62 protein-coding genes and 1 pseudogene (2 of these 63 only partly in view) are annotated in these 55,146 nt (G+C 72.7%); 31 read left to right on the top strand and 32 right to left on the bottom strand.

The features are described 5' to 3' along the window. Positions 1-576 carry the start of a serine hydrolase domain-containing protein gene (locus ACFVNO_RS14930; protein ID WP_378892841.1) on the bottom strand. The gene continues 897 nt to the left of window position 1, outside the view, so only the first 576 of its 1,473 coding nucleotides appear in the window; its start codon is at positions 574-576; its stop codon lies off the left edge, out of view. Between the two features lie 139 nt (positions 577-715). On the opposite strand from ACFVNO_RS14930, the gene ACFVNO_RS14925 reads away from it, so the two are divergent. From ACFVNO_RS14925 to ACFVNO_RS14915, 3 genes are all read left to right on the top strand, one after another. Next, positions 716-1,384, top strand: a complete 669-nt coding sequence (locus tag ACFVNO_RS14925) for a response regulator transcription factor (protein ID WP_355261405.1) — start codon at positions 716-718, stop codon at positions 1,382-1,384. Between the two features lie 60 nt (positions 1,385-1,444). Continuing rightward, positions 1,445-2,089 carry a TetR/AcrR family transcriptional regulator gene (locus ACFVNO_RS14920; protein ID WP_355261408.1) on the top strand — a complete coding sequence of 215 codons (645 nt, stop codon included), beginning with the start codon at positions 1,445-1,447 and terminating at the stop codon, positions 2,087-2,089. A gap of 105 nt (positions 2,090-2,194) precedes the next feature. Further along, positions 2,195-3,352, top strand: a complete 1,158-nt coding sequence (locus ACFVNO_RS14915; protein ID WP_378892837.1) for an alpha-hydroxy-acid oxidizing protein — start codon at positions 2,195-2,197, stop codon at positions 3,350-3,352. Here ACFVNO_RS14915 and ACFVNO_RS14910 read toward each other — a convergent pair. Continuing rightward, positions 3,321-3,971 (bottom strand): TetR/AcrR family transcriptional regulator, encoded by a 651-nt coding sequence (locus ACFVNO_RS14910; RefSeq protein ID WP_378892834.1) that lies wholly within the window; start codon positions 3,969-3,971, stop codon positions 3,321-3,323. The two genes, ACFVNO_RS14915 and ACFVNO_RS14910, sit on opposite strands and share 32 nt — an antisense overlap. Positions 3,972-4,039: 68 nt before the next feature. Here ACFVNO_RS14910 and ACFVNO_RS14905 point away from each other — a divergent pair, with 68 nt between their 5' ends. Both ACFVNO_RS14905 and ACFVNO_RS14900 read left to right on the top strand, forming a co-directional pair. Beyond that, positions 4,040-4,432, top strand: coding sequence for a hypothetical protein (locus ACFVNO_RS14905; RefSeq protein ID WP_378892831.1), 393 nt, complete (start codon positions 4,040-4,042; stop codon positions 4,430-4,432). 42 nt (positions 4,433-4,474) lie between these two features. Then, positions 4,475-5,404 carry a ribonuclease Z gene (locus ACFVNO_RS14900; RefSeq protein WP_378892828.1) on the top strand — a complete coding sequence of 310 codons (930 nt, stop codon included), beginning with the start codon at positions 4,475-4,477 and terminating at the stop codon, positions 5,402-5,404. 4 nt (positions 5,405-5,408) lie between these two features. Here ACFVNO_RS14900 and ACFVNO_RS14895 read toward each other — a convergent pair whose 3' ends face one another. Next, positions 5,409-6,428 carry an aminotransferase class V-fold PLP-dependent enzyme gene (locus ACFVNO_RS14895; protein WP_378892825.1) on the bottom strand — a complete coding sequence of 340 codons (1,020 nt, stop codon included), beginning with the start codon at positions 6,426-6,428 and terminating at the stop codon, positions 5,409-5,411. A gap of 245 nt (positions 6,429-6,673) precedes the next feature. Here ACFVNO_RS14895 and ACFVNO_RS14890 point away from each other — a divergent pair, with 245 nt between their 5' ends. Next, complete coding sequence (locus tag ACFVNO_RS14890; RefSeq protein ID WP_378892822.1) at positions 6,674-7,774, top strand: ABC transporter substrate-binding protein; 1,101 nt, start codon at positions 6,674-6,676, stop codon at positions 7,772-7,774. Between the two features lie 162 nt (positions 7,775-7,936). On the opposite strand, the gene ACFVNO_RS14885 is transcribed toward ACFVNO_RS14890, so the two are convergent. Further along, positions 7,937-8,086: an Arc family DNA-binding protein gene (locus ACFVNO_RS14885; protein WP_378892819.1), complete on the bottom strand. Its 150-nt coding sequence runs from the start codon at positions 8,084-8,086 to the stop codon at positions 7,937-7,939. 71 nt (positions 8,087-8,157) lie between these two features. Between ACFVNO_RS14885 and ACFVNO_RS14880 the strand changes: the two genes are divergently transcribed. Further along, positions 8,158-9,477, top strand: a complete 1,320-nt coding sequence (locus tag ACFVNO_RS14880; protein WP_378892816.1) for an RNA-guided endonuclease InsQ/TnpB family protein — start codon at positions 8,158-8,160, stop codon at positions 9,475-9,477. A 22-nt stretch (positions 9,478-9,499) separates the two neighbouring features. Here the strand turns inward: ACFVNO_RS14880 and ACFVNO_RS14875 are convergent, their stop codons facing one another. Next, complete coding sequence (locus ACFVNO_RS14875; RefSeq protein ID WP_378892813.1) at positions 9,500-9,766, bottom strand: hypothetical protein; 267 nt, start codon at positions 9,764-9,766, stop codon at positions 9,500-9,502. A 9-nt stretch (positions 9,767-9,775) separates the two neighbouring features. Continuing rightward, positions 9,776-10,477, bottom strand: coding sequence for a winged helix-turn-helix domain-containing protein (locus ACFVNO_RS14870; protein WP_355261423.1), 702 nt, complete (start codon positions 10,475-10,477; stop codon positions 9,776-9,778). Positions 10,478-10,583: 106 nt separating this feature from the next. Between ACFVNO_RS14870 and ACFVNO_RS14865 the strand changes: the two genes are divergently transcribed. Continuing rightward, positions 10,584-11,318 (top strand): class I SAM-dependent methyltransferase, encoded by a 735-nt coding sequence (locus tag ACFVNO_RS14865; RefSeq protein WP_378892809.1) that lies wholly within the window; start codon positions 10,584-10,586, stop codon positions 11,316-11,318. Here ACFVNO_RS14865 and ACFVNO_RS14860 read toward each other — a convergent pair. Continuing rightward, entirely contained in the window at positions 11,315-11,701 is a 387-nt protein-coding gene (locus tag ACFVNO_RS14860; RefSeq protein ID WP_378892806.1) for a pyridoxamine 5'-phosphate oxidase family protein, read from the bottom strand. The genes ACFVNO_RS14865 and ACFVNO_RS14860 overlap by 4 nt on opposite strands. A 114-nt stretch (positions 11,702-11,815) precedes the next feature. On the opposite strand from ACFVNO_RS14860, the gene ACFVNO_RS14855 reads away from it, so the two are divergent. Then, positions 11,816-12,433 (top strand): DUF1707 domain-containing protein, encoded by a 618-nt coding sequence (locus ACFVNO_RS14855; protein ID WP_355261432.1) that lies wholly within the window; start codon positions 11,816-11,818, stop codon positions 12,431-12,433. A 60-nt stretch (positions 12,434-12,493) separates the two neighbouring features. On the opposite strand, the gene ACFVNO_RS14850 is transcribed toward ACFVNO_RS14855, so the two are convergent. Beyond that, on the bottom strand, positions 12,494-12,784 hold the full coding sequence (locus tag ACFVNO_RS14850; RefSeq protein ID WP_378892803.1) for a hypothetical protein: 291 nt from the start codon (positions 12,782-12,784) through the stop codon (positions 12,494-12,496). A 121-nt stretch (positions 12,785-12,905) separates the two neighbouring features. Between ACFVNO_RS14850 and pip the strand changes: the two genes are divergently transcribed. Beyond that, on the top strand, positions 12,906-13,838 hold the full coding sequence (gene pip, locus ACFVNO_RS14845) for a prolyl aminopeptidase (protein ID WP_355261438.1): 933 nt from the start codon (positions 12,906-12,908) through the stop codon (positions 13,836-13,838). Between the two features lie 18 nt (positions 13,839-13,856). Here the strand turns inward: pip and ACFVNO_RS14840 are convergent, their stop codons facing one another. Together ACFVNO_RS14840 and ACFVNO_RS14835 are read right to left on the bottom strand one after the other, a co-directional pair. Continuing rightward, positions 13,857-14,510, bottom strand: coding sequence for a response regulator transcription factor (locus tag ACFVNO_RS14840; RefSeq protein ID WP_220560955.1), 654 nt, complete (start codon positions 14,508-14,510; stop codon positions 13,857-13,859). After that, a complete protein-coding gene (locus ACFVNO_RS14835) occupies positions 14,510-15,709 on the bottom strand; it encodes a sensor histidine kinase (RefSeq protein ID WP_378892799.1) in 1,200 nt (399 codons plus the stop codon). Before ACFVNO_RS14835 ends, ACFVNO_RS14840 begins: the two co-directional genes overlap by 1 nt. Before the next feature lie 135 nt (positions 15,710-15,844). Here ACFVNO_RS14835 and ACFVNO_RS14830 point away from each other — a divergent pair, with 135 nt between their 5' ends. Beyond that, positions 15,845-16,165: an SHOCT domain-containing protein gene (locus tag ACFVNO_RS14830; protein WP_220560954.1), complete on the top strand. Its 321-nt coding sequence runs from the start codon at positions 15,845-15,847 to the stop codon at positions 16,163-16,165. Positions 16,166-16,273: 108 nt separating this feature from the next. Further along, a complete protein-coding gene (locus ACFVNO_RS14825; RefSeq protein ID WP_378892795.1) occupies positions 16,274-17,248 on the top strand; it encodes an adenosine deaminase in 975 nt (324 codons plus the stop codon). A 129-nt stretch (positions 17,249-17,377) separates the two neighbouring features. Here ACFVNO_RS14825 and ACFVNO_RS14820 read toward each other — a convergent pair whose 3' ends face one another. The 3 genes from ACFVNO_RS14820 to ACFVNO_RS14810 all read right to left on the bottom strand — a co-directional run bounded on the left by ACFVNO_RS14820 (position 17,378) and on the right by ACFVNO_RS14810 (position 20,052). After that, positions 17,378-18,352 carry a DUF2332 domain-containing protein gene (locus ACFVNO_RS14820; RefSeq protein WP_355261449.1) on the bottom strand — a complete coding sequence of 325 codons (975 nt, stop codon included), beginning with the start codon at positions 18,350-18,352 and terminating at the stop codon, positions 17,378-17,380. Positions 18,353-18,429: 77 nt separating this feature from the next. Beyond that, on the bottom strand, positions 18,430-19,089 hold the full coding sequence (locus ACFVNO_RS14815; protein ID WP_355261452.1) for a DJ-1/PfpI family protein: 660 nt from the start codon (positions 19,087-19,089) through the stop codon (positions 18,430-18,432). A gap of 3 nt (positions 19,090-19,092) precedes the next feature. Further along, positions 19,093-20,052, bottom strand: coding sequence for a GlxA family transcriptional regulator (locus tag ACFVNO_RS14810; RefSeq protein WP_378892792.1), 960 nt, complete (start codon positions 20,050-20,052; stop codon positions 19,093-19,095). Between the two features lie 148 nt (positions 20,053-20,200). Here ACFVNO_RS14810 and ACFVNO_RS14805 point away from each other — a divergent pair, with 148 nt between their 5' ends. Then, positions 20,201-20,920 (top strand): ABC transporter ATP-binding protein, encoded by a 720-nt coding sequence (locus ACFVNO_RS14805; protein WP_355261458.1) that lies wholly within the window; start codon positions 20,201-20,203, stop codon positions 20,918-20,920. A gap of 5 nt (positions 20,921-20,925) precedes the next feature. Continuing rightward, a complete protein-coding gene (gene soxR, locus ACFVNO_RS14800; RefSeq protein WP_220560948.1) occupies positions 20,926-21,414 on the top strand; it encodes a redox-sensitive transcriptional activator SoxR in 489 nt (162 codons plus the stop codon). Positions 21,415-21,479: 65 nt separating this feature from the next. Here soxR and rnhA read toward each other — a convergent pair whose 3' ends face one another. The 3 genes from rnhA to ACFVNO_RS14785 all read right to left on the bottom strand — a co-directional run bounded on the left by rnhA (position 21,480) and on the right by ACFVNO_RS14785 (position 23,613). Then, the gene (gene rnhA, locus ACFVNO_RS14795) at positions 21,480-21,935 is read right to left on the bottom strand and encodes a ribonuclease HI (protein ID WP_220560947.1); all 456 of its coding nucleotides are present in this window, start codon (positions 21,933-21,935) and stop codon (positions 21,480-21,482) included. 491 nt (positions 21,936-22,426) lie between these two features. Next, positions 22,427-23,086: a peptide deformylase gene (gene def / locus ACFVNO_RS14790; RefSeq protein WP_220560946.1), complete on the bottom strand. Its 660-nt coding sequence runs from the start codon at positions 23,084-23,086 to the stop codon at positions 22,427-22,429. A 95-nt stretch (positions 23,087-23,181) separates the two neighbouring features. Beyond that, on the bottom strand, positions 23,182-23,613 hold the full coding sequence (locus ACFVNO_RS14785) for an SMI1/KNR4 family protein (RefSeq protein ID WP_255646560.1): 432 nt from the start codon (positions 23,611-23,613) through the stop codon (positions 23,182-23,184). 228 nt (positions 23,614-23,841) lie between these two features. Here ACFVNO_RS14785 and ACFVNO_RS14780 point away from each other — a divergent pair, with 228 nt between their 5' ends. Together ACFVNO_RS14780 and ACFVNO_RS14775 are read left to right on the top strand one after the other, a co-directional pair. Then, the gene (locus ACFVNO_RS14780) at positions 23,842-25,107 is read left to right on the top strand and encodes a sensor histidine kinase (protein WP_355261464.1); all 1,266 of its coding nucleotides are present in this window, start codon (positions 23,842-23,844) and stop codon (positions 25,105-25,107) included. Next, positions 25,059-25,706: a response regulator transcription factor gene (locus tag ACFVNO_RS14775; protein ID WP_220560944.1), complete on the top strand. Its 648-nt coding sequence runs from the start codon at positions 25,059-25,061 to the stop codon at positions 25,704-25,706. Before ACFVNO_RS14780 ends, ACFVNO_RS14775 begins: the two co-directional genes overlap by 49 nt. Before the next feature lie 52 nt (positions 25,707-25,758). Here the strand turns inward: ACFVNO_RS14775 and ACFVNO_RS14770 are convergent, their stop codons facing one another. The 5 genes from ACFVNO_RS14770 to ACFVNO_RS14750 form a co-directional block, all read right to left on the bottom strand. After that, positions 25,759-27,753, bottom strand: coding sequence for an AMP-binding protein (locus tag ACFVNO_RS14770; protein ID WP_378892971.1), 1,995 nt, complete (start codon positions 27,751-27,753; stop codon positions 25,759-25,761). Between the two features lie 200 nt (positions 27,754-27,953). Next, entirely contained in the window at positions 27,954-29,225 is a 1,272-nt protein-coding gene (locus tag ACFVNO_RS14765; RefSeq protein WP_378892782.1) for a multidrug effflux MFS transporter, read from the bottom strand. A gap of 174 nt (positions 29,226-29,399) precedes the next feature. Next, positions 29,400-29,834 (bottom strand): DUF3037 domain-containing protein, encoded by a 435-nt coding sequence (locus ACFVNO_RS14760; protein ID WP_220560941.1) that lies wholly within the window; start codon positions 29,832-29,834, stop codon positions 29,400-29,402. After that, entirely contained in the window at positions 29,831-30,583 is a 753-nt protein-coding gene (locus ACFVNO_RS14755; RefSeq protein ID WP_355261836.1) for a HipA family kinase, read from the bottom strand. Before ACFVNO_RS14755 ends, ACFVNO_RS14760 begins: the two co-directional genes overlap by 4 nt. A 318-nt stretch (positions 30,584-30,901) precedes the next feature. Continuing rightward, positions 30,902-31,609, bottom strand: coding sequence for a hypothetical protein (locus tag ACFVNO_RS14750; RefSeq protein WP_378892779.1), 708 nt, complete (start codon positions 31,607-31,609; stop codon positions 30,902-30,904). 156 nt (positions 31,610-31,765) lie between these two features. On the opposite strand from ACFVNO_RS14750, the gene ACFVNO_RS14745 reads away from it, so the two are divergent. From ACFVNO_RS14745 to ACFVNO_RS14725, 5 genes are all read left to right on the top strand, one after another. Next, positions 31,766-32,830 (top strand): AAA family ATPase, encoded by a 1,065-nt coding sequence (locus tag ACFVNO_RS14745; RefSeq protein ID WP_355261471.1) that lies wholly within the window; start codon positions 31,766-31,768, stop codon positions 32,828-32,830. 69 nt (positions 32,831-32,899) lie between these two features. Beyond that, the gene (locus ACFVNO_RS14740) at positions 32,900-33,796 is read left to right on the top strand and encodes a DUF58 domain-containing protein (RefSeq protein ID WP_378892967.1); all 897 of its coding nucleotides are present in this window, start codon (positions 32,900-32,902) and stop codon (positions 33,794-33,796) included. 34 nt (positions 33,797-33,830) lie between these two features. After that, positions 33,831-34,778 carry a VWA domain-containing protein gene (locus ACFVNO_RS14735; protein WP_220560936.1) on the top strand — a complete coding sequence of 316 codons (948 nt, stop codon included), beginning with the start codon at positions 33,831-33,833 and terminating at the stop codon, positions 34,776-34,778. Positions 34,779-34,920: 142 nt separating this feature from the next. Further along, complete coding sequence (locus tag ACFVNO_RS14730; protein ID WP_220560935.1) at positions 34,921-35,649, top strand: HAD family hydrolase; 729 nt, start codon at positions 34,921-34,923, stop codon at positions 35,647-35,649. Continuing rightward, complete coding sequence (locus ACFVNO_RS14725; protein WP_378892774.1) at positions 35,646-36,407, top strand: NUDIX hydrolase; 762 nt, start codon at positions 35,646-35,648, stop codon at positions 36,405-36,407. Before ACFVNO_RS14730 ends, ACFVNO_RS14725 begins: the two co-directional genes overlap by 4 nt. A 12-nt stretch (positions 36,408-36,419) precedes the next feature. Here the strand turns inward: ACFVNO_RS14725 and ACFVNO_RS14720 are convergent, their stop codons facing one another. Both ACFVNO_RS14720 and ACFVNO_RS14715 read right to left on the bottom strand, forming a co-directional pair. Beyond that, the gene (locus ACFVNO_RS14720; RefSeq protein ID WP_355261839.1) at positions 36,420-37,694 is read right to left on the bottom strand and encodes an APC family permease; all 1,275 of its coding nucleotides are present in this window, start codon (positions 37,692-37,694) and stop codon (positions 36,420-36,422) included. A gap of 241 nt (positions 37,695-37,935) precedes the next feature. After that, on the bottom strand, positions 37,936-38,442 hold the full coding sequence (locus ACFVNO_RS14715) for a dsRBD fold-containing protein (protein ID WP_220560934.1): 507 nt from the start codon (positions 38,440-38,442) through the stop codon (positions 37,936-37,938). Positions 38,443-38,582: 140 nt separating this feature from the next. Between ACFVNO_RS14715 and ACFVNO_RS14710 the strand changes: the two genes are divergently transcribed. The 4 genes from ACFVNO_RS14710 (at position 38,583) to ACFVNO_RS14695 (ending at position 42,746) form a co-directional block, all read left to right on the top strand. After that, positions 38,583-39,206, top strand: coding sequence for a class I SAM-dependent methyltransferase (locus ACFVNO_RS14710; RefSeq protein WP_378892771.1), 624 nt, complete (start codon positions 38,583-38,585; stop codon positions 39,204-39,206). Positions 39,207-39,531: 325 nt separating this feature from the next. Next, positions 39,532-40,092, top strand: a complete 561-nt coding sequence (locus ACFVNO_RS14705) for a TrmH family RNA methyltransferase (RefSeq protein ID WP_355261479.1) — start codon at positions 39,532-39,534, stop codon at positions 40,090-40,092. A gap of 264 nt (positions 40,093-40,356) precedes the next feature. Next, the gene (locus ACFVNO_RS14700; RefSeq protein WP_355261482.1) at positions 40,357-41,739 is read left to right on the top strand and encodes a hemolysin family protein; all 1,383 of its coding nucleotides are present in this window, start codon (positions 40,357-40,359) and stop codon (positions 41,737-41,739) included. Then, positions 41,736-42,746: a hemolysin family protein gene (locus ACFVNO_RS14695; protein WP_220560930.1), complete on the top strand. Its 1,011-nt coding sequence runs from the start codon at positions 41,736-41,738 to the stop codon at positions 42,744-42,746. Before ACFVNO_RS14700 ends, ACFVNO_RS14695 begins: the two co-directional genes overlap by 4 nt. Positions 42,747-42,806: 60 nt before the next feature. Here the strand turns inward: ACFVNO_RS14695 and ACFVNO_RS14690 are convergent, their stop codons facing one another. From ACFVNO_RS14690 to ACFVNO_RS14680, 3 genes and pseudogenes are all read right to left on the bottom strand, one after another. After that, positions 42,807-43,001 (bottom strand): hypothetical protein, encoded by a 195-nt coding sequence (locus tag ACFVNO_RS14690; RefSeq protein ID WP_355261485.1) that lies wholly within the window; start codon positions 42,999-43,001, stop codon positions 42,807-42,809. 188 nt (positions 43,002-43,189) lie between these two features. Next, positions 43,190-43,303 (bottom strand): annotated as a pseudogene (locus ACFVNO_RS14685) (ATP-binding cassette domain-containing protein); the annotation flags it as partial. An 84-nt stretch (positions 43,304-43,387) separates the two neighbouring features. Further along, a complete protein-coding gene (locus ACFVNO_RS14680; protein WP_378892766.1) occupies positions 43,388-44,170 on the bottom strand; it encodes a class I SAM-dependent methyltransferase in 783 nt (260 codons plus the stop codon). Between the two features lie 76 nt (positions 44,171-44,246). Between ACFVNO_RS14680 and ACFVNO_RS14675 the strand changes: the two genes are divergently transcribed. Further along, positions 44,247-44,837, top strand: a complete 591-nt coding sequence (locus ACFVNO_RS14675; protein ID WP_378892763.1) for a TetR/AcrR family transcriptional regulator — start codon at positions 44,247-44,249, stop codon at positions 44,835-44,837. 78 nt (positions 44,838-44,915) lie between these two features. Here ACFVNO_RS14675 and ACFVNO_RS14670 read toward each other — a convergent pair whose 3' ends face one another. The 3 genes from ACFVNO_RS14670 to ACFVNO_RS14660 form a co-directional block, all read right to left on the bottom strand. Then, a complete protein-coding gene (locus ACFVNO_RS14670; protein WP_355261494.1) occupies positions 44,916-45,344 on the bottom strand; it encodes an organic hydroperoxide resistance protein in 429 nt (142 codons plus the stop codon). A gap of 68 nt (positions 45,345-45,412) precedes the next feature. Next, positions 45,413-45,883 (bottom strand): MarR family winged helix-turn-helix transcriptional regulator, encoded by a 471-nt coding sequence (locus ACFVNO_RS14665; protein WP_220560924.1) that lies wholly within the window; start codon positions 45,881-45,883, stop codon positions 45,413-45,415. 146 nt (positions 45,884-46,029) lie between these two features. Further along, positions 46,030-47,574: an aldehyde dehydrogenase family protein gene (locus ACFVNO_RS14660; RefSeq protein ID WP_378892758.1), complete on the bottom strand. Its 1,545-nt coding sequence runs from the start codon at positions 47,572-47,574 to the stop codon at positions 46,030-46,032. Between the two features lie 193 nt (positions 47,575-47,767). On the opposite strand from ACFVNO_RS14660, the gene ACFVNO_RS14655 reads away from it, so the two are divergent. After that, positions 47,768-48,829 carry a pyroglutamyl peptidase gene (locus ACFVNO_RS14655; RefSeq protein WP_355261500.1) on the top strand — a complete coding sequence of 354 codons (1,062 nt, stop codon included), beginning with the start codon at positions 47,768-47,770 and terminating at the stop codon, positions 48,827-48,829. A 95-nt stretch (positions 48,830-48,924) separates the two neighbouring features. Here ACFVNO_RS14655 and ACFVNO_RS14650 read toward each other — a convergent pair whose 3' ends face one another. Then, positions 48,925-49,164: a hypothetical protein gene (locus tag ACFVNO_RS14650; protein WP_220560921.1), complete on the bottom strand. Its 240-nt coding sequence runs from the start codon at positions 49,162-49,164 to the stop codon at positions 48,925-48,927. Positions 49,165-49,555: 391 nt separating this feature from the next. Here ACFVNO_RS14650 and ACFVNO_RS14645 point away from each other — a divergent pair, with 391 nt between their 5' ends. Both ACFVNO_RS14645 and ACFVNO_RS14640 read left to right on the top strand, forming a co-directional pair. Beyond that, a complete protein-coding gene (locus ACFVNO_RS14645) occupies positions 49,556-51,115 on the top strand; it encodes a polysaccharide deacetylase family protein (RefSeq protein WP_355261503.1) in 1,560 nt (519 codons plus the stop codon). Positions 51,116-51,257: 142 nt separating this feature from the next. Further along, positions 51,258-51,995 carry a polysaccharide deacetylase family protein gene (locus ACFVNO_RS14640; RefSeq protein WP_378892754.1) on the top strand — a complete coding sequence of 246 codons (738 nt, stop codon included), beginning with the start codon at positions 51,258-51,260 and terminating at the stop codon, positions 51,993-51,995. Positions 51,996-52,014: 19 nt separating this feature from the next. Here ACFVNO_RS14640 and ACFVNO_RS14635 read toward each other — a convergent pair whose 3' ends face one another. Then, positions 52,015-53,472, bottom strand: coding sequence for an aldehyde dehydrogenase family protein (locus ACFVNO_RS14635; RefSeq protein ID WP_355261509.1), 1,458 nt, complete (start codon positions 53,470-53,472; stop codon positions 52,015-52,017). 55 nt (positions 53,473-53,527) lie between these two features. Between ACFVNO_RS14635 and ACFVNO_RS14630 the strand changes: the two genes are divergently transcribed. Both ACFVNO_RS14630 and ACFVNO_RS14625 read left to right on the top strand, forming a co-directional pair. After that, a complete protein-coding gene (locus ACFVNO_RS14630) occupies positions 53,528-54,157 on the top strand; it encodes a TetR/AcrR family transcriptional regulator (protein WP_378892750.1) in 630 nt (209 codons plus the stop codon). A 277-nt stretch (positions 54,158-54,434) separates the two neighbouring features. Continuing rightward, entirely contained in the window at positions 54,435-54,923 is a 489-nt protein-coding gene (locus ACFVNO_RS14625; RefSeq protein ID WP_378892747.1) for a GNAT family N-acetyltransferase, read from the top strand. Between the two features lie 61 nt (positions 54,924-54,984). On the opposite strand, the gene ACFVNO_RS14620 is transcribed toward ACFVNO_RS14625, so the two are convergent. Beyond that, a protein-coding gene (locus tag ACFVNO_RS14620; protein ID WP_378892744.1) for a family 43 glycosylhydrolase crosses the window boundary here: on the bottom strand, positions 54,985-55,146 show its end. 1,308 nt of this gene lie beyond the right edge of the window; the window shows 162 of its 1,470 coding nt (coding positions 1,309-1,470); its start codon lies beyond the right edge, outside the window; its stop codon occupies positions 54,985-54,987.

Genomic DNA, 55,146 nt, shown 5'->3' with positions numbered 1-55,146 from the left:
CGCCAACCAGTAGTTGCCGTTGAAGTACCGGTGCGCGGTGCCCGGCTCGGCCGCCAGCCCCATCCCCGACAGGATCCGGACCGCGTCGTCCAAGGACTCCTTGTGCGCGCGGTCGGGGGACAGCAGCCCCTGCGAGGCCAACCCGGAGGTCTGCTCCAGCAGGTGGCGCACCGTGATGCGCCGCCCCCGCGGATCGACCGGGTCGAACGCCGGCAGGTGCTCGACCACCGGGTCGTCCAACCCCAACAACCCCTCCTCCACCAGCCGCAGGACCGCCGCCGCCGTCATCGACTTGGACAGCGACGCCACCGGCATCACACTGTCCGCGGTCACCGCCCGCCCCAGCGCATCACGCCCGTACCCGGCGGCGTGCACCACCCGCCCCCGGTGCACCACCACGACCGCGACCCCGCCCAGCCCCTGCCGCTCCCGGAACTCCTCGACATGGGCGTCGACCCGCCCGCCCAGCCCCGCCGGCACCTCCCCCTCCCGTCCCGCCGCCGGAACGGCGCACATCAGCAACGCCACAACCGCCGACACCACCACGACCACGCGCACACCCGCCTCGGCAACCATGGGACCGAACCTAGGCCCGGGCCGACGGCCGCCGCCTGGGCCCCCAGAGGGGCAGCACCCCCCACTTTCGGGGGAGACGCCCGCCCCGCCCCCGGCCCGCTACCCTTCCCCACAAAGGGAAACGGGAAAGGGGGGAGGGATGGACCGGATCCGGGTCCTGCTGGCCGACGACGACGCCCTCATGCGCGCCGGACTGCGCGCCATCTTGGCCGCCGACCCGCACCTGGAGGTGGTCGCCGAGGCCGCCGACGGCGACCAGGCCCTGCACCGGTGCCTGCGCCACCGCCCCGACCTGGCCCTGCTGGACGTGCGCATGCCCGGCACCGACGGCCTGGCCGCCGCCCGCCGCATCCGCGCCCGCCTCCCCGGCACCGCCGTCGTCATGCTCACCCTCTTCGGCGAGGACGAGAACATCGACGCCGCCCTGGACATCGGCGTGGACGGGTTCGTCCTCAAGACCGGCGACCCCGCCGACCTGCTCGCCGCCCTGCGCGCGGCCGCCACCGGCGCCGCGTTCCTGTCCCCGCCGGTGGCCCGCCGCGTCCTGCACCGCCACTACGGCCCCCGCACCCGCCAACAGGAACGCGACCGCGACCGGATCCGGGCCCTGACCCCCCGCGAACGCCAGGTCCTGGCCCTGGTCGGACACGGCGAGACCGACCGGGACATCGCCCGCCTGCTCGACGTGGCGCCCAGCACCGTCAAAACCCACCTGGACTCCCTGCGCCTGCGCCTGGGCGTCCACGGCCGGGTCCACCTGGCCCTCATCGCCCACCGCGCCGGCCTCACCACGAACCCCTCCCCCTGAACACCCCGCACACCGGCCGGACACGCCACCGCCCCCGCAAGGAGCGCTACCGTGAAACCCATGACACGACCCCGGGTGGAACTGGTGCGCCCCTGGCGGGGCATGACCCCCGACGAACGCCAACAGGCCCGGCGCCGCCGCCTGCTGGACGCCGCCCTGGAGGAGTTCGCCACCACCGGCTTCCGCGCCGCCACCGTCGGCGCGATCTGCGCCCGCGCCCACCTCACCAACCGCTACTTCTACGAGCACTTCGCCGACCGCGAGGCCGCCCTGCGCGCCCTGTACGACGAACTCCTGGACCGGGCCCTGACCGCCATGACCACCGCCCTGGACACCCGGCAGGACTTCGAGGACCAGGTCATGGCCGCCCTGGGCGCCTACCTCGACTACGTCATGGCCGACCCGCGCCGGGTCCGCATCATCTCCGTGGAGAGCGTGGGCGTCAGCCCCGCCATGGAGGAGCGCCGCCGCACCGCCCGCCACACCATCGCCGGCCTGGTCGACGCCGCCTACGCCCGCGGCGCGGCCCGCGGCCGCCTGGTGGAGCGCCCCTTCCGCAAACAGGCCCTGGCCCTGGTCGGGGCCGCCAACGAACTGGTCGTCGACTGGGTCCTGGGCGACCGCACCCAAGACGCCGACCGCGTGCGCGCCGACATCGCCGAGGTGTTCCTGCCGCTGCTGCGCTCACGCCGCACCACCCCCTGACCGCCCCGCACCGCCGGCGGCCACCCCCGCACCCACTCTTGACACACCCACATGTCAACTTGCATGGTGTGAACCACACCACACCCCCTGTGCGAGGACCCCACCATGAACCCCCGCTACGGCGACTACCAGCTCGAGATCTACCTCAACGGCCTCACCGGCGTCCTCCCCGACCACCCCATGACCTTCACCGACCTCGCCGAACGCGCCCGCCACGCCCTACCCGCCTCCCTGTGGTCCTACGTCGCCGGCGGCGCCGGCGACGAACACACCCAGGACGCCAACACCCGCGCCTTCAACGACTGGGGCCTGTACCCCCGCATGTTCGTCGGCGCCGCCCAACGCGACCTGTCCGTGGACCTGTGCGGCATCACCCTGCCCTCACCCCTGCTCATGGCCCCCGTCGGCGTCATCGGCCTGTGCTCCCAGGACCACCACGGCGACATCGCCACCGCCCAAGCAGCCGCCACCACCGGCGTACCGATGATCGCCTCCACCCTCACCCAGGACCCCATGGAACAGGTCACCCCCCACCTGGGCGACACCCCCGGCCTCTTCCAGCTCTACACCCCCACCGACCGCGACCTCGCCGCCAGCCTCGTCCACCGCGCCGAACAAACCGGATTCCGCGCCATCGTCGTCACCCTGGACACCTGGATCACCGGCTGGCGCCCCCGCGACCTGGCCACCGCCAACTTCCCCCAACTACGCGGCCACTGCCTGGCCAACTACACCTCCGACCCCGTCTTCCAAAAAATCGTCGGCCCCGACCCCACCCCCGACCAGGTGGTCGCCACCTGGGCCGGACTCTTCGGCAACCCCCTCACCTGGGACGACCTGCCCTGGCTGCGCTCCCTCACCGACCTGCCGCTCATCGTCAAGGGCATCTGCCACCCCGACGACGCCCGCCGCGCCGCCGACGCCGGCGTCGACGCCATCTACTGCTCCAACCACGGCGGCCGCCAGGCCAACGGCGGCATCCCCGCCCTGCGCTGCCTGCCCGCCGTGGCCGCCGCCACCGACCTGCCCGTCATCTTCGACTCCGGGATCCGCTCGGGCACCGACATCGTCAAAGCCCTCGCCCTGGGCGCCACCGCCGTCGCCGTGGGCCGCCCCTACGCCTACGCCCTGGCCGCCGGCGGCGTCCCCGGCCTCGTCCACACCCTGCGCGCCCTCCTGGCCGAAGCCGACCTGCTCATGGCCGTCAACGGCTACCCCACCCCGGCCGACCTCACCCCCCAGGCCCTCGAACACCTGCGCTGACCCCCGGCCCGGGCCCCTCCAGCACCGCGTCGCACACCAGGGCCCGGGCGGCGTCGGCGAAGAACCGCTCATCGGCTCGGGTCAGGCCGAGCACGACGCCCTGGCCCATGCCGACCAGCAGCGCCCGCAGCGCCGTGGCCAGACGCCGCGCCCGATCGGCCCCCACCGGGGCGCCGCCGTGGTCGCGGCCGGCGAAGAGCGCCGCCAGGCGCTCCTCCTGCGCGGCGATCGAGTCGGCGAGCCGGGAGCGCAGCGCCTCGTCGCGCAGGGCCATGTCCATCAGGGCCGCCTGCAGTGCCAGGTCCGACCTCGCCCGGGGCCCCCGGCAGCCGCGCCGGTACAGGCGCGCGAACGCCCCGACCGCCCCGACCAGGTCCAGGTCGGCGCCGACCTCCCGCTCGGCCTCCTCGTAGTCCCCTCGAAGGTGCTCGGCGACCAAGGCGGTGACCAGGCCGTCCTTGCTGCCGAACAGCGAGTAGACGGCACCGGTGGTCAGGCCGGCCCGGTCGGCGATCTCCTCCAGCCGGGCACGGTGGCCGTCCCGGGCGAGAACCTCCCGGGCCGCCTCCAACAGGGCGCGGCGGTTGCGTTCCTTGGTCTGACCCCTCGTCATTCGCATAATCCCATTATTGCCATAATCTGATTACCGAAGTGGTCGGGTCGACACCGAACAAAAGGGGACCGAACATGGCACCGAACAGGACCGCGGCACCGCTCACAGCGGGGGTCATCGCCGACGGCGCCGTCAAGACCCTGCTCGGAGCCGCCTTCACCCTGGGAGCCGCCCCCATCGGCGCCCTGCTCGGCGTCCCCACCTGGCTGATGGCCGCCTCCGGCCTGGCCCTGCTGGCCGGCGGCGGCATCGAGATCGCCTGCGCGCGCACCCGCCCGATGCCCGCCCTCCTGAAGCTCATGGCCTGCTACGACGGCGGCTGGGTCCTGACCGCGCTCACCGGCCTGCTCATCACCCACCAGGGCGCCACCCTGGGCGGCGAGGTGTGGATCGGCTACCAGACCGTCGCCCCCCTGGTGCTCGCCGCCCTACTGGCCCCGAACCCCCGCCCGGGCCCGACCCACTGAAAACCACGCGCCCCACCCCCAGGCCGTGACAGGATGCACCCCATGTCGGCACGCGAACTCACCGTCCTGGGCACCTCCAGCGCGGTCCCCACCCCACGGCGCAACCACAACGGCTACTTCCTGCGCTGGGACACCCACGGCATCCTCTTCGACCCCGGAGAAGGCACCCAACGCCAGATGCGCACCGCGGGCCTGTCCGCCACCGACATCACCCGCATCTGCATCACCCACTTCCACGGCGACCACAGCCTGGGCCTGCCCGGCATCATCCAGCGCATCGCCCGCGACCAGGTCCCCCACCCCGTCCCCGTCGCCCACCCCGCCGCCGGCGCCGACCACTTCGAACGGCTGCGCCACGCCACCGCCTTCCACGACACCGCCCGCATCGTCCCCCAACCCGTCTCCGGGGACGGCACCAGCCTCCCAGGGGAGTCCGACCTGCACATCACCGCGCTACCGCTGACCCACTCCCTGCCCTGCTACGGGTACCGCATCGCCGAACCCGACGGCTGGCGCATGCTCCCCGACCGACTCGCCGCCCACAACATCACCGGCCCCCTCATCGGAGAACTGCACCGGCAGGGACACGTCACCGCCCCCGACGGCCACCGCGTCGAACTGGCCGACTGCGCCCGACCCCGCCCCGGACAGGTCATGGCGTTCGTCATGGACACCGCCCCCTGCCCCCAGGCCGTCGAACTCGCCCGCGGCGCCGACCTGCTCGTCATCGAATCCACCTACCTGGACTCCGAAGAACACCTCGCCGCACCCTACGGCCACCTCACCGCCCGCCAGGCAGGCCGCATCGCCGCCCAGGCCGGCGCCCGCTCGGTGGTCCTCACCCACATCTCCGAACGCTACGACGCCGACCAGGACCCCCTCTTCACCGCCCAGGCCGCCCAGGAGTACGACGGCCCCCTCACCCTCGCCCACGACCTGGACCGCATCCCCGTCCCCGCCCGCGCCCACTGACCGCCTACACCAGCGCGCCGGCGGCCCGGTCCACATCCTCCTCGGTGTTGTACAGGTGGAACGACAACCGGGTACGCCCCGCCCGCACCGTCGTCACCACCCCCGCCGCCGCCAGACGCTCATACGCCCCCGGCACCTCCACCGACACGATCGCCGACCCGCCCGGCCCCCACCCCAACCGGGCCCGGAACCGGTCCGCCAACCCCACGTTGTGGGCGTGCACCCTGTCCACCCCCACCCCCAGCAGCACGTCCAACGACGCCACCGCCGCGGTGTGCGCCACCCAGTTCGGCGAGGTGTCGAACCGGCGCGCCCCCGCCGCCGGCACGAACCGGTCCGCGAACAGATCCGCCGGATCCGCCGCCGCGGCCGGCCCCGCACCCGGCACCACCCCCATACGCTCCTGCACCGCCGGCGCCAGGTAGGCGTACCCCAGCCCGCGCGGCGTCATCAACCACTTGTAGGCGGCCCCCACCAGCACGTCGAACCCCGACGCGTCCAACGGCAACCACCCGGCCGCCTGCGTGGCATCCCCCACCACCAGCGCACCCGCCCCCCGGGCGGCCGCCACCACCTCGGCCACCGGCGCCACCGCACCCGTCCCCGGGTGCACCACACTGAACGCGACCGCCTCACACCCCTCACCGACGGCCTCCGCCAACCGGCCCAGGGGCACCGAGCGCACCCGCACCCCCCGCGCCTGGAACGGGAACAGCACCGACGCGAACTCCCCCTCGGGCACCACCACCCGCGCCGACCCCGGCAGGGACGCCGCCACCGTGCCCAACAGCTGCGAGGCGGCCGCACCCAACGCGACGTCACCCCCGGGCACACCCAACAGGGCGCCCAGGCGCCGGCGGGCCTCCCCGGTGGTGCGCCCCCACCGGGCCGGATCACCCGTGCCCACCGCACAGGAGTCGAGGTACTCGGCCAGCGCGGCCCGGGTGGTGGCGGGCAGCACCCCGTACTGGGCGGTGTTCAACCAGACGGTGTCGGTGTTCCACAGGTGGCGCAGATTGTCCATCCCCCCGTCCTACCACCCGCCCCCGCACCCGACCGACGCCAGGGCCCGCCCCAGGGCGCGCTCGGCGATGCCCGCCATCACCCCCCGGTCCGACACCGCCGGCCCCGCCAGGTACCGCAACGGCCCACCGACAAGAGGGGAGCGCACATCATGCCATCCGATAACCGGTTGTCCACCCCCGAAGGCCACCGGTGTAATGACCGCACACGGCCGCCCCGGCCACCGGCAGCGAAAGACACCCCCGGATGAACACACCCGCCGCACCGCACGACCCCACCGCACCGGTCCTCATCGGCGCCCTGGCCCCCCTGACCCCGCCCGGCTGGGTCGACGCCGGCCACCACCTCCTCACCGGCCTGCAGACCGCCGCCGACCACGTCAACGCCACCGGCGGCATCCACGGCCGCCCCCTGCGCCTCCTCGTCCGCGACACCGCCGCCGACCCCGACCGCGCCGCGGCCGCCGTCGACGAACTCGCCGACCTGGGCGTCACCGCCCTGGCAGGGGAGTACCACAGCGTCGTCGCCCGCGCCGCCGCCGCCCGCGCCCACCGCCGGGCCCTGCCCTTCCTGTGCTCCTCCGCGGTCCTGGACACCCTCACCGACCACCCCTCACCCTGGATCGCCCGCCTGGCCCCCGCCCAGTCCCACGGCTGGCGCACCTACGCCGACTTCCTCCTGGCCCGAGGCCACCACCGCATCGCCGTCACCGCCCAACCCAGCGCCTACTGGCAGGCCGGCACCCGCATCCTGCACGACCACCTCACCCCCCGCGGCGCCACCCTGATCACCCTGGACGCCGACCCCCACCACCCCCAAGCCGTCCGCGACGCCCTGGCCCACCACCGCGCCACCGCCCTGCTGATCCTGACCGGCGTCCCCGAACCCGCCCTCCCCCTCGTCACCGCCCTACGCCGCGACCCCCGCCTGACCGGCCTGCTCATCGGTGCCCCCGCCGGCCAACCCGAACTGCCCACCTGGACCGACCGGCTCGGCCCCGACGGCGCACAGATCCCCTTCCTGAGCTACCTGCCCCCCACCCTGGACCCCGCCGCCGAACAGGTCCGCACCACCCTGCGCCGACGCCTGGGCCGAGAACCCTCCTTCGTCGCCTACGAAGGCCACGACACCATCACCGTCCTGGCCCACGCCCTACGCGAACACGGCACCGACCGCACCGCCCTCGCCCACGCCTGGCCCCACCTGGACGTCCAGGGCACCCGCGGCCGGATCCGCTTCACCCCCGCCACCGACACCGGCCCGCACCAGTGGCAGTGGGCACCGGTCCAGGTCGTGGACCGCGACCCCCACCACCCCGACCGCCTGCGCGTCCTGCACCAGGGCTGACACTCCCGCAGCCCGACGGAACCCCGGCAGGACCCGCCGAGCCGCGCTCCCGTCATCGACCTCGCGATCACCTCGTTTCAGCGTCACCCGTCCAAGTTCACTGGAGGACACCCCGCCTTCAGGCCGGGGAGGGGGCGCGGACCGCCGCGTAGCGCCACAAGGTCAGCGGTGTTCTTCTCTGGAAGCCGGCGTCTGAGCGGCCTGGCGCAGGATGCGCAGGATCTGGGCGTGCAGTGACCGGTCTTGTTCCTGGGCAATGCGCTTGAGTTCGGCGTGCAACTCGTCGGGGAGACGCAAGGTGATCTGCTTCATAGGCCCAGGCTAGCCCCAAGGAGATCGAGAAAACACCCACGAAGAGCCCAACCTGATGGTATTTTGCCGCCATGCCCAGGTTCCGGTTGTACCCCACTCATGCACAAGAGGCCGTGCTGTTCGGCCACTGTGCACAGGCTCGGCACACCTGGAACCTGGCATGGGAGGTCAACAACACGTATCGCAGGGGAGGGGCCCGCACTGCCTGCCCGGTGCGCTATGCGGGAATGGCGGCGATGCTCACCGAGGTGCGCCGTACCCCCGCCAACGCCCTCACTCCCGAGGAGGCCGGCTACTTCGCGTGGGTGGCCTCCGGCAACGTCGAGATCCAGCAGCAGGCACTGCGCGACTTCGACCAGGCCCTGGTCAATTTCTTCAACGGCTCCCACGGGTATCCGAACCGGCGGAAGAAGCACCACAGCGAGGGCTTCCGCGTCATCGGCACCAGCCGCACCCCGGCCTTCGACAAGGAGGGGCGTCCTGTGCTCAACACCAAGGGCGAACAGGTCATGTCCCGCGCCGTCACCGTGCAGAAATCGAACAAGAAATGGGCGCAGGTCAAGGTTCCGGGCGCGGGATGGGTGAGGTTCCGCAACACCCGCCGCGCCCTCCCCGAGGCCAAGTCGTTCCGGGTCACCTACCGGACCGGGCGATGGTACGTGGCCTTCGCTGTCAAACCTGCCCCGATCAGTGCTCCCGGCAACAGCACCACTGTCGGCGTCGACCGGGGCGTTGCGATCACAGCAGCCCTGTCTGACGGGCGGGTACTCAACTGCCCGCAGCCATCGGCCAGGGAACGTGCCCGGCTGCTCAAGCACCAGCGGCGCGCGGCATGTGCCCCCAAGGGCAGCCCGAAGCGCAGGGATGAGTACGCCCGGATCGCACGGCTGCGGGAGAAGGAGGCGAACCGGCGCCGGGACTGGGTGGAGAAGACCTCCACCATGCTCGCCCGGTCCTTCGACACGATCCGGTTCGAGGATCTGAAGATCAGGAACATGACCCGCTCCGCCAAGGGCACCATGGAGGAGCCGGGCAGGCGGGTCGCGCAGAAGGCCGGGTTGAACCGGGCGATTCTCGCCCAAGGGTGGGGTCTGCTCCGCACACGGACCGGTCACAAGGCTCCGGGCCGGGTGGAGGACGTCCCAGCCGCTTATACGAGTCTGCGGTGCAGCGACTGCGGATGGGTGGACAAGAACTCGCGCAAGAGCCAAGCCGAGTTCATCTGCTCCTCCTGCGGTTTCACCTGCAACGCCGACCTGAATGCTTCCAACAACGTCGCGGCAGGACAGGGCGGCACCCCCGCCCCGGCCCCCAGGGGCCGTGCCGGAGGGACGACCGGACACAAGTCTGTGAGCGTCCGTGAACCCCAGCAGCTCCTCCTCTTCGAGTAGGAACCGCTGAAATCCTCCGGCTTCACCCGGGGGAGGATGTCAAGTACACCCCGAACCACAACAGCCCCGAGCACACGATCCCCGGCCACGCCGCCCGCACCGGCCACCCCGACCGGGTCACCACCAACAGAACACCGAGCACCACCGCCCCGGCCAACAACCGCCCCAGGGCCAACGCCCCCGGCGAGAAGAACCCGCCGGTCACCCGGATGGACACGAACGCCGACGCCCACAGGACGACGGTCACCCCGGCCGCCACCACGGCCAGGACAGGAACACGAGAAGTCATGCGGCGACCCTAGAGGCCGGACACTTCGCCCCCCACCGAAACATCCAGCACCTCACCCCACGCCCGCCGCCCCTCCCGCGTCACCCGCACCGCCCGCGAGGACCCCACCCGCTCACACCACCCCGCGGCGAACGCGTGCGCGCACAGCACCGCCCCGGCCGCCCCCGCCACATGGTGGCGCCGCTCGGTCCAGTCCAGGCACGCCCGCGCCAACGGCCGCCGCCCCCGCTCCGGCAGCGGCGCACCCAGCTCCGCGAACCACTCCCGGCCCCGGCCGGTCACCCCCAGGTCGGCCGTGAGCAGCCCCCGCCCCACCATCGCCTCGGCCACCGCACACCCCAGCGCACCCGCCAGATGGTCGTAACACGTACGCGCCCGCGCCAACGCGTCCCGCACACGGTGGGCGCGCAGCGTCGGCGCCACCGTCGCGGCGGGCGCCGCCCGCGCCGCCAACGCCTCCACCAGGGCCGCGATCCCCTCATCGGCCAAGGCCACATATCGGTGCCGCCCCTGCCGGCGCTCCACCAGCACCCCGCCGCCGACCAGCCGCCCCAGGTGCGCGCTCATCGTCGAAGCGCCCACACCCGTGTGCCGGCACAGCTCGGACGCCGTCCAGGCCCGCCCGTCCGCCAACGCCAGGCACACCCCCGCCCGGGTCGGATCCGCCAACAGGGCCGCCAACGCGGCCGTCTCGTACGCATGAGAGGACATGCCGCCAGCATCCCACCACCACACTTCGCCCACCGACGAACCGTCAACGCAGCCCAGGCGAAAAAACCCGGTGCGCGCCCACCCGCCGCCCCGGGATACTCCGCCCATGCACAACCCCTACGACGACCCCGCCGTCGCCGCCCTCTACGACGCCTTCAACCCCTGGGCGCCCTGCGACGACTTCTACCTCGACCTCGTCATGGACGCCCCCGCCGCCCTGGACGTGGGCTGCGGCACCGGCCTGCTCCTGCGCACCGCCCGCGCCCACGGCCACACCGGCCACCTGGTCGGACTCGACCCCGCCGACGCCATGCTCGACATCGCCCGCTCCCACACCCGCGACGTCCACTGGACCCGCGGAGACCTGGCCACCCACACCTGGAACGGCGGATTCGACCTGGTCACCATGACCGGCCACGCCTTCCAGGAACTGCTCACCGACACCGCCACCGTCCAGGCCCTGACCGCCATGCGCACCGCCCTGAACCCCGGCGGCCTCATCGCCTTCGAAACCCGCAACATCACCGCCCGCGCCTGGGAACGGTGGACCCCCGACCACCCCTGGACCGGCACCCTGCCCGACGGCCGCACCGTCACCGACACCCACGACGCCCGCCCCATCACCCCCCAGGGGCTGGTGACGTTCACCTCCACCACCACCGACGCCGACGGCCACGAGATCCTGTCCACCGTCAGCACCCTGCGGTTCCTGACCACCGACCACCTGGACACCCTGCTGGCCGCCGCCGGACTCACCGTCGCCGAACGCCACGGCACCTGGGACCGCACCCCCCTGACCCCCGCCTCACCGGAGGTCATCACCCTGGCCCGCCCCGCCTAGTCCGGGCGCACGTTCCCCAACACCCTCTCCACGGTGACCTCGATGACCACCCGGGCCGGGTTGGGCCGCGGCTCCCGGTACCGGTCCGCGTACCGGCGCACCGCCTCGGCCACCCGCTCGGGGTCATCGGACACCACCGCCGACCCCTCCACCGTGCACCAGCGCCGCCCCTGCACCTGCGACACCGACACCCGCACCCCCGGGTGCGCGGCCAGGTTGCGGGCCTTGAAACTGGCCCCGTCGCAGATCACCCGCACCACACCCAGGTCGGCGTCATAGGTCGCCCCCACCGGCACCTGGTGGATCGACCCGTCCGGCCGCGGCGAGGCCAGCATGCACAACCGGTGCTCACCCCAGAACTCCACGAACCCGCTCTCACCCACACGAACCCCCTCCGATCGCAGGAGCCCAGGATCCCACGCCCCCGCCCCCACCCCCCACCAGGGCCCCTACACCCCGCCGGGCCCGCACCGGCCGCCCCCTATACCCTTACCGGCGTGAACGACCACCACCCCCACCCCGACCCCGCAGGGCGGATGCGCGCCTCCCACCACGACCGCGACACGGTCGTCGAACGCCTACGCGACGCGGCCGCCGAAGGACGCCTGGACCCCGACGAATTCGACGAACGCCTCGAACGGGCCCTGACCGCCAAAACCCACGCCGACCTGAACGCCCTCACCGCCGACCTGCCCGCACCCCAGGCCGCCCTCCAACAAGCCGCCGAACAACAGCGGCCGCCCCTGATCGTCCAAGGCGGCATCAGCGGCGCAACCCTCGGCCCCAACCGCTGGCAGGCCCCCGCCCACATCACCGCCCACGGCGGCCTGGGCGGCGCCACCCTCGACTTCAGCCGCGTCCAGAGCCACCTGCCCGAAATCCACGTGGAAGCCCACGGCGACACCTCCGGCGTCACCATCGTCATCCCCGACGGCTGGGCCGCCGACACCGCCGGCATCGACCCCGGCATCGGCGGCCTCAAGGACAAGACCACCCCCGACCGCCACCCCGGCACCCCCCTGATCCGCCTCACCGGAACCGGCGGCCTCGGCGGCGTCCACATACGCCACCCCAACCGCAGAGAACGCCGCAAACTCGACACCGACCCCGCCTGACACCACCCGCGGCCCGCCCCCCACCCCGGACGGCGGGCCGACCCGCACCACCGGGCGGGCTCACCCCAACGCACCCCGCGCCGCACGGTGCCGCAACCGGATCCGCACCGCCCGCTGCGCCCCCGCATCCAACACCCCCACCACCCCCACCACCTCAGCGACCTGCACCAACGCCTCCGAAGCCCCCTCCACCCCCGCCACCAGCACCACCAACCGCGCCAACCCCCGCGCGTCCACGAACTCCCCCACCGGAGTCCCCGCCAACACCCCCACCAGCACCCGCTCGGCCACCACCGGATCCACCTCACCGGCCCCCACCAGCACCCGCACCGCCTCACCCAGCGTCCGCACCCGCTCCACCACCACGACCCCTCCCCGCCCCCCACCGGGAGGCACCCGCCGGCACGCACCCCGCGCCCGCCCCCACTCCTCTCGAACACCACCCCCGCCCCCCACCCCGAGGGAGCCCCCCATGACCGCCCCCCGCACCCACGGCCACCTCCCCGTCACCGACCACAACACCCTCTACTGGGAAGAACACGGCACCCCCCACGGCACCCCCTGCCTCGTCCTGCACGGCGGCCCCGGCTCCAGCGCCCACCCCGGCCTCGTCCACCTCTTCGACACCACCCGCCACCGCGTCATCCTCTTCGACCAACGCGGCGCCGGCCGCTCCACCCCCGACGCCGGACTCCCCACCACCGACCTGGCCACCAACACCACCGCCCACCTCATCGACGACATCGAAGCCCTGCGCACCGCCCGCGGCATCGACTCCTGGCTCGTCACCGGCACCTCCTGGGGCACCACCCTGGGCCTGGCCTACGCCCAAGCCCACCCCGACCGGGTCCGCGCCCTGGTCCTGATCGCCGTCACCACCACCTCACCCACCGAGGTGCACTGGCTCACCCACGCCATGGGCCGCGTCTTCCCCGAACAATGGGAGGCCTTCCGCGACGCCGCCGGCCCCGACGCCGACCCCCACCGCCTCCCCGCCGCCTACGCCCGCCTCCTGGCCCACCCCGACCCCGCCGTACGCGCCGACGCCGCCCGCGCCTGGTGCCGCTGGGAGGACACCCACATGGCCACCACCAACGCCTTCACCCCGTTCCTGTCCACCCGCCCCCTGGACTTCCAGCTCCGCTTCGCCCGCCTGGTCACCCACTACTGGGCCGCCCACGCCTTCCTGCCCGAACACCACCTCCTCCACAACATGCACCGCATCGCCCACCTGCCCGGCGCCCTCGTCCACGGCCGCCTCGACATCAGCGGCCCCGCCGACACCGCCTGGCACCTCGCCCGCCACTGGCCCGCCGCCACCCTGCACATCATCGAAGGCGCCGGACACACCGACCCGGCCCTGCACACCGCCGGCGCCGCCGCCATCACCCGCCTCACCCCCTGACCCCCACGGGGGAGGCGTTCACCGCACCAGCCCCGCCCGGAACGCGAACACCACCAGCTGCGCCCGGTCCCGCGCCCCCAACTTCACCATCGCCCGCGACACATGCGTGCGCGCCGTGGCGGGGGAGACCACCAACCGGCCCGCGATCTCCTCATTACTGAGCCCCTCACCCACCAACCCCACCACCTCCCGCTCCCGCTCCGTCAACACCCCCACATCCACCACCGGCCCCACCGCCGGCCGCGACGACGTGAACGCCGCCACCACCCGCCGCGTCACCGACGGCGACAACAACGCCTCCCCCCGCGCCGCCACCCGCACCGCCTCCAACAACACCCCCGGATCGGCGTCCTTGACCACGAACCCCGACGCCCCCGCCCGCAACGCCTCGAACACGTACTCGTCCAGCTCGAACGTCGTCAACACCACCACCCGCACCCCCGCCAACCCCTCATCGGCACTGATCTCCCGCAACGCCGCCAACCCGTCCATGACCGGCATCCGCACGTCCATCAGCACCACATCGGGCACCACCGCCCGCACCACCTCCACCGCCCGCGCCCCATCGGCGGCCTCACCCACCAGCTCCAGGTCCTCCTCCGCCTCGATCAGCACCCCCAACCCCATCCGCACCAGCGCCTGGTCATCGGCCACTACCACCCGCACCGCCATCACACGACCCCTTCCACCGGAACCCGCACCCGCACCACGAACCCGCCACCATCCCCCGGCCCGGCCGCCAACTCCCCGCCCACACCCCGGGCCCGCTCCCGCATCCCCGCGATCCCCGCACCCTCCACCCACCCCGCACCCGGCCCCGCACCGGTGTCGGCCACCACAAGCCGCACCCACCCCGCCTCGAAGGCCACCTCCACCCGCGCCACCGCACCCGCCCCCGCATGGCGCAGCACATTCGTCAACGCCTCCTGGGCGATCCGCAGCAACGCGTGGTCCACCGCCCCCGGCAGCACCACCGCATCCCCCGACCGCTCCACCTCCACCGCCAACCCCGCCCGACCCATCTCCTCCACCACACCCTCCAACCGGTCCAGCCCCGCCACCGGCTCCAACGCCGCACCCTCGCCGCGGAACACCGCCAACGTGCGCCGCAGCTCCTCCAACGCCGACCGGCTGCTGTCCCGGATCGCCGCCAACGCCACCGCCGCCTGCTCCGGCCGCCGATCCACCACGTGCAGCGCCACCCCCGCCTGCATACTGATCACCGACAGGCTGTGCCCCACCAGGTCGTGCACCTCCCGGGCGATCCGCAACCGCTCCTCGTACCGGTGCCGGGCCACCTCCGCCTCCCGCTCACGCGCCCGCCCCTGCCGACGCGCCCGCACGAACACCCCCGCCCCCGCCCAGGGCGCCGCCACCCCCACCGCCACCGCAAGCGCCGCCCACAACGACCCGCCCACCAGACCCCACCACGGCTCACCCACCCGGGAGAGCACCCCCACCCCCAGGACAGAGGGCAGCGCCCAGCCCAGGAACCGGACCGGCTCCATCCGGATCGCGGCGGAGAACACCACCAGGGCACCCATCACCACCACGACCGGGTTCACCACCCCGCCGCCCACCAGAACCGCACCCGCCCCCGCACCCGCCGCCACCAGAGCCGCCGCAGGGCGCACCCGCCGCACCGCCACCGCCACCACCAGCAGGGCCACCCCGGCCCACACCCCCCACCCCAGCGACACCTGGCCCCACTCCGGGCCCGGCCCGCCCGCCCACGGAGGCCCACCCCGCCCCGGCCCCTCCCCACCGGCCGTGTGCCCGAACGCCACCTGGGCGCGCACCGCCACCACCGCCACCGCACCCAGCACCACACCCAGCCCGGCATCGACCGCGACCGTCCGCACACTCCTCATGCCACCGACCCTAGGCTCCCCGCCCCCACCCCGCATCGCCCCCACGGCGCAGCCCCGCCTACGCCCACCGACGTACACACGAAGCCGCCCCAGGGGCGATGCCCGCGACCACCCGCCCCGCCCACAGTGGAAACCATGAACACCGCAACCGCCGCCATCACCGACCTGGCCGGCCACCCCCCGTGGGGGGACGGACCGCCGCCCTTCGCACCCCTGGGAGCACTCATGTTCTGCCTGCTGCTCGCCGCCGCCGCACTGGCCGCGTTCGTCCTCATCCGCCGCCGCGGCGGCGGCCCGCCCCCCTGGGCCGCCGGCCCCCGACCCGCCCCGCCCGAGTACGAGGCCCGCCGCACCCTCGCCGACCGGTTCGCCCGCGGCGACATCACCGTCGAGGAGTTCATGGAACGCGCCAGCGCCCTGAACTGGAACCCCGGACACGACGACACCAAGAAGTGACCCACCCACCGGCGCCCGCGACCCGCCAGGTCACGGGCGCCCCGCTGTGCCCACCCCGACACCACAAAACGGACAGACCACGATCAGCGGTGCGCCACCATGGTCTGCATGCCACTTCCCAAAGCCGAACTCCACCTGCACATCGAAGGCACCCTCGAACCCGAACTCGCCTTCACCCTCGCCCGCCGCAACAACATCACCCTGCCCTACACCACCGTCGACGAGCTCCGCTCCGCCTACGAGTTCACCGACCTGCAGTCCTTCCTGGACCTGTACTACGCCCTCACCGACGTCCTGCGCACCGAGGCCGACTTCACCGACCTCACCCGCGCCTACCTCGCCCGCGCCGCCGCCCAGGGCGTCCGCCACGCCGAGATCTTCTTCGACCCCCAGGCCCACACCGCCCGCGGCATCCCCCTGGACACCGTCATCGGCGGCATCACCGCCGCCCTGGACACCGCCCGAGCCGACCACGGCATCAGCACCCACCTGATCATGTGCTTCCTGCGCGACCGCCCCGCCGCCGAAGCCCTGGACACCCTGAACGCCGCCCGCCCCCACCTGGACCGCATCATCGGCGTCGGCCTGGACTCCGCCGAGGTCGGCCACCCCCCGAACGACTTCGCCCACGTCTTCGCCGCCGCACGCGACCTGGGGCTGCGCCTGGTCGCCCACGCCGGCGAGGAGGGCCCACCCGACTACATCCGCCAGGCCCTGGACCTGGGGGCGGAGCGCATCGACCACGGCATCCGCTGCCTGGAGGACCCCGACCTGGTCGCCCGCCTGGCCGCCGCCCGCACCCCCCTCACCGTGTGCCCGATGTCCAACGTGCGCCTGCGCGCCGTGGACACCATGGCCGACCACCCCCTGCCCGCCCTCATGGACGCCGGCCTGCTGGTCACCGTCAACTCCGACGACCCCGCCTACTTCGGCGGCTACGTCGACGACAACTACCGGGCCCTGGCCGAACACCTGCACCTCACCCGAGAGCAGCTGCGCACCCTGGCCCGCAACTCCTTCGAGGCGTCGTTCCTGCCCGCCGACCGCATCAAGGAGCTCATCGCCCTCGTCGACGCCCACTGACACGAGAGGGGCGTGGCGCGGGGCCTCCCGACCGACCGCACCGCTTCCCGTGTCCCGGCCCCCGCAGGCCGGGACACGGGGAACACGCGGCGACCCGCCGGCCGCCCGCCGGCCGCCCTCACCGCCGGGTCACGCCGACGCCCAGGTGAGGTGGTGGCCGTGCTCCCCCGCCCAGGCCACCACCCGCTCATCCACCGCGATCGTCATGTGCGTGGGCTCGGGCGGACGCGCACCCTCCAACCAGGGCAGCACCCGCCACCCCTCATAGGACACCCAGTGGCCGGGCAGCCCCCGCACCAGCTCCGCGAACCGCTCCCGCTCCGCCAAAGGCAGGTACGTGAGCACCGCGCTGTGGAACACCACCGGCGTCACCCCCTCGGGCACCCGCCCCACCAGGTCGGCGACGGTCTCCACCAGGTCCCCCGCCACGATCGGGGGCGGCCCGGCCTGGGCCACCACCCCCGCCGCGGCCCGCAACCGCTCCCGCCGCTCCCCCTCATGGGTCCCGGGCCAGATGAGGGACTCCAGCCACCGCACGTCCCCCGCATCGGCCGCGTTCAGCGGGTTGAGGTCCACCCCCGCCCGCCAGGCCACCTCCACCCCCCGCTCCGGAACCGGCACCCCGCCCGAGGTGGAGCACTCCAGCACCACCGGGGACCCACCCACGGGCGCACCGCCGTCGTAGGAGTAGGCGTACCGGTCCGGGTACAGGCACAACCCCGCCGAGGACCCCACCTCCACCAGCCCCAGCGGCCCCTCCAACCGCGCCAGGACCGGCAGCAGGGCCGCGCAGCGCCGCACCTCGTTGGTCTGGGTCATCCGCTCCAGCACCACCTTGCGCACCGGATCCCAGTGCTCCAGCGTCCACGCCCGAAACCCCGCCCACTCCCGCACAGGGCCGCCCAGGAACCGCACCGCCCCCAGCAGCAGGTTGGGCTGGCGCTTGTTGTCCCCGGGCAGGGACAGCACCAGCCCCATCAGCTCATCGTCCCCGGCCAGGGCCCGGGCGATCTCCGCATAGGAGTGCGCGCCCCCGGCCTCGTAGTGCTCCGCGAAACGCCGGTACCACGACCGCACACGCTCGGACCCGTCTTGGTGCTCCACGGCGACCTCGTCTCACCCGGGGGAAAGGAGTATCCCCCTCATACCCCTGACACCCCGGGGCGGCACCGTGACCCCCCTCACGCCCAGTCCGGCCGCTCCTCCTCCCACAACAGGAACCGCCGGCTCTCCCGCGCCAACCCCACCACCTCCGCCGGCGCCTTCCCCGGCGACCCCGCATCGAACGGCGGCGCCGGATCGTACTCCAACGCCAACTGCACCATCTGCGCCCCGAACTCCCCCATCAGCTCACCCGCCAACGCCAACCCCATATCGATCCCCGCACTCACCCCCGCCGCCGTCACGTACTTGCCGTCGAACACCACCCGCTCCCCCACCGCGTGCTCCACACCCAAGCGCTCCAACTCATCCCCCGCCAACCAGTGCGTGGCCGCCCGACGCCCCGCCAACACCCCCGAAGCCGCCAGGATCAACGACCCCGTGCACACCGACGCCGTCCACCGGCTCCCCGCGTCCACCGCCCGGATCCACTCCACCAACGCCCCGCCCATCTGCCGCGCCTGCCCCGGCCCACCCGGCACCACCACCACATCCGCCGAGTCCACCTCACCCAGCGCCGCATCCACCACCAGCCCCGCACCACCGGCCGACGCCCGCACCGGCCCCCGCTCCTCACCCACGAACACCGTCTCCACCCCCGGCAGCGACCCCAGCACCTCATAGGGGCCGATCGCGTCCAACGCCGTCACACCCTCGAACAGAACAACCGCCAACCTCACGACTCACACACCTTCCGCTCCGTGGAACCTGCTCCGATACCCCGCCGGAGAACACCCCAGCGACCTGACGAACACCCGCCGCATCACCTCCGCCGACGCGAAACCACTGCGCCGCGCCACCGCCTCCACCCCCAGATCCGAATCCTCCAACCACCGCCGCGCCGCCTCCACCCGCACCCGCTCCACATACCGGCCCGGCGTACACCCCACCTCCCGCGCGAACACCCGCGCGAACTGGCGCACCGACAACCCCACCCGCCCCGCCAGCGCCTCCACCGACAGATCCGCCGCCGGATTCCCCACGATCCAGTGCTGCACCTCCCGCACCGCCGGACGCTGCGCCCACTGCGCCGCCAACGGCGCCGAGAACTGCGCCTGCCCACCCGGACGCCGCAGGAACACCACCAGGTGCCGCGCCACCGCCAACGCCACCCGCCGCCCCAGGTCCTCCTCCACCAAAGCCAACGACAGGTCCACCCCCGCACTCACCCCCGCCGACGTCACCACCCGCCCCTGCCGCACGAAGATCGGATCCGGATCCACCTCCACCCCCGGGAACCGGCGCGCCAGCTCCGCACAGTGCGCCCAGTGCGTCGTGGCCCGCAACCCCTCCAACACCCCCGCCCCCGCCAACAGGAACGCCCCCGTGCACACCGACGCCACCCGCCCCGCCCGCCCGCACGCCCCCGCCAACCACTCCACCAGCGCCGGATCCACCCCGGCCCGCGCCCCGTCGCCCCCGGCCACCACCAGGGTGTCGATCCGCCCCACCTCCTCCAGCGCCACCGACGGCACCAGCCCCAACCCGCTGGAAGTGCGCACCGCGCCCCCGCCCAACGACCCCACCCGCACCCGGTAATCCGCCCCCGGCGCCCGCCCGGCGCCCGCGAACACCTCCAACGGCCCCGCCACGTCCAGGCTCTGCACCCCGTCGAAGACGACGATCACGACCTCGTGTCCCATGCCCCCACCCCACCACCGCCCACCCATGGCGGCAAGGTCGCACACCCCACGAAAAAGGACACCCCCCGGCAGGGCACACCCCCCACACGAAAGGAAAGACACGAACAGATAACGAGAACTCTCACACGCCCCCGACGATCACAGCCCCATGACACCCCACCACCACGAACGGACACCCGTGAGGCTCACCGACCGCGACCGGCTGCACCGCAGCCCCGCCACCACCGCACCCCGCGCCCGCCCCCTCGTCGAGTTCCACGACGTGTCCCACACCACCCTGCTCTCCCACCTGGACCTCACCGTCCACCCCGGCGAACACGTCGCCCTCATCGGCCTGCCCACCGACCACACCACCACCCTCACCGACCTCCTCACCGGCCACACCACCCCCACCCACGGCCGCATCACCACCCACACCACCCCCCACATCCACACCAGCACCCCCCACACCACCCTCGCCCACACCATCACCGGACACCCCGACCCCGACCCCCACGACCCCCACCTGCACACCGCCCTCACCCACGCCCACCTGCCCACCACCCCCACCACACCCCTGTCCGACCTGCCCACCGACCTCACCCACCGCCTCCACACCGCCCGCACCCACTACGCCGACCTCACCCACCACCACCTCCTCGTCCTCACCCACCCCGCCCCCGGCGAACACCTCACCCCCACCCCCACCACCGGCCTGCTCCAACTCACCGACCGCCCCACCCACACCCGCACCGCCGACCGCATCCTCCTCCTCCACCGCGGCCGCGTCACCGAAACCGGCACCCACCACCAACTCCTCGTCCGCGGCGGCGCCTACGCCCGCCTCTACGCCCTACGCGGCACCCACCGCAACCGCCCCTACACTTGAGAACCGTGCCGCCCATCACCAAGGAACTCACCGTGGGGCAGGTCTCCCAACGCTCCGGCGTGGCCGTCTCCGCCCTGCACTTCTACGAACGCCAGGGACTCATCCACAGCCGCCGCACCGCCGGCAACCAACGCCGCTACCGCCGCGACACCCTGCGCCGCGTCTCCTTCATCCGCGTCTCCCAACGCGTCGGCATCCCCCTGGCCCGCATCCGCCAGGCCCTGGACCGCCTCCCCGACAACCGCACCCCCACCCGCGCCGACTGGGCCCGCGTCTCCGAACAGTGGCGCGACGAACTCGACGCCCGCATCGCCCAACTCGTCCGCCTGCGCGACGACCTCACCGGCTGCATCGGCTGCGGCTGCCTCTCCCTGGACTCCTGCGTCCTGGTCAACCCCGACGACGAACTCGCCGCCGACGGCTCCGGCCCCCGCCGCCTGCTCATCGCCGACGACCCCGCCGACACCGACCACACCCACGACCGCACCGCCTGAACCCACCCCACAACGAAGGGGGGCGCCCCACCCGGGACGCCCCCCTTCACCATGCACCCGCCGCCTCAGCGCAGGGCCGCCGCCTCGTCACGGCCGCGCCGGGCCAGCTCGTCGGCCCGCTCATTGCCCTCGTCGCCGCTGTGGCCGCGCACCCACCGCCACTCCACCTCGTGACCCGCCGCGGCCTCCTCCAACCGCCGCCACAGGTCCACGTTCTTGACCGGCTTGTTGTCCGCCGTACGCCACCCGCGCCGCTTCCACCCCGCCACCCACGACGTGATCCCGTTGCGCACGTACGACGAATCGGTGTACACCACCACCGGCACCGGCTTGGTCAGGCTCTCCAGACCCCGGATCGCCGCCATCAGCTCCATCCGGTTGTTGGTGGTCTGCTCCTCACCGCCGTAGAGCTCCTTCTCGTGCCCGCCGTAGCGCAGCCACACCCCCCACCCGCCGGGGCCGGGGTTCCCGCTGCACGCCCCGTCGGTGTACACGATCACTTTCTGTTCCCCGTCGTTCATGCCGGGCAATCTACCGCCCCACCCGATAACAAAAAGGCCACACACCCCCCGAAAGGGGCCACCTACGGCGCCACCACCCCCAATGGAACCCCGAAAGGCCCCCGAATGGCACCGAAAACCCGCCAAAGGCACCCCCATCCGGGCCACCCCACCCGCCACCACCGAACCGAACGAACGAACCCGCCAGGCTCCGCCGTGCGCATCCGCGCACCCACCCTCGCCCAAGCCCGCTTCCGGTCCGCCGCCCTGCCCCCCGAGGCGACCACGGCACCACCCCCACCCTCACGTCCCCGAAACCGCCGAGAACCGCCTCCACCCCGACCCCCAGACCCCACCCCGCCCACGACACCGGGATCCACCGCCTCCCCACCCTCGGCGCCCGCCCCCTACACGACCACCGCCGCCCCGAAGACAACGAAGTCCGCCCCGGCCGACACACAAAAAAAGGGGCGGGAGCCCCAGGCCCCCGCCCCACACCACACCCCCACGGGCTAGCCGGCGAACTCGCGCTCCAGCTCGGCCGCCCGCTCCTCACGACGCGCAAACACATCGTTGGCCATCTCGTTCATCTTCTTCAACACCCGCTTGCGCTCCCGCGCCGACAACCGGTCGATGTACAACCGACCCAACGTGTGATCGGTCTCATGCTGCAGGCACCGGGCGAAATACCCGCTCCCGCTCACCACCACCGGCTCCCCGTCCCGGTCCACCCCGCGCACCGTCGCACGCTCCACACGCCCCAGCTCCGCATGCGGACCCGGCACCGACAGACACCCCTCGCTCTCCACCACCAGGGCATCCTCGGCCGAACGCTCGTCCAACACCGGATTCACCACATGCCCCACATGACGCACACCCTCATCATCAGGGCAGTCGTACACGAACACCCGCAGGTCCACACCCACCTGGTTCGCCGCCAACCCCACACCCTCGGCCGCGTACATCGTCACGAACATGTCATCGATCAACCGGCGCAGCTCCCCGCCGCCCAACATCTCCCCCGGCACATCCCGGCAACGACGGTGCAGCACATCCTCACCCGTCACCGTGATCCGCCGCACCGAACCCCGCGCCGCCTCCGGCGCCAACTCCGGGAAGCCGTCCACCTCACGGCCCTGAACAACGGCCGCCACCTGCGACTCATCCGGCATAGGGGTCCCACTCTCACAACGCGATCACCGGCGGCGCACACCGCCGCACCACCCCGCAAAATAGCACGGAACACCAGGTAGACGACCACACACCGTCAACGGAACCACGCATTGCCCTGCAACAGGCACCGCGCCAGATAATCACGCAACGACACCACCACCAACCGGCGCCGATCCGTCTCATGGTCCCACACCACCACACCCGGACCGTAGTCCGTGTGCACATACGCGAACTGCGGCCCCATGTCCGAATCCCCGAAGAAGATCATCTCGTCGAACGGCGCGTACAACTCCAGGTAATCCGGCTCACCCCGCATCGCCAGATTGTCCTCCACCAACCGCTGCGCACTCCACACCACCGCATCCCCGTACTCGTTGACCACACCGTCGGTCTCCCGCAGCAACGACGCCAACTCGAACGGCAACGGCAGCATCAAACGCTTCTCGACCTCGGCCAACGCCGCCTCATCGGCCGGATCACGAAGATCGGCCTCCGGATACAACTCCAGAATCAGTTCACGCCACACACCCCGATCATCACAGGTCATGCCAACACACGGGAAATCGTCAGCGGCGAGTTGCGCCAAAAACCCACACCCGCCCAGCCCACAACCCACCCACACCCCACCCAACCACCCCGCACCCGACACCCCCGCACACCCACCACCAGGGGAGCCACCACCACCGACCACCCCACACCCGACACGCCACAATGGAAACCACCACACCCCGAAGGAAGAGGACCCGCACCCACCATGGCCACCGCACACCACCACCGCGCAGGCCCCCTCACCACCCTGGCCTACCTCTTCCTCCTCCTCTCCCAGAACATCGCCGCCCTCCTCCTACTCCCCCTCGTCATCGCCTCCGCCGTCCTCTCCCTCATCTGGATCGGCCTCCCCTTCGTCATCCTCACCGGCCACCTCCTCCGCACCCTCGCCGACAGCCAACGCCGCACCCTCACCCACCTCGACCACCACCGCCCCGTCCACTCCGGCTACCGCCCCATACCCCCCACCGGCATCAACCGCCGCGCCAGCGTCATCATCACCGACCCCGCCACCTGGAAAGACCTCCTCTGGCTCATCACCGGAACCGTCAACATCCTCCTCATCGCCCTCCCCCTCACCCTCATCGGCCACGGCACCTACCAAACCCTCCACGCCCTCGGCCTCACCGGCGGCCCCGACATCTACGGCTACACCCCCACCGACACCACCGAACGCCTCCTCTTCCTCATCCCCGCCACCCTCCTCATCGCCCTCGGCACCACCCTCGCCACCCCCGCCCTCCGCCTCTACACCGCCTTCAACCGCCTCCTCCTCCAACCCTCCGAAAAAGCCCGCCTCACCGCCCGCGTCGCCCACCTCGCCACCAGCCGCGCCAACACCATCGACACCCAGGCCGCCGAAATCCGCCGCATCGAACGCGACCTCCACGACGGCGCCCAAGCCCGCCTCGTCGCCCTCGGCATGAACCTCGGCATGGCCGAACAAATCGTCGAACACGACCCCGCCACCGCCCGCGCCATGCTCGCCGAAGCCCGCGAGACCACCCGCACCGCCCTCATCGAACTCCGCGACCTCGTCCGCGGCATCCACCCACCCGTCCTCGTCGAACGCGGACTCCACGGCGCCGTCCACGCCCTCGCCCTCACCCACCACCTCCCCATCACCGTCACCGTCACCCTCCCCGGCCGCCCCGCCGACCCCGTCGAATCCGCCGCCTACTTCGCCATCGCCGAACTCCTCACCAACACCGCCAAACACGCCGACGCCACCCACGCATGGGTCCACATCAACCACGGAGACGACCGCCTCGTCATCACCGTCACCGACAACGGCCACGGCGGCGCCGACGCCGCCCCCGGCAGCGGCCTCGCCGGCATCCGACGCCGCATCGACGCCTTCGATGGCACCATGAACATCACCAGCCCCACAGGCGGCCCCACCATCGTCACCCTGGAGATCCCATGCGCGTTGTCATCGCCGAAGACCTCGCCCTCCTCCGAGAAGGACTGATCAAACTCCTCCAAGCCCACGACTTCACCGTCGTCGCCGCCGTCGACAACGGCCCCGACCTCCACAAAGCCCTCACCCACCACCACCCCGACGTCGCCGTCGTCGACGTCCGACTCCCCCCCACCTTCACCGACGAAGGCCTCCAAGCCGCCATCTCCGCCCGCGCCCAGATCCCCGGCCTGCCCATCCTCGTCCTCTCCCAGCACGTCGAACAGCTCTACGCCCGCGAACTCCTCTCCGACGACACCGGAGGCGTCGGCTACCTCCTCAAAGACCGCGTCTTCGACATCGGCCAATTCATCGAAGCCGTCCGCCGCGTCGCCGCCGGCGGCACCGCCATGGACCCCGCCGTCATCTCCCAACTCCTCGCCCGCCAAGACAGCCAAGGCCCCCTCGGCCAACTCACCCCCCGCGAACGCGAAGTCCTCTCCGAAATGGCCGAAGGCCGCTCCAACTCCGCCATCGCCGGACGCCTCTACATCACCGAAAAAGCCGTCAGCAAACACATCAACAACATCTTCACCAAACTCGACCTCCCCCCCTCCTCCGACGACAGCCGCCGCGTCCTCGCCGTCCTCGCCTACCTCAACGGCCAATGAACACACCAAAAGGCCCCGGAGCACAACGCCCCGGGGCCCGCCGCACCCCCGCCTACTGCTCCCGACGCACCCGGTACAACCCGTCGATCTCCTCCGAGAACGCCCGCAGCACAGCCTCACGCCGCAACCCGCCCGACGGATGCACCAACCCCGACTGCACCGTGAACTCCTCCGCCAACACATGGAACGACCGCACCGCCAAATGCCGCGGCACACTCCGATTGGCCTCGTACACCAACCCCTGCACCTCCCGCAGCAGATCCCGATCCCCCGCGATCTCCTCCGGCGCCATCGACAACGGCCGACCGTTCACCAACCGCCAATACTCCAACTGATCCCGCACCAACGTGATCAACGCACTCGCGAACGGCCGACCCTCCACGATCACCAACACCTGGCTGATCAACGGATGCGACCGCAACCGCGCCTCGAACCCCGCCACCAACTCAGCATCCGACACCACCGCCGGCTCCGCCTCCACCACCGGCAAAGCCACCGTCGCATCCGGCTCCGGCACCGGACGCTCCACCACCTCCGGCTCCGCCTCCACCACAGGCTCCACAACCGGCCCCTCCACAACCGGCTCCGCACCCGCCACAACACGCGACCCCGCCACGAACCGGCCCGGCACCTCCTCCACCGCCGCCTGCCCCCGCAACCGGCCCCTCACCCACACGAACCCGTCACCGTCCACCGACCCCGCGAACCCCGTCGCCAACCACCCCTCACGAAACGCCGACCGCGTCCCGCCCTCATCACCCCAATACCCCGCGAACACCGCACCACCGCGCACATGGGCCTCACCCTCACGCGACACCCACACCTCGCGCCCCTCCAACGCACGCCCCACAGAACCCGGCACCCGCGCCCCCACCGCATTGGCCGCGAACGCCCCCGCCGTCTCCGCCGTACCGAACACCTGCACCACCGGCACCCCCACACCCCCGTAGAAGGAGTCCAACCGGTCCGACAACCCACCACCCCAGCACACCACCAGATGCGCCCGGTCCCCCAACACCTCCCGCACCTTCGCGAACTGCCAGTCGTACATCGACCGCGACAACCGCTGCCACGCCCCCTTCTTCGGCGAACGATCGAACTGCACCGCCGCGTCCACCGCCGAATTGAACGTCCCCAACGAATCCCACCCCGTCGACCGGGCGCTCCCCCGCTCCCCCTCGAAGACCTCCTCCAACACCCCCGCACCGCACACCACCACCGACGGCCCGAACTCCCGCACCCGATCCAGGAACCGGCCACCACCCCCCAACCCCAACCGCACCCGACCCACCACACACGCCAACACCGTCGCCAACCCCTGCACCTGCGACAACGCGGCATCCGACAGAGCCGTCGCCTTCCCCGGCCCCAACTCCGCCACCCGCGGACCCACCCGATCCACCACATCCGCCGCCGCCGACACCAGAGCACCGTGCGACAACGCCACCCCACGCATCCACCGCGACACCGTACTCACCGGATACAGCACCACCGCCACATCCTCCGGAGCCGTCGCATCCCGACGGAACCGCACCGACGAAGCATCCATGTACGCACCCAGCGACACGATCTCCGCCAACCCCGGCTCGAACCGCCACACACGCCCCAGATCCGGCAACTCCCGCTGCAACGCCGCCACCACCCGCAGCGACCCCTCACCCTCCACCACAGCAGCCGCAGGACGCGTCTGACGCACCGCATGCGCCACCCGCTCCGGACCCGCCGACACCGGCAACGGCACCAACACCGCCCGCACCGACCACACCGCGAACGCCAACCTCACCCAATCCAGATGATCGGCGCACACCACCAAAACCCGGTCGCCCTCACCCACACCAGCGGCCACCAACCCCTTGGCCAACCCCGTCACATCCGTCGCGAACGCCCCCGCGCTCACCGACCCCCACCGACGACCGCCCCGACGCCCCTCCTCCGGCACCGAGAACAACTCCGCGTGCGCATCATCGGTCGCCATCTCGTAGACCAGGTCGCTCAACCCGGCCACCCGCCGGGCCCACCCACCGGAGCCGACACCCGTCTCGCCCATGACCACAGACCACTCATCCTCAAACAGCGTCGAAGAGCACGGACCCCACCGGCCCGCACAGGACAGACATCCCGCACCAAGGGGGAAATAGTTCCCCTACAATGCCCAACCTCCCCCACCCACGGCAACATGGAGAGACCCACAAAACACAAGGCCCCATGACCCCCGCACAGGGTCATGGGGCCCAACACCCGAACCGATCACACCCGGGCACGCACCGCCGAACGCACCGTCCACAAGAACGACACACCCGCCAACGCCGCAGCCCCCACCATCACCACCGACATACTCACCAACGACGCCTCACCCGACGGGGTCAACCCCGCCAACGCCGCCACACCACCACCCAGCGCGAACTGCAACGCACCCATCAACGCCGACGCCGTACCCGCCACCGCCGCCGGCTGACCGTCCAACGCCGTCACCGTCGCATTGGGCATGATGAAACCCGTACTGAACATCATCAACGCCAACAACGCCACCACCAGCCACAACGACGCCACCCCCGACACCGCCGCCACCAGCAGACCCGACACCGCAGCCAGACCCACCACCAGGCCCAGACCCAAACGCCGCAACGTCTCCATCCGACCCACCAAGAACCCGTTCACCTGCGTCCCCGCCAACATCCCCAACGAGTTCACCGCGAACAACCACGCATACGTCTGCGCCGACACCCCCAGCTCCTGCTGCGCCACGAACGAGAACGCCGACACATACGTGAACAACATCCCGAAACCCAGACCCAACGTCAGCACCGGCCCCACGAACCGCGCCTGACGCACCAGACCCGCCACCGTCGCACCCAGCACCCGCGGACCCTGCGCACGCCGCTCCGCCACCGGCAACGACTCCGGCAACCACAACAGCACCAGCACGAAGCTCACCGCCGACATCGCCGCCAGCACCCAGAAACTCAACTGCCACGGCCCCACCAGCAACAACTGCGCACCCGCCAACGGCGCCAACAACGGAGCCAGCATCATCACCAGCGCCAACCGCGAGAAGAACCGCACCGCGTCATCGCCCTTGAACAGGTCACGCACCACCGCCCGCGAGATCACCGCACCCGCCGCACCGGCCACACCCTGCACGAACCGCAACACCACGAACAACGTCACATCCGGCACGAACACGCACAGCACCGACGTCACCGTGAACACCGCACCGCCCACCAGCAGCGGAACCCGCCGCCCCCAGGCATCGCTCATCGGCCCGATCACCAACTGACCGACCGCCAACCCCAACATGATCGAGGTCAACGTCAACTGGATCTGCGCCTCGGACGCCCCCAGATCCTCCGCGATCTGCGGAAACGCCGGCAGATACATATCCGTCGCCAACGGACCCACCGCCGCCAGCACACCCAGCACCAGGACCAGCAACACCACCGACCGGCGCGCACGAACCGGCGGCGCACCCTCGGCCGCCACCGGCCCGGGCACCGTGTCAGGGGAGTTCGGGGACTGCACAGGCCACTCCAAAAGATCTCGACGCGATCGAGGAAGAGAAGTACACAAAGCGAAAAGGGCCCCGGCGCGTGGGAGCGCGACCGAAAGGGGCCACTCCATCCCAACACCGGGACCCGCTCAAAGTCTCCTCGAATAACCCCGAATCCCCTGTGACATCCCTTACGCCACGACCCGCTACCTTACGAGCCGGTCCAGCAACCGCTCCACCTCGACCGCCGGATCCTCCGTCAACCCCCCGTGGATCGGCCCCGGCTGCACGATCGTGCTCCGCGGCGCCGTCAACCACCGGAACCGCTGCCCCGGCCGCTCCCTGCCCGCCGCACCCGCCACCGCACCACCACGGCACAGCGCCTCCACGGCCTCCAGCGCACGCCGCACCCCGGCCACGTCCACCCCCGGATCCAACGCCAGCAGCCGGGCCTCGTCCACCTCCGCACGGGCCGCCAGGAACGCCCGCTCCTGGCAGTACACGATCACCCCGGCGTTCACGCACTCACCGCGCTCCACCCGCGGGACCACCCGCAGCAGCGCGTACTCGAACACCGCCCGGTCGCGCTCCTCGCCGACCCGGCCCGTCGTCACCGCATCGCTGTACCTGCGCACGCTCACCGCCCCACCTCCGGCAGCCACGAACGGTCCGCCACCCGGGCCGCCAGATGGCGCACGTACGCCTCCCGGACCTCCTCCGGGGACGCGAACCCCGGTTCGCCCTCCAGCCACACATCGGGCACCAGCCCCACCACGTCCCGCAGCAGCCCCTCGGTCACCAACGGCGCGAACGCCGCGTCGGCGGCCGCCAGATCCGGCGACGACGGCAGCAGGACATGGTCGGAGGCGTCGTAGGCACGGCCGACGAAACGGTCCGCGTTGGCCCACGAGTGGTGGAAGATCAGCGTCGCACCGTGGTCGATGAGGTACGGCTCCCCGTGCCACACCACCATGTTCGGGTTGCGCCACGACCGGTCCACGTTGCCGGTCAGCGCGTCGAACCACAGCACCCGGCCGGCGAACCCGGGGGACGTCTCGAAGGCGAGCGGGTCGAACCCCAGCGAACCCGGCAGGAAGTCCATCCCCAGGTTGAGGCCGCCGCTCGCCTTGAGCAGCTCCTGCACCTCCTGGTCGGGCTCGCCCCGCGCGATGACCGCGTCGAAGTCCACCAGGGCCAGCTCCGGAACGGGAAGCCCCAGCGCGCGCCCCAGCTCACCGGCGATCACCTCGGCCACCAGGGTCTTGCGCCCCTGGCCCGCGCCGATGAACTTCACGACGTACATGCCGAGGTCGTCGGCCTCGACGAGTCCGGGCAGCGAACCGCCCTCGCGCAGCGGTAGGACGTACCGCGTGCCTGTCACTTCTTTCAGCGCCTTCACCACGCCGAACAGCCTAGGACCTCGCCGACCCTCCCCTCGACCGGCGGCGGCCGCTCCCGGCCCCGCTACGGCTCTCTGAGCGCGTTCGGGCGGGCGACCCCCTGGACCGCGACACGCCGACGGTCCTCTGACCAGGGGTTTTGATAGGAGTGTGCGGCGTAGCCGCACTCCTTCTGTTTTTCGTGGGTGCTTTTACAGTAAAGCTACGCCGCCTTTACGACGTAGATTCACAGAGCGGAATCAGACGGCCGACACAATGCGGCCCGGGCGCCACCGAAGTACCGGTGAGCGCCCGGGCCGCCGCGTGCGTCAGAGGTTGTCCTCCGGGTTCTCGCCCCAGCCCTCCTCGCCCTCCCCCGGTGTGGGGACCGTCGGCGTCGAGGGGTCGCCGTCCCCGTCCTCCTCCGGGCTGGGCCCGCTCTCCTCGCCGCTCTCCCCCGAGGGGCCCTCCTCCGGCACCGGCTGGCCCGGGGCCGGCATCTCCGGCGGCGGGAACTGGAGCAGGAACCAGTACAGCGCCACCACCAGCGCCAGGATCAGCAGCAGGACCGCGCCCAGCCCGCCGATCAGCCACCAGTTGCCGCGCCCCTCCTCCACCGCGCTGTCACGGCGGCCCGCCCAGGGCGCCCACGGCACCGCGGGCCCGGACCGTGACCCCGCCCAGTGCGGCATCACCACCGGACCGCGGGCGGCGATGCGGCCGGGCCGGCCCGCCTGCTCCAGGAAACGGGCGGCACCCCCCTCCCCGTCGGGGACCGCCACCCACAGCACCGAGCGGCCCTGGGTGCGCGCCGAGAGCACACCCGACTCGGCCCGCACCGCCTCAGCGAACCGCTCCCGGGCCTGCGGGTCGGCCACCGCGCCCGGGTTCAGCACGGCCACCTCCACCGCCGCGCCCTCGCGGTCGCGCCCCAGGTACACCACGCCCAGCGCGGACTCGCCCACCCGGCCCTGCAGCCGGTAGGCGCCCAACTGGCGCGGGTCTCCCGCGTTCAGTCCCATCAGGGGAGCCGTCACGCCCCCACCCCCTTTCCACTCCGCTCTCCCCGCGTCCACTGCGTCCCCTTGGGCGCGTTGTGCACCGGAACGAGGCGCCCGGAGCGGGTAGTCTCGCCCACAGGTGAGTGATCCACAACCTATCCGGCGCCCGGCGCCGGGCCTGGAAGGCGGAACATGGCACAGACCTCACCCGGCAACGGCGCCTCCCCCTCGGGGTCCGACGGCGCCCCGGGCGAGCCCACCCGGCTGCTGCGCGCGGCGCTGCACGAGGTGTCCACGGTCATCGTGGGACAGGAACGCATGGTGGAGCGCTCCCTCATCGCACTGGTCGCCAAGGGCCACTGCCTCATCGAGGGGGTGCCGGGCATCGCCAAGACCCTGGCGGTGTCCACGCTGGCCAAGGTGACCGGCGGCTCCTTCGCCCGTATCCAGTTCACCCCGGACCTGGTGCCCTCCGACATCGTCGGCACGCGCATCTACCACCCCTCCACCGAGAAGTTCGACGTGGAGCTGGGCCCGGTGTTCGCCAACTTCGTCCTGGCCGACGAGATCAACCGCGCCCCCGCCAAGGTGCAGTCGGCCCTGCTCGAGGTCATGGCCGAGCGGCAGGTCTCCCTGGGCGGGACCACCTACCCCCTCCCTTCCCCGTTCATCGTCATCGCCACACAGAACCCGGTGGAGTCCGAGGGCGTGTACCCGCTGCCCGAGGCCCAGCGCGACCGGTTCCTGATGAAGGTCGACGTGGGCCACCCCCGGGCGCACGAGGAGATGGAGATCCTGCGCCGGATGTCCACCGAGCCGCCCACCGCCCACCAGGTCCTGGACCCGGTCACCCTGGGCGAGCTGCAGGCCGACGCCGAGAAGGTGCACGTCCACCAGCTCATCGCCGACTACGTGGTGCGGCTGGTGATGGCCACTCGCGAGCCCGAGGCGCACCAGATGCCGGACCTGCGCGGGGTCCTGGAGGTCGGCGCCAGCCCGCGCGCCACCCTGGGCCTGGTGGCGGCGGCCCGCGCCCTGGCGCTGCTGCGCGGGCGCGACTACGTGCTCCCCGACGACGTGCGGGTGCTGGCCCGCGACGTCATCGCGCACCGCCTGGTGCTCAGCTTCGACGCGCTGGCCGACGGGGTGACCGCCGTCCAGGTGGTGGACCGCATCCTGGCGACGGTGCCCGCGCCCCGGGTGATCTGGGACGAGCCGCCCAGCGGTGAGACCGCCTCGTTCGCCGCGCGCGGGTGAGGCCCCGTGACCTCCCTGGGGAACGACCCCCGGCTGCGCTCGGCGCTGCGCCGGCTGGACCTGCGCATCATGCACCGGCTGGAGGGCCTGCTGCACGGTGAGCACCTGGGCCTGCGCCTGGGGCCGGGGTCGGAGGCCGCCGAGGCCCGGCTGTACCAGCCGGGCGAGGACGACGTGCGGCACATGGACTGGGCGGTGACCGCCCGCACCGACACCCCGCACGTGCGGGACCTGGTCGCCGACCGGGAGCTGGAGAGCTGGACCCTGCTGGACCTGTCGGCGAGCATGGACTTCGGCACCGACCGGCACGTCAAGCGCGAGGTGGCGGTGGGCGCGATGGTCGCCGTCACCCTGCTGACCCAGCGGGTGGCCGACCGGTTCGGGGCGCACTTCCTGCACCGCGGGGTGATCCGGCGCTGGCCCGCCCGTTCGGGCAACGAGGCGCTGCTGTCGCTGCTGGCGACGGTGGCGGCGGCCCCCACCGGGGACACCGCGCGGGAGGCACACGGACCCGGGCTGGCCGGGGCGGTCGACGACCTGGCGCGGACCCGGCGCCGCCGCGGGCTGCGGGTGGTGATCTCCGACTTCCTGGACACCCCGGCGTTCGGCGGCGAGGTGCCCTGGGAGCGGCCGATGTCGCGGCTGTCCTCCCGGCACCAGGTGCTGGTGGTGGAGGTGATCGACCCCCGGGAGCTGGACCTGCCCGAGGTCGGCGATGTGACGCTGCGCGACCCGGTGTCCGGCCGGGTGCGCGATGTGCGGATCAACCGCGCGGTGCGCGAGCGGTACCGTGAAGCGGCGCGGACCCAGCGCGAGGAGGTGCGCCGGGCGCTGCGCCGTTGCGGGGTGGACCATCTGGTGCTGCGGACCGACCGTGATTGGGTACTGGACATTGCACGGTTCGTGATCCACCAGAGGCGGACCGCGCACCGGTTGTCCCGGCACACGCCGGGGGTGCCGCGATGAGGGCGGGCCGGGCCTGGAGACGGGGGAGTGGGCGATGACCTTCCTGGAACCCGAGCGGTTGTGGTGGCTGCTGCTGCTCGTTCCGCTGGTGGGGGCGTACGTGTTCGCCCAGATGCAGCGGCGCGAGTACACGGTGCGGTTCACCAACCTGTCCCTGCTGGACCAGGTGGCGCCGCACCGGCCGGACGCGCGCAGGCACGTGCCCGCGGCGCTGTTCACGGTCACCCTGGGAGTGCTGATCACGTCGATGGCGCTCCCGGCGATGCCGGTGGAGCAGCCGCGCGAGCGGGCGACGATCATCGTGGCGGTGGACGTGTCCCTGTCGATGGCGGCCACCGACATCGAGCCGGACCGGCTGCGGGCGGCCAAGGAGTCGGCGCAGGGGTTCGTGGAGACGCTGCCGGACCGGTTCAACGTGGGGCTGGTGGCGTTCTCGGCGCAGGCGACGGTGGTGTCCTCCCCCACCCAGGACCACCAGGCGGTGATCGGGTCGATCGAGAACCTGCAGCTGGGGCCGGGTACGGCGATCGGCGAGGGCGTCTTCGCGTCGCTGGAGGCGATCCGCGGGTTCGACGAGGAGTCGCAGGAGGACCCGCCGCCGTCGGCGATCGTGCTGCTGTCGGACGGGGAGAACACCAGCGGCCGGGAGATCGACCAGGCGTCGGCGGTGGCCCGCGACCAGGGCGTGCCGGTGTCGACGATCGCGTTCGGGACGGGGGCGGCGATGATCGACATCGACGGCTACCAGGTCCCGGCGGACATCGACAAGGAGGCGCTGCAGGAGCTGGCGCAGATCACCGAGGGGCACTTCTACGAGGCCGAGAGCGGGCACGAGCTGGACGACGTCTACGAGGACATCGGCTCGTCGCTGGGGACCGAGACGGTGCATGAGGAGATCGTCACACGGTTCGTGCTGGTCGCGATCCTGTTGGCGCTGGCCACGTCGATCACGTCGCTTCTATGGTTCCAACGCCTGCCCTAGGCGGTTCCGCAGGCGTGTGACGTGCGGTGACGGCATTATATGTGACCCTGGTCACATCCCTTTCGGAGGGGTTTACCCCTTTTCCGTCATCTGCACGGGTTAGCGTTGGCATGTTTTGTCATGCTCACCCAGTTGAGGAACGATGCCGAACATACCCGCTGCCCCGACCGCCATCTGCTTCGATCTGGACGACACCCTGATCGACGACGTCGCCGCGTCCTCGGCCGGACTGCGCGCACTCATGGAGCGGCTCGGCCACCCGGACTTCGGCGCCGCCCGGACACTGTGGGACGTGCAGACCGAGATCTCCTTCGGCGCCTACCTGCGCGGCGACCTGTCCCTGGAGGACCAGCGCCGCCAGCGGGTGCGCGCCCTGGCGGTCCAGGCCGGGCACTCGGGCATCGCCGACCAGCACTGCGACGAGCTGTACCGGCTCTACCTCGACGTGCACCGCTCGGCCTGGCAGGTCTTCCCCGACACGATCCCCGCCCTGGGCGCCCTGGCCTCGGCCGGGTACCGGCTGGCCGTCCTCACCAACGGGATCGAGGCCCTGCAGCACGCCAAGCTGCAGGCCCTGGAGCTGACCCCCTACTTCCACACCGTGGTCTGCGCCGACAGCGCGGGCGCCGGCAAGCCCGACCCGCGCATCTTCCACCTCGCCGCCCAGCGCCTGGGCGTGGACCCCGCCGCCTGCTGGCACGTGGGCGACCAGATCCAGTCCGACGGCGTGGGCGCCGTCGCCTCGCGCATGTACCCGGTCATGATCGACCGCCACCACGGCCGCCGCTTCGACGGCGTCACCACCGTCCACAACATGGACGAGCTGCTGCGCCTCATCGGCCTGCCCGCGGTCACCGCGGGAACGCTGTGATCCCCGCACTGCCCCGCCGCGTCACCGCGCACCTGGTCGCCCGCGGACCGGGCGGGCCCCGGCTGCTGGGCGCCCGGGTGCTGTTCGGCCAGGACCCCGCCGCCCTGGCCCGGACCCTGGGCGGCCTGCCCGAGGACGCGCCGCTGGTCGCCCTGGACGTGATCACCGAGGTCGCCTCCACCCCGGGCCGGTCCCCCTCGCCGCTGCACGTGGACCGCGTCGTGTTCGCCACCCCCGACGCGGTCGGCGAATGGCCCGCGGTCCTGCCGCCCCAGGGGCTGGAGCCGGGCCTGGCCGAGCTGCTCCCGGAGGAGCCCGACCCGGCCGGCGACCGTCCGCGGCTGCGCCGCATGGCCTCCTACGGGATCGTCACCGACCCCACCGGGCGCATCCTGCTCAGCCTCATCGCCGACGGCTTCCCCGGCGCGGGCACCTGGCACCTGCCGGGCGGCGGCGTCGACGCGGGGGAGGACGTGCGCTCGGCCCTGCGCCGCGAGGTCCACGAGGAGACCGGCCAGGACGGCGTGGTGGGCCGCCTCATCACGGTCACCAGCCACCACCGCGTCCCGCCCACCGGGCACGAGGTGTACGCGGTGTGGGTGTTCTCCCACGTGCACGTGGCGCACCCGGTCCCGCCCCGGGTCCTGGAGCAGAGCGGCTCCACCGCCGACTGCGCCTGGTTCTCCCCCGACCAGCTCGGGGACCTGCGCCTGTCCACCACGACCCGGCGCGGCCTGGAGTTCCTGGTCCGCGGCTGACGCGGGGCGGCGTCAGCCCGCGGCGCGGGCGCCCAGCCGGTCGCGCACCCACCACAGGGCGGCGCCCGCGGCCAGCACCGCGGCGCCGGCCGCGACCGCGTTCAGCGGCAGGCTGCACGCCAGCACCACACAGCCCACCAGGCCGCCCAGCGGCACCGGCAGCGGCGGGCGGGGCTCGTCGGGGCCCAGCCGCAGCGCCGAGGCGTTGGTGATGGCGTAGTACACCAGCACCCCGAACGCGGAGAAGGAGATCGCCCCCGTCAGGTCGGTGAACAGCACCAGGCCCACCACGATCGCGGCGATCAGCGCCTCGGCGTACACCGGCACCCCGTGGCGGCCGCGGCGCGTGGCCAGCACCCGGGGCAGGTGGCCGTCGGCGGCCATCGCCGCCGTGGTCCGCGTGACCCCCATCAGCAGGGTGATCAGGGCGCTCAGGCAGGCCACCGCGGCGCCGACCGCCACCGCCGGGACCGCCCACTCCAGCCCGGCCACCCGCACCACGTCCGCCAGCGGCGCCGAGGAGTTGATGAGCCGCTCCCGGCCCAGCACGATCAGCGTCCCGGTACCCACCACCAGGTAGATCAGCAGCACCCCGCCCAGGGACAGGGTGACGGCGCGCGGAATGGTGGTCGCCGGGTCGCGGACCTCCCCGCCCAGGGTCGCCACCCGGGCGTACCCGGCGAACGCGAAGAAGATCATCCCGGCCGCGCCCAGCACCCCGAAGGAGCCGGGCCAGGGGCCCAGCCCGTCGACCTCGGCGACGGCGGCCAGCCGCCCGCTCATCAGCATGGCGACCACCACGCCGGCCAGCACCGCCAGCACCACCGACAGCAGGACCTTGACCACGAGCGTGGAGCGGCGCACCCCCCGGTGGCCCAGGGCGGCCGTCAGCACCACCGCGGCGGCCGCCACCGGTCTCTCCCACCCGGGCAGCACGTAGGCGGCGAAGGTGAGCGCCATGGCCGCGCAGGAGGCGAGCTTGCCCACGACGAACGACCACCCGGCCAGGAAGCCCCACATGTCGCCCAGGCGCTCGCGGCCGTAGATGTAGGCGCCGCCCGACTCGGGGTGGCGGGCCGCCAGCCGCGCCGAGGACATCGCGTTGCAGTAGGCGACCAGTCCGGCGATGAGGACGGCCACGGGCAGCCACGCGCCGGCGCCCTGCGCCGCGGGGGCGAACACGGAGAAGACCCCGGCCCCCAGCATCGCGCCCGCGCCGATGGCGACCGCGTCGACGGTGCCGAGCACCCGGGCGGGTCCGGCCTGCGGTGATGAGGTGGTCAACAGGGCGTCTCCTTGCCTGATGGACGTCGGTGGCGGGCCCTCCCGGCCCGGGGCCTCCTTTCGGTGGACGTTTCGAGTGTGCCCGATCCCGGTGACCACCGGGTGCGTTCCCCCGGTGGTGAGGGTGGCCACTTCCGGTCCGAGGGGTGTCGGTCCCGGCCGGGGCGGGCACGGCCGGACCCCCGGCCCTGCGGGGCCGGGGGTCCGTGTTCCCTCGTGATCGCCGCCCGGCGGGCGGGCCCGGTCAGGTGGGCCGCCACGGGGTGCCGGTGTTGTCGTTGATGTCCTCGGCGGCGACCTGCCGGAGCTGGCGCGAGAGGTCCGACAGCGCCCGGGAGACGGCGAGCTCCTCGCCGATCTCGGGGACGTCCATGTCCATCGGGTGCTTGCGTGCCATCCCGTGACCGCGCAGCGCCGTACCGTCGTCGGCGACCATGCCCACCTCCGCCCAGGTGCGGGCGGCCTCACCCTCGTTCTCCTCCGAGATCAAGACGTCGACGTTCCAGCGCTTGGTCGTGTGCATCTGCGCCCCCTCCGTGCTCGTCCCGGCGTCCGCGCCGGGCGGGTGTTCGATGTGCGCGTCCGGGCCGGGGTAGACCAGGGCGTCGTGCCCCTGCCCGGCGTCGAGCCAGTGCACCTGGTACGGGGGCTCCCCGCCGCTCCCCCGGATCCCGGTGACGACGCCGGTCCGGCGGTGTGCGTCCGCGCGCTGGCTCTCGATGACCAGACGATCTCCTACCTGTGCTCGCATGGGTTCCCCCGCCATCCCTCGGATAACTCCATCTTCCGCACCCCTTGCCGGGTCGTGTCGGGGCTTGGCACGTCGTTTTCCGCAGCATGTGAGGTTTTTGCCGGGCGTGGGACGCGCACCGGTGCTGGTAGCGTCACGGCGTGGCCCAGCACTACTTCGACTCCGACCCGGACGCCGCGAGCCGTCCCTCCACCGCGGACCTGGTCCTGCCCGACCTGCACCTGCGCCTGCACACCGACCGCGGGGTGTTCTCCCCCGACAAGGTGGACCTGGGCACCCGGGTGCTGCTGGAGTCGGTCCCGGCCCCGCCCGAGGGCGGGCGGCTGCTGGACGTGGGCTGCGGCTACGGGCCGATCGCGCTGACGCTGGCCTCCCGTGCCCCCTCCGCACAGGTGCTGGGAGTGGACGTGAACGCCCGCGCGGTGGGCCTGGCCCGCCGCAACGCCGCCGAGCACGGCCTGGACAACGCCCGCTTCGCGGTCGTCACCCCCGAGGGGGAGCCCGCCGAGGAGGACGCGCCCGACCTGTCCGGCCCCTTCGACGCGATCTGGTCCAACCCGCCGATCCGGGTGGGCAAGGGCGTCCTGCACACCCTGCTGCGGGTGTGGCTGGGGCGGCTGTCGGAGCAGGGCGTCGCCCACCTGGTGGTGCAGCGCCACCTGGGCGCCGACTCCCTGCACAAGTGGCTGGTGGAGCAGGGGTTCCCGACCGAGCGCACCGCCTCCCGCGCGGGCTTCCGCGTCCTCGCCGTCCGCCGCGGCTGAACGCGGGCTCCTGCGGGCCACGCGCCGTCCGTATCCGTGAAGACCTCGGCCGCAGCCCGCCCGTGTACGGGAGGTTCGCGGCCACAGCCCGCCCGTATGCGGAAGGGCCATGATCGCGGGCCGTCCGTTGAGGGCGGCGGGAGGCGGGAGCGCCGCGGTGCGGCGGCGTGGGGACACCCACGGGCGGCGGGGAGGCCGTGAGCGAGAGGAGGCTCTTGTCCTCTTGTGTCCGGTCACACGTGCGTGTCCGGGTTCCGCCCGGTAACCTGGTGCGCACACCCGGTCCCGGGTGGCCGTCCACACACCGCCGAGGAACACACCGCAGTTGAGCACGCAGTTGCGCCCCACGGATGTCAAACGCCTGAACCGCCAGTGGCGCAGGAGCACCGAGGGACGCCTCGCCCTGATCGTCGAGTCGGTCACCCAGCCCTACAACCTGGGCTCGATCCTGCGCACCTGCGCGACCCTGGGCGTGGACCGCCTCTGGCTCGCCGGCAACAGCGCCGACCCGCTCGACCCCAAGGTCGGCAAGACCGCCCTGGGCACCGCCGCCAAGGTGGACCACGTCCGGGCGGGCTCCACCGCCGAGGCGCTGGCCGCCGCCCGCGCCGACGGCTATAAGGTGGTCGCCCTGGAACTGGCCTCGGGGGCCGTGCCGCTGCACGCCGCCCCGCTGGACGGCGACGTGTGCCTGGCCGTCGGCGCCGAGGACCACGGCTGCTCCCCCGCCCTGCTGGCGGGCGCGGACGCCGTCACCTACATTCCGCAGATCGGGCGGGTGGGATCGCTGAACGTGGCCGTGGCCACCGCGATCGCGCTCGCCGAGGCCCGCCGTCGCGAGTGGGCCTCCCTCGGTGGTGAGGCGGACGCTCCGGTCGGGAACTGAGCAGGTGGCGGGAACTTTCCCCCGCCGCCCTTCGTCTTTGATCGCGTAGCAGGTCTCCCACCTGTCACAGCCGTACCACAAACGGCATCACCCTGAGCGCATCAGCGCAGAGAGAGGAAAAGTGGACCCGTCCCGAAGTACCGGCAGCATCCCTGAGGGATGCTGTGGCCCTGAAACAGACGAGCCTCCTTCTCCCGGGGGCACGCGCCCTCGTAGAACCGTTCCCGGTGGCGCCGGGAACACTGCCCAGGCGGTGCGTGCCCGATGATGAGCACCGTTCTCAGTATCGGCCTGGGGATTCTGGTGGTCTTCCTGATCACCGTGGCGACGGGATACTTCGTCGCCCAGGAATTCGGCTACATGGCCGTGGACCGCTCCCGACTGCGGGCGCGGGCCTCGGCGGGTGACGCCGGCGCCAAGCGGGCGCTGGGCATCACCAACCGCACCTCGTTCATGCTCTCCGGTGCCCAGCTGGGCATCACGGTCACCGCGCTGCTCGTCGGCTACGTCGCCGAGCCGCTGATCGGCGAGGGCATCGGCGAACTCCTCGGCGGGGTCGGGGTGCCCACCGGCGTCGGCGTCGCCGTCGGCACCGTGCTGGCCCTGCTGTTCTCGACCGTCGTCCAGATGGTCTTCGGCGAGCTCTTCCCCAAGAACCTGGCCATCGCCCGGCCCGAGCCCGTGGCCCGCGCCCTGGCCCTGTCCACGGGGATCTACCTCAAGGTCTTCGGCCCGGTCATCTGGCTGTTCGACCAGGCGGCGATCCTGATCCTGAAGCTGGTCCGGATCGAGCCGGTGGAGGACGTCCAGCACGCGGCGACCCCGCGCGACCTGGAGAGCATCATCGCCGAGTCCAAGGAGAGCGGGGACCTGCCCGCGGAGCTGTCCACCCTGCTGGACCGCACCCTGGACTTCCACGAGAGCACGGCGGGGCACGCGATGATCCCGCGCCCCGAGGTGACCACGGTGGAGGAGGGCGACCCGGTCAGCCGGGTCGTGGAGCTCATGGCCTCCGACCACTCCCGCTTCCCGGTCCTGGGCGACGGCGTCGACGACATCGTGGGCGTCATCTGCCTGCGCGACGTGCTGGCGCTGGGCGACCGCGACCTGGAGCACGTCAAGGTCAGCGAGGTGGCCCGGCCCACCGTCATGGTGCCGGCGTCGCTGCCGCTGCCGGGCGTGCTCGACCAGCTGCGCGAGGCGAACGAGGAGTTCGCCTGCGTGGTGGACGAGTACGGCGGCCTGGCGGGCGTGATCACCACCGAGGACCTGGCCGAGGAGCTGGTCGGCGAGATCGCCGACGAGCACGCCCCGGAGGAGGAGGCCCCCGCCCACCTGGACGGTGAGGGCTCCTACCTGGTCCCGGGCGGGCTGCACATCGACGAGGTGGAGCGGCTGATCGAGCACGACCTGCCCGAGGGCGACTACGAGACGCTGGGCGGCCTGGTCATCCACGAGCTGCACCGGCTGCCGCAGGTGGGCGACACCATCGCCCTGCCGCTGCCGCGCCCGGTCAGCGCCCACGACGATGACCCCGACATGGCGCTGACCCTGCGGGTGTCCTCCGTCCAGCGGCACGTGCCGCACACCGTGGAGGTGCGCCTGCACGAGGCCGGCTCCGAGCAGGCCGAGGAGGCGCGCGCATGAGCGACATGAACATCTGGGTGGCGCTGGCGCTGACCGTCGCCATCATCGCGTTGAGCGCGTTCTTCGTCGCGATCGAGTTCGCGCTGGTGGCGGCCCGCCGCTACCGGCTCGAGGAGGAGGCCAAGACCAGCGCCTCGGCGCGGGCGGCCGTCAAGAGCGCCCGGGACCTGTCGCTGCTGCTGGCCGGCTCCCAGCTGGGGATCACGCTGTGCGCGCTGGCGCTGGGCGCGATCTCCAAGCCCGCGGTGCACCACCTGCTGGAGCCGCTGTTCGGCGGCCTGCCCAGCGCGGTGGGGTACGTGGTGTCGTTCGTGCTGTCGCTGATCGTGGTGACGTTCCTGCACCTGGTCGTGGGCGAGATGGCCCCCAAGTCGTGGGCGATCTCGCACCCGGAGAAGTCGGCGATCATGCTGGCGATCCCGATGCGGGTGTTCATGTGGTTCACCCGGCCGCTGCTGCTGGCCCTGAACGGGATGGCCAACTGGTGCCTGCACCGGTTCGGGGTCGAGGCCGTGGACGAGATGCACTCGGGCCACAACCCCGAGGACGTCCGCGAGCTGGTGGAGCACTCGGCCAAGGCCGGTGCGCTGGACTCCGAGCGCCGCGACCAGCTGGCCACGGCTCTGGAGGTCAACTCCCGTCCGCTGAGCGAGATCGTCACCCCCCGGGAGGAGATCGCCTCGGTGGGGCCCGACGACGGTGTGGAGGAGATCAAGCGGGTCTCCCGCGAGTCCTCGCACCTGCGCCTGGTGGTCATGGACGGCGGGGTGCCGGTGGGCGTGCTGCACGTGCGCGAGGCGCTGACGAGCCCGGCGGGGACGACCGCCGCGGACCTGATGCGCCCGGTGCTGACGCTGCCCGCGGGCACGCCGATGTACTCGGCGATGAGCACCATGCGGGAGAGCCGCAGCCACCTGTCCCTGGTGGAGGAGGACGGCGAGACCATCGGTCTGGTCACCCTCCAGGACATCCTGGACCGGCTGCTGCTGCTGGACACCGCCGCCTGAGGGTGAGCCCGAAGGGGGCCCGGGGTCGTACGACCCCGGGCCCCCTTTTTCCGTTCCGTCTCAGGGGCGCCGCCGGAGGGCGCAGTAGGCCGCCAGGGCCGCCGCGCCCGCGAGCGCCTGTGCCGCGAACAGCGTGCCGCTCCCCCCGGCGGTGAAGGCGAGGAGCGCGGGCAGGCAGCCGAGTGCGGCCAGGTCGGGGCCGGTCAGCGCCCACTGCACCGGACCGAGCGGCACCGGGCCCAGGGGCGTGTCCATGACGGGGGCCGTGTGCTCGACGGGGCGGCGCCGCGCCATCCGCAGGGCGCCCGCCGCCAGCGCGGGCGCGCACAGCGCCCCCAGCGGCCACAGGGGCGCGCCGGTGGCAGCGGTGCCCGGTCCCGCCAGGTCCAGGCCCGCCAGGGCGAGGGTCAGCCAGGCGCCGCCGAGCAGGGCGGGCGGCCCAGCACGCGCACGGTGCCCTCGGACCGCTGCAGCCCGGCCAGGCAGCGCAGCAGGGTGGTCTTCCCGGCGCCGTTGGCGCCCAGGACCGCGACCACCTCCCCGGGGGCGGCCGTGAGGTCGGCTCCGCGCAGGACCGGGACGCCGCCCGGTTCCACGCCCACGCCGCGGGCGATGACGGTGGGTTCGCTCACCGGTCCACTCTAGGTGCGCTCGGCGATGACGGCGACGGTGGTGCGGTGCACGGGGAAGGCGCCCCCGGCGGCGTCGATGGCGTCGCCCACGCCCTCCAGCAGGGCGTCCAGGACCGGGCGGGGCAACTGTGTGTACAGGCCGCCGGTGGGCAGCAGCTCCAGCCAGGCCTCGCGGGTGAAGTGCTCCCGGGTGGTGTGCCGCCACGGTTCGGGGGCGGCGAAGGCTCCGCTCGCGGTGAGGTCCGCGGCGACCCTGGAGGCCAGGTCGGTGTATCCCTCGGCGCCCGTGCGGCGCGGCATCGCGGGCAGGTCGGGCAGGACGCGCTCGTGGACGCGGGCGAAGTCCTCGGCCAGGTCGGCGGGCGGGTCCAGGGCGTTCCAGAACACGGCCAGGCGCCCGCCCGGGCGCAGCGCCGCGGCGGCGGCCGCCGGTCCGGCGACCGGGTCGACCCAGTGCCAGGCCTGGCCGCACACGACGGCGTCGAAGAGGCGTCCGGCCGGGTCCCAGTCCTCCAGGGCGGCGTTCTGGACGGCGAGGCCGCCGGCGCGGGCCAGGTCGGTCATCCGGGGGTCGGGGTCGATGCCCAGGACGCGGTGGCCGGCGGCGCGGAAGGGGCGGGCGGAGATCCCGGTGCCGCAGCCGACGTCGAGGACGTCCCGGGGTCCGGGGCCGGGCAGGACCCTCTCGACCAGGGCGGCGGGGTATCCGGGGCGGGCGCGGTCGTAGCGTGCGGCGTCGGTACCGAAGGAGACGGCGGTCCCCGGTGCGGGGCGGAACTCAGAAGTGGGCATGCGCCCACCTTAGTGGGCACATGCCCATTCTGGGAACCTGGTATCCCAGAAAAGAACGGGGAGAGGGGTGGGGCCGATGCCGACCGGGGTGGCCATCCGCGACGTGCGCGAACTGCTCTTCGACGCCGCCGAGCGCATCCTGGTCGGGTCCGGGCCCAGCGCGCTCACCAGCCGCGCCGTCACCGACACCGCCGGCTGCGCCAAGGGAGTGCTGCACCGCCACTTCGACGACTTCGACGACTTCCTCGCCGCGTTCGTGCTCGACCGCTCCCGGCGCCTGGACGCCCGCACCGCGCTGCTGCGCGACCGGGTCGGCCGGGGCGAGGTCGTCGACAACCTCACCGGCGCCCTCACCGACCTGTTCGACTCGATCGCGGTCGCGGTGGTCGCCCTGGTCACCTTCCGGGACGGCCTGCGCGCCCGGCTGCGCCGCGACCTCCCGGCCGGGGTCCCGGTGCTCACCGAGGCCGTGGACCGGATCGGCGCCTACCTGGCCGCCGAGCGGGACCTGGGCCGCCTGCGCCCCGACACCGACGTCGAGGCCCTGGCGCCCGCCCTCATCGGCACCGCCCACCTGCTGTTCGCCGACCGCACCGGGCGGCGGCCCGACCCCGGGGCCGTGCGGCGCGCGATCGCCGCGGCCGTGGGCGGGGCGCTCGCCCCCTGACCCCGGGCACGGCGGCCCCGGGCACGGCGAAGGGGGCGCCCCGTGCGGGACGCCCCCCGAGTACTGCGCGGTACGGGCTCAGACGGCCTTGGCGGTCAGCTTGACCTCGATGTTGCCGCGCGTGGCGCGGGAGTAGGGGCACATCTGGTGGGCGGCCTCGACCAGCTCCTCGGCCTTGGCCTGGTCGACACCGGGGATGGTGACGTCCAGCTCCACCGCGATGTCCAGGCCCTCATCGGACTTGCCCAGGCTGACGTGCGACTCGATGGTGGAGCCGTCGACGCTCGTCTTGTCCTTGCGGGCGACGGCCTTGAGCGCGCCGTGGAAGCACGCGGCGTAGCCGACGGCGAAGAGCTGCTCGGGGTTGGTGCCCGGGCCGTCGTCGCCGCCCATGCCCTTGGGCACGGACAGGTCGACGTCCAGACGGCCGTCGTCGGTGCGGCCGTGGCCCTTGCGGCCCTCGCCGGTGACGGTGGCCTGCGCGGTGTACATGACGTCGTATGCCATGGGTTCCTCTCCTTCGGCTCCCCGCGGAGCCTGTGGTGGCGTTCGTGGTGGCGTGCGGCGGTCGGTCCTCACCCGGTCCCGCAGGGCCGCCGGGCGGCCGCGTTCTCGACCGAGCGGGTGAGCTCGTCGAGGGTGGTGATGAGGTCGCGGACCCGGTCGGCGGGCTGCCCCGAGGCGCAGGTGAGCTGCTCGGGGATGCCCAGGGCCCGCTCCCGCATCGCGGCGCCGCGCTCGGTGAGCCCGATCTCGACGACCCGCTCGTCGGCGGCGCTGCGGGTGCGGGTGATCGCCCCGGCGGCCTCCAGCCGGCGCAGCAGCGGCGACAGGGTGCCCGAGTCCAGGTGCAGGACCCGGCTGAGCCCCTTGACGCTGAGGGTTCCGTGCTCCCACAGCGCGAGCATGACCAGGTACTGGGGGTAGGTCAGGCCCAGGTCGCCCAGCAGCTCCCGGTAGAGCCCGGTCAGGGCGCGGGAGGCGGCGTACAGGGAGAAGCACAGCTGGTTGTCCAGGGCGAGCGGGTCGTACTCGGTCTCGGCCACGGCTCTTCTCCTCCCCGTCCCGTCCTTCGGGTGCCGTCACACCGTAACAGAGATCGGTTGCCCACAACAAGATTGAGCACAAACATTTTTTCGCGCACGGAACCCCGGCGACGGGGCGGGCCCGCGGACCCGCCCCGCCCCCGCCCCTAGAGGAACCGGACCCCCTGGGCCAACGGCAGCTCACCGCCGAAGTTCACCGTGTTGGTGGCCCGGCGCATGTACGCCTTCCACGAGTCCGAACCCGACTCCCGACCGCCGCCGGTGTCCTTCTCCCCGCCGAACGCCCCGCCGATCTCCGCACCCGAGGTGCCGATGTTGACGTTGACGATCCCGCAGTCCGACCCCGCCGAGGACAGGAACCGCTCCGCCTCCTGCTGGTCGCGGGTGAAGATCGCCGAGGACAACCCCTGCGGCACCCCGTTGTGCAGCTCCACCGCCTCCTCCAGGGTGCGGTAGGCCAGCACGTACAGGATCGGCGCGAACGTCTCCCGGCGCACCACCTCGGTCTGCCCCGGCATCCGCACCACCGCGGGCTCCACGTAGTAGGCGTCCTTGGCGTCCTGCTCCAGCCGCCGCGCCCCGCCGACCAGCACCCGGCCCCCGTCGGCCTCGGCCCGGTCCAGGGCCTCGCGCATCGCCGTGTACCCGCGCTCGCCGATCAGCGGACCCACCAGCGTCTCCTCGGCGAACGGGTCGCCGATGCGCTCCTCCAGCTGCCGGTAGGCGGCCACGACCTTCTCCGCGACCTCCTCCACCACGTCCTCGTGCACGATGAGGCGGCGCAGGCTCGTGCAGCGCTGCCCGGCCGTGCCCGCCGCCGCGAACACACTGCCGCGCACCACCAGGTCCAGGTCGGCCGAGGGGGCCACCACGGCGGCGTTGTTGCCGCCCAGCTCCAGCAGGTACCGGCCCATCCGCGCCGCCACCCGCGGCGCCACCGCCCTGCCCATCGCCGTGGACCCGGTCGCCGACAGCAGCGCCACCCGCGCGTCGTCCACCAGGGCCTCGCCCACCGACCGGTCCCCCAGCACCACGCGGTGGACGTCGTCCGGCGCCCCGGTCTCCCGCGCGGCGCGCATCAGCAGCGCGTGGCAGGCCAGCGCCGTCAGCGGGGTCAGCTCCGAGGGCTTCCACACGACCGTGTCACCGCACACCAGGGCGATACAGGTGTTCCACGACCACACCGCCACCGGGAAGTTGAACGCCGTGATCACCCCGACCACGCCCAGCGGGTGCCAGGTCTCCATCAGCCGGTGCCCGGGCCGCTCCGAGGGCATGGTCCGCCCGTACAGCTGGCGCGACAGGCCCACCGCGAACTCGCAGACGTCGATCATCTCCTGGACCTCGCCCAGCGCCTCGGAGCGGATCTTGCCCGCCTCGATCGTCACCAGCTCGGCCAGGTCGCCCTTGTGCTCGCGCAGCAGCTCCCCCAGGCGGCGCACCAGCGCCCCGCGCACCGGGGCCGGGGTGTCCCGCCAGGCCGGGAAGGCGGCGTGCGCCGCCGCCACCGCCCGCTCGGCGGAGGCCGCCGTGTCGAACTCCACGGGGAACAGGATCCCCCCGGTGACGGGGGTCCGCGCGGTCCCGGCGGCGCCCACCGGCTCGCGCAGCCGGTCCACGCCGCACCGGGCCAGCGCCTCCCTGGCCAGCTCGGCGAGGTGTTCGGTGTCGGGGAGTCCGGAAGTGTGCATGTGCGACTCTCTTCGTCGAGAGGGGGCAGGACACTCAACACCCTGCCAAGTCCGGGGCCGCCGGTCCAGCCCCGCCGTCCAGGTTTCGCGGCGCGCCCGATCCCCGTACCCCGGGGCGCCCCCGCGCGGCGTTAGACTCGCGAGCGCCCATCCCCCGGCCGCACCGGCCGACTTCGAGACAGACAGCGATCCCGTGCACCACGACACCACCCCCGAAGAGGACCGCGCCGACCTCGACGTCCCCCGAAGGATCCTCGACCGCTCCGGTTTCGGAGCCGCCGACCCCCTCTTCGCCGCCGACCTCAACGACGCCGCCGACACCGAGGCGGCCCGCCAGGCCGTCGCCGCCCACGCCTCGCGGCTGTGGACCGAGGCCGCCCGCACCGACGTCGGGACGGTCGACGACCGCCCCCTGTACTGGGCCCGGCTGCGGCTGGCCGCCCGCCTGCGCACCTGGCGGCCCGCCTTCGACCTGGCCGAGGAGGACCGCGCCGGGCTCCTGCACCTGCTGGAGACCGCCTCGCGCGGCATCACCGAACTGCTCTTCCCGCCCGGCGAGCGCCTGCTGCGCATCGTCGTCACCGGGTTCGACCCCTTCCGCCTGGACGAGGACCCCGCCTGCGCCAACCCGTCGGGGGCCGCCGCCCTGGACCTGAACGGGTGGACCTTCCCCGTGGGCGGGCGCACCGCCGTGGTGCGCACCGCGGTCTTCCCCGTGCGCTGGGCCGACTTCGACGCGGGCCTGGTGGAGGAGGCCCTGGGCCGGGTCCACGGGGAGGCCGACGCCGTCCTCACCCTCAGCCGCGGCCGCCCCGACCGGTTCGACCTGGAGGTGTGGAACGGCGTGTGGCGCGGCGGCGGCACCGACAACCTGGGGGCGGCGCGCACCGGCCGGGCCCTGCCCCCGGACGCGCCCGAGTGGACCCGCTCCTCCCTGCCCGTGGAGGAGATCGCCGCCCGGGTCGGCGGACCGGTGGTGGTCAACACCGAGGTCACCGAGGTCCCCGCGGGCGGCGGCGAACCGGTCGTGCGCCCCGGCGGGCCCACACCGGGCTCGGCGGCCCGGCGCGGGGGCGGCGGCGACTACCTGTCCAACGAGATCGCCTACCGCAACACCCTGCTGCGCGACCGGGCCGGGTCCTCGATCCCGGCGGGGCACGTCCACCTGCCCCGCACCGGCTCCACCGGCGAGCACGCCCCGGTGCTGGCCCGGGTGCGCGAGATCGTCGCCGCGGTGGCCGCGACCCTGGTCTGAGCCGGAAAGAGGGAACGGCGGGCGCACGGCCGGAAAGGCCGCGCGCCCGCCGTGTCACCGGGCCGTGCCGGCCGTGGCCGGCCGGCGGGGGCACGTCAGTACGAGGACAGCGCCGTCAGGTACCAGGCCCCGTACAGGACCATGTAGATGATGCCGACCACGATCCCCACGCCGAACAGCACCCAGGAGATGATGGTGCACGTCTTGGCGGCCTTGGGGTTGCTGGTGGCCAGGGACGCGCCGATGACGCCCAGGATCAGGCCGATGAGGGCGAAGCCCCAGCACACGCACAGGCCGATGACGTTGGCGATGATCGCGCCGATGGCCGCGCCCATGCTGAAGGGCGGTTCCTGGGGCCCGTGGCCGCCCGGGGGCGGGTAGCCGCCGGGGCCGCCGGGCGGAGGCGGCGGGTAGCCGCCCGGTCCGCCGGGGGGCGGGGGATAGCCGCCGCCCGGAGGGGGATAGCCGCCGGTTCCTCCCGGAGGCGGGGGGAAGTATCCTCCGGTTCCGCCGTTGGGCGGCTGGCCGGGGCCTGGACCGTAGCTCATGAGTCCCTTTCGAAACAGATGCGTGGAGCGGACACCACGTTAAAGGGTGGGACGCCCGACCCGGGCCACGGGTTCGCCTCTTCGCGCTTGTTCACTCTCCTCCAAAATCATGACAGAGAGTATTCAATCGGGCGCGTTCTGATTATTGTTTCGGTGGCCCCTTCGATATGGTCCCCTCGTGCCTGTCACCTCGATTAGCCGAAAACTCGCCGTCACCGCCGTTCTGGGCCTGCTCCTGGTACCCGGCTGCCACGCCGCGGAACCGGCCCTGCCCTATGCCGAGGCGGTGCGCATACCACTCGACGCGTGGCCTGCGGTGCAGGTGGGAACGCGTTCGGTGGCCACCGACGCCGGCACGGTCGGGTACCGCTACCCGATCCTGGGGCCGGACCACCCGCTGACCACGGAGATCCACACCTCCATGGCCGAGCGCCAGACCGAATTCCTGGAGGACCTGCCCGAGAACGGCACGCCCGAACTGCTCCAGGACGCGACCGTGCTGGCCGCCTCGCCGAAGGTGGTGGGCGTCCGCGTCACCGAGACCGTCAAGGCCGGCGTCAACGAGACCTTCGGCGCCCGCACCCTGTGGTACGACGCCGAGCACGACACCGTCCTGCCCTGGACGTCGCTGTTCCGCGACGAGGAGGCCATCGAGAGCGCCCACCTGGCCCTGGCCGGCGTGCTGGAGGACGACTACGACATGCCGACCGAGCAACTGCCCGGCCTGGTCGGCGAGGTGGCGCTGCGCGCCGCCCAACAGGAGGAGGCCCCGGACTCCGGGCCCGGCGAGGCCGGGGTCGGCTCCGCACCGCCCTCCCCCGGCGCCACCGGCGAGGACACCGCCCCGCTGGACCTGTCCGACCCCGAGCAGGCGCTGCGCGCCGCCGAACTGTGGGAGGGCTCGCCCCTGGCCGACCTGGCCTTCAGCACCGCCGGCGGACTGGCGGTGCGCATGGAGCCGGGCGACGTGCCCGAGGCCGGGCGGGTCAGCGAGGTCCTGCTGCCGGTCCAGCCCGAGGACACCGAGGGCCTGCTGTCGGAGCTGGGCTACCACGCACGGGAGGCCGCCCTGTCCGGCGAGCCCGACTTCCCGCTGGACGGGGAGCTGTCGGCCGAGGGCGACAGCCTGGACTGCTCACGCCTCAAGTGCGTGGCGCTGACCTTCGACGACGGCCCGGGCGAGGACACCGAGCGGCTGCTGGACATGCTCGCCGAGTACGACGCCCGCGCCACGTTCTACGTGCTGGGCTCGCTCGTGGGCGAGTTCCCCGAGGTGGTGGAGCGCACCCACGCCGAGGGGCACGAGATGGGCAACCACTCCTGGAAGCACGACGACCTGGCGGGCAAGTCCGAGGCGGGGGTCGCCGACGACATCACGCGCACCAACGAGGCCGTACGGGCGATCACCGGCTCCGACCCGCTGACGATCCGCCCGCCCTACGGCTCGCTCAACGGGACCGTGCGCAAGGCCGTGGACCAGCCGCTGATCCTGTGGGACGTGGACACCATGGACTGGCAGAGCCGCGACACCGCCAAGGTGGCCGAGCACGCCCTGGAGCACACGACGGCGGGCAGCGTGGTGCTGTTCCACGACATCCACCCGAGCACGGTGGACGCCGTTCCCCAGGTACTGGAGGGGCTGCACCGGCAGGGCTACCACTTCGTGACCGTCACCGACCTGTTCGGCCTGGAGGCGCTGGCCCCGGGCGACGTCTTCACCGACGCCCGCGTGAACTGAGGGCGCCCCGGGCGCCGGACGCGCGAACCCCCGCCGTGGCGGGGGTTCGCGCATTCCATTCCCCCACGGACGTAAAGAGCGGTTCGTCACTTCGTGGGCGTTCATCTTTTCCCAGGTCACGGGCTCGCATACATTCTCCTGCGTGAACGTTACCTTTCCGAAACCCAAACTCGCCCTGGCCGCCACCGGCGGCCTCGCCCTCGCCGCCCTCCTGATCCCCGCCTCGCCCGCCGCGGCCGACACCGCCCTCAAGGCCGAGGCCAAGAGCATCGCCGCCCCGGACTGCACCAAGGAGAAGTGCGTCGCCCTGACCTTCGACGACGGCCCCGGACAGTACACCGACAAGGTCCTGGACACCCTCGCCGACCACGACGCCAAGGCCACCTTCTACCTGCTCGGCTCCAACGTGGGGAACTTCCCCGACACCGTGGAGCGCATGGCCGACGAGGGCCACGAGATCGGCAACCACTCCTGGAAGCACGACGACCTGGCCACCCTGTCCGGCTCCGCCGTCAAGGACGACATCGAGCGCACCGACAAGGCCATCGAGGACGTCACCGGCGAGAAGCCCACCACCGTGCGCCCGCCCTACGGCTCGCTCGACGACACCGCCCGCGAGGCCATCGACAAGCCCATCGTCCTGTGGGACGTGGACACCCTCGACTGGCAGAGCCGCGACGCCGGCGCCGTCACCGACGTCACCCTGGAAGAGACCGACCGGGGCAGCGTCGTCCTCTTCCACGACATCCACGAGAGCACCGTGGACGCCATCCCCGGCATCCTCGACGGACTCGCCGACGACGGATACGAGTTCGTCACCGTCTCCGACCTGGCCGGGGACGACCTGGAGCCGGGCGTCGCCATCACCGACGCCCGCTAGCCCCGCGCCCCGCCGCGGCTCACAGCATCCGCCGCAGGATCTTCTCCTTCAGGTCCGTGATCGGCGCGTAGGCCACCCGCATGGTGTCCAGCACCAGCGACTTGTCCAGCACCGACTTGGTGTGCGAGAACGTGTCGATGGACGCCGTCGAGTGGTAGGCGCCCATGCCGCTCTCGCCCACACCGCCGAACGGCAGGTCGGGCACGGCCAGGTGCGCGATGGGCAGGCCGAACGCCAGGCCGCCGGAGGAGGTCTCCGTGGTCAGGCGGCGCTTGGTCTCCTCCGACTCGGTGAACGCGTACAGGGCCAGGGGCTTGTCCCGCTCGTTGACGAACGCGATCGCCGCGTCCAGGTCCGGCACGCCGACCACCGGCAGGATCGGACCGAAGATCTCCTCGGCCATGACCGGGGTGTCGGCCGTGACGTCGCCCAGCACCGTCGGCGCGATGTACAGGTCCCCGCGGTCGTGGCGCCCGCCCGCCACCACCGTGCCGCTGCCCAGCAGCGCGACCAGGCGGTCGAAGTGGCGCTCGTTGACGATGCGCCCGTAGTCGCCGCTGGCCTTGGGGTCCTCGCCGAACATCTCGGTGATCGCGGCCGCCAGCTCCCGCTGGAGCCCGTCCGCCGTGCCGCCGACGGCCAGCACGTAGTCCGGGGCCACACAGGTCTGGCCGGCGTTGGTGAACTTGCCCCACGCCAGCCGCCGCGCCGTGGCGGCCAGGTCCACACCCGGCTCCACGATGGCGGGGCTCTTGCCGCCCAGCTCCAGGGTGACCGGGGTCAGGTGCTTGACCGCCGCCGCCATGACGATACGGGCCACCTGGCCGTTGCCGGTGTAGAAGATGTGGTCGAAGTGCTGCTCCAGCAGCGCGGTGCTCTCGGGGACACCGCCCTCGACCACGGCGACCGCCTCCGGGTCCAGGTACCGGGGCACCAGGTCGGCCAGCAGCGCCGACGTCGCCGGCGACAGCTCGCTGGGCTTGATCACCACGGCGTTGCCCGCGGCCAGGGCGCCGACCAGGGGGGCCAGCGCCAGGTTCACCGGGTAGTTCCACGGGCTGATGATGAGCACCGTGCCCAGCGGCTCGCGGACCGTGCGGGCCTTGGCGGGGGCCAGCGCCATCGGCACCGGCACGCGCCGGGGGCGCAGCCACGACGCCAGGTGCTTGAGCGTGTGGTCGATCTCGTTGATGACGAAACCGATCTCGGTGGTGTGCGCCTCCACGGGGCTCTTGCCCAGGTCGGCCTTGAGCGCCTTCTCCAGCGCGGGGCGCTCCTCCACCAGGAGGGCGCGCAGCCGCCGCAGCTGGGTGCGGCGCCAGGCGACGGGCTTGGTGCGGCCGGAGGCGAAGGCGGCGCGCAGGCCGCGCACGAGCGCGGAGATCTCCGCGGCGGCGTCGCCGTCGATGGGGGCCGGCGCCGCGGTCTGAACGGTGGCCTGCCGGATGGTCGGGGTGCCAGGGGTGTCGTTCGTCATAGCCGGATACTAAACGAAACCTTTTCGTTTTGACCAGGGACCGTAGGATGCTGCCATGACCACGGACCATCTGCCCGAGACGACGCCCCGCCGCGGAAGGCCGAGGGACGCCGCCCGGGACCGCGCGCTGATGGACGCCACCCTGGACGAACTCCGCCTGCACGGCTACGGCGGACTGACCACCGCCGCCGTCGCCCGCCGCGCCGGCGTCTCCACCGCGACCCTGTACCGCCGCTGGCGCTCCAAGGAGGACCTGGTTCTCCAGGCCGCGGCGGTGTGGTGCGAGGACCTGGGCCCCGACCGCGACACCGGGGCCCTGCGCTCGGACCTGAGCGAACTGCTGCACGACAAGGCCACCGCCCTGGACGGCCCCTCCGGGCAGCTGCTGCGCGCCATCCTGGGCGAGGCGGCGCACAACCGGGCGCTGGCCGACGTGCTGGTGAGCGAGTACGTGGCGCCGCTTCAGGACCGCGTGGCGGCCATCGTGGCCCGCGCGGCCGACCGGGGGGAGATCCCCTCGGTGGAGGACCCGGTGGTGGTGGGCGAGCTGGTGATCGGGCCGATGGTGACGCACACGTTCCTGGTCCCGCACGAACCGGGCGGGCGCCCGGGGCGGGACATGGCGGAACGGCTGCTCCCCTACCTGCTGAGGGCGCTGGGGGCTCAGGACGCGTCCGGCGGATGATTCCGCCCCGCGATGCCCGGGCCGACCCGCGCCCGCCGTCTCGCGGGAGATCCCCCGGAGGCCGCCCGTGCTCCTTCGGCGCCCGCGCCGGACCGCCCGGGGGTGTCCGCCGAACACGCTTCAGGAAGGGTGTGCGGCGTAGCCGCACGCCTCTTTCTTCTCTTGGTCTTGTAGTTTCTCGAACCCCCGCCTTTACGACGTAGATTCAATCCGGTGCGCCGGCCGGACCGCGCAAACGACTTGCGGGGGCACGAAGCCGAACACCACACTGTCCGCCATGCACATCCGCACCGCGCTCCCGGCCGACTGGCCCGCGATCTGGCCCTTCCTCCACCGGATCGTCGCCGCCGGCGACACCTTCACCTACCCCGCGGACCTGGGCGAGGAGGCCGCGCGCGACATGTGGCTGCTCCCCGAGCCGGACCGGACGGTGGTCGCGGTGGACGGCGACGGCCGCGTCCTGGGCACCGCCAAGATGAACCGCAACCACGGCGGGAACGCCTCGCACATCGCGAGCGCCAGCTACATGGTCGACCCCGCCCACTCCGGCAAGGGGGTGGGGCGGGCCCTGTGCGAGTACTCGCTGGACTGGGCGCGCGCGGCGGGCTACCGCGGGATGCAGTTCAACGCGGTCGTGGAGGGCAACGAGCGGGCGGTGGGGCTGTACCGGTCGCTGGGGTTCGAGGTGGTGGGGACGCTGCCGGAGGGGTTCGCGCACCCGCGGAAGGGGTTCGTGGGACTGCACATCATGTACCGGAGGCTGTGAGCCCGGATCCCGTCCGGAGTCCGAACGGCCCGGCCGCCCACGACTCCCCCGGGCGTCGCCGTCAGGTGCCGCCCAGGTACTCCACGGAACGCACCGCGATCCCGCCCCCGGCGCAGGAGACGCCGACCATGCGGCCGGTGAACCCCCCGGCCACCTCCGTGGACAGGTACCGCCCGTCCAGCCGTGCCAGCTCGGTGGTCCCGCCGTCCGGGGTGCGGACACC

The organism is Nocardiopsis sp. NPDC057823 (assembly GCF_042797335.1).
GTDB classification, from domain to species: Bacteria; Actinomycetota; Actinomycetes; order Streptosporangiales; family Streptosporangiaceae; genus Nocardiopsis; species Nocardiopsis changdeensis.
Note: the sequence above shows the minus strand (reverse complement) of the source record. Positions and strands in the feature narration are given on the sequence as shown.

Coding starts and splice junctions, on each gene's coding strand:
- ACFVNO_RS14925 (WP_355261405.1), top strand. CDS start 716: ATGGACCGGATCCGGGTCCTGCTGGCCGACGACGACGCCCTCATGCGC.
- ACFVNO_RS14920 (WP_355261408.1), top strand. CDS start 1,445: ATGACACGACCCCGGGTGGAACTGGTGCGCCCCTGGCGGGGCATGACC.
- ACFVNO_RS14915 (WP_378892837.1), top strand. CDS start 2,195: ATGAACCCCCGCTACGGCGACTACCAGCTCGAGATCTACCTCAACGGC.
- ACFVNO_RS14910 (WP_378892834.1), bottom strand. CDS start 3,971: ATGCGAATGACGAGGGGTCAGACCAAGGAACGCAACCGCCGCGCCCTG.
- ACFVNO_RS14905 (WP_378892831.1), top strand. CDS start 4,040: ATGGCACCGAACAGGACCGCGGCACCGCTCACAGCGGGGGTCATCGCC.
- ACFVNO_RS14900 (WP_378892828.1), top strand. CDS start 4,475: ATGTCGGCACGCGAACTCACCGTCCTGGGCACCTCCAGCGCGGTCCCC.
- ACFVNO_RS14895 (WP_378892825.1), bottom strand. CDS start 6,428: ATGGACAATCTGCGCCACCTGTGGAACACCGACACCGTCTGGTTGAAC.
- ACFVNO_RS14890 (WP_378892822.1), top strand. CDS start 6,674: ATGAACACACCCGCCGCACCGCACGACCCCACCGCACCGGTCCTCATC.
- ACFVNO_RS14885 (WP_378892819.1), bottom strand. CDS start 8,086: ATGAAGCAGATCACCTTGCGTCTCCCCGACGAGTTGCACGCCGAACTC.
- ACFVNO_RS14880 (WP_378892816.1), top strand. CDS start 8,158: ATGCCCAGGTTCCGGTTGTACCCCACTCATGCACAAGAGGCCGTGCTG.
- ACFVNO_RS14875 (WP_378892813.1), bottom strand. CDS start 9,766: ATGACTTCTCGTGTTCCTGTCCTGGCCGTGGTGGCGGCCGGGGTGACC.
- ACFVNO_RS14870 (WP_355261423.1), bottom strand. CDS start 10,477: ATGTCCTCTCATGCGTACGAGACGGCCGCGTTGGCGGCCCTGTTGGCG.
- ACFVNO_RS14865 (WP_378892809.1), top strand. CDS start 10,584: ATGCACAACCCCTACGACGACCCCGCCGTCGCCGCCCTCTACGACGCC.
- pip (WP_355261438.1), top strand. CDS start 12,906: ATGACCGCCCCCCGCACCCACGGCCACCTCCCCGTCACCGACCACAAC.
- ACFVNO_RS14840 (WP_220560955.1), bottom strand. CDS start 14,510: ATGGCGGTGCGGGTGGTAGTGGCCGATGACCAGGCGCTGGTGCGGATG.
- ACFVNO_RS14835 (WP_378892799.1), bottom strand. CDS start 15,709: ATGAGGAGTGTGCGGACGGTCGCGGTCGATGCCGGGCTGGGTGTGGTG.
- ACFVNO_RS14830 (WP_220560954.1), top strand. CDS start 15,845: ATGAACACCGCAACCGCCGCCATCACCGACCTGGCCGGCCACCCCCCG.
- ACFVNO_RS14825 (WP_378892795.1), top strand. CDS start 16,274: ATGCCACTTCCCAAAGCCGAACTCCACCTGCACATCGAAGGCACCCTC.
- ACFVNO_RS14810 (WP_378892792.1), bottom strand. CDS start 20,052: ATGGGACACGAGGTCGTGATCGTCGTCTTCGACGGGGTGCAGAGCCTG.
- ACFVNO_RS14805 (WP_355261458.1), top strand. CDS start 20,201: ATGACACCCCACCACCACGAACGGACACCCGTGAGGCTCACCGACCGC.
- rnhA (WP_220560947.1), bottom strand. CDS start 21,935: ATGAACGACGGGGAACAGAAAGTGATCGTGTACACCGACGGGGCGTGC.
- def (WP_220560946.1), bottom strand. CDS start 23,086: ATGCCGGATGAGTCGCAGGTGGCGGCCGTTGTTCAGGGCCGTGAGGTG.
- ACFVNO_RS14780 (WP_355261464.1), top strand. CDS start 23,842: ATGGCCACCGCACACCACCACCGCGCAGGCCCCCTCACCACCCTGGCC.
- ACFVNO_RS14775 (WP_220560944.1), top strand. CDS start 25,059: ATGCGCGTTGTCATCGCCGAAGACCTCGCCCTCCTCCGAGAAGGACTG.
- ACFVNO_RS14770 (WP_378892971.1), bottom strand. CDS start 27,753: ATGGGCGAGACGGGTGTCGGCTCCGGTGGGTGGGCCCGGCGGGTGGCC.
- ACFVNO_RS14745 (WP_355261471.1), top strand. CDS start 31,766: ATGGCACAGACCTCACCCGGCAACGGCGCCTCCCCCTCGGGGTCCGAC.
- ACFVNO_RS14740 (WP_378892967.1), top strand. CDS start 32,900: ATGCACCGGCTGGAGGGCCTGCTGCACGGTGAGCACCTGGGCCTGCGC.
- ACFVNO_RS14735 (WP_220560936.1), top strand. CDS start 33,831: ATGACCTTCCTGGAACCCGAGCGGTTGTGGTGGCTGCTGCTGCTCGTT.
- ACFVNO_RS14730 (WP_220560935.1), top strand. CDS start 34,921: ATGCCGAACATACCCGCTGCCCCGACCGCCATCTGCTTCGATCTGGAC.
- ACFVNO_RS14715 (WP_220560934.1), bottom strand. CDS start 38,442: ATGCGAGCACAGGTAGGAGATCGTCTGGTCATCGAGAGCCAGCGCGCG.
- ACFVNO_RS14700 (WP_355261482.1), top strand. CDS start 40,357: ATGATGAGCACCGTTCTCAGTATCGGCCTGGGGATTCTGGTGGTCTTC.
- ACFVNO_RS14695 (WP_220560930.1), top strand. CDS start 41,736: ATGAGCGACATGAACATCTGGGTGGCGCTGGCGCTGACCGTCGCCATC.
- ACFVNO_RS14690 (WP_355261485.1), bottom strand. CDS start 43,001: ATGGACACGCCCCTGGGCCCGGTGCCGCTCGGTCCGGTGCAGTGGGCG.
- ACFVNO_RS14680 (WP_378892766.1), bottom strand. CDS start 44,170: ATGCCCACTTCTGAGTTCCGCCCCGCACCGGGGACCGCCGTCTCCTTC.
- ACFVNO_RS14675 (WP_378892763.1), top strand. CDS start 44,247: ATGCCGACCGGGGTGGCCATCCGCGACGTGCGCGAACTGCTCTTCGAC.
- ACFVNO_RS14670 (WP_355261494.1), bottom strand. CDS start 45,344: ATGGCATACGACGTCATGTACACCGCGCAGGCCACCGTCACCGGCGAG.
- ACFVNO_RS14660 (WP_378892758.1), bottom strand. CDS start 47,574: ATGCACACTTCCGGACTCCCCGACACCGAACACCTCGCCGAGCTGGCC.
- ACFVNO_RS14650 (WP_220560921.1), bottom strand. CDS start 49,164: ATGGGCGCGGCCATCGGCGCGATCATCGCCAACGTCATCGGCCTGTGC.
- ACFVNO_RS14635 (WP_355261509.1), bottom strand. CDS start 53,472: ATGACGAACGACACCCCTGGCACCCCGACCATCCGGCAGGCCACCGTT.
- ACFVNO_RS14630 (WP_378892750.1), top strand. CDS start 53,528: ATGACCACGGACCATCTGCCCGAGACGACGCCCCGCCGCGGAAGGCCG.
- ACFVNO_RS14625 (WP_378892747.1), top strand. CDS start 54,435: ATGCACATCCGCACCGCGCTCCCGGCCGACTGGCCCGCGATCTGGCCC.